This is a genomic window from Roseburia sp. AF20-18LB (genome assembly GCF_003461185.1).
In the GTDB taxonomy this organism is placed as follows: Bacteria; Bacillota; Clostridia; order Lachnospirales; family Lachnospiraceae; genus Roseburia_C; species Roseburia_C amylophila.
Genome location: NZ_QTWP01000005.1, coordinates 57,123 through 114,793, shown reverse-complemented (window position 1 = coordinate 114,793; position 57,671 = coordinate 57,123). Strand labels below are relative to the sequence as shown.

Genomic DNA, 57,671 nt, shown 5'->3' with positions numbered 1-57,671 from the left:
GGCCACAGTTGCGGCGTTCTGGCGGGAAAGGTTGCCCCTTGCGGGGCAGCATAAGCGACAGAAAAAGGCTGGCAGGCGGTGCGGGCAAGCACTGTCTGTCAGCCGTGTCATTTGCGGAACAAAGGTATATCAAAGCCCCCGTCAGCCGCTGCTTCCCATCGTATCAGAACCACCACGGCAGCTTTCCGCGCAGGCTGTCCATCGCCTCGCCCTCCACCTTCTTTGTCCAGCTCTCGCTGAGATGGAAATGGAGCGCCGCGCCGATCAGCGGGTGCTCGATTCCATCGGTAAAGCCATAGCGGTACAGCAGATAGGTCTGCTCTCTGGCTGTCAGCTTGTCCAGCGCCGCATACAATTCTATCAGCTGCTCTTTTTGGATATAGATTTGCTCCGGCGTTTGGGTGTGAGGGTCGGCTATGGCTTCGATCCGCAGCATCCGTTCATCCTCTGAGAGAACGTCATCCAGATATACTCTCTGGAAGCCGGGGCCGTCTTTCTTATCCACCATCCGTTGCTCAAATAAACCGAGGGCGGCGCGGATGCAGTCCGTCATGGCGTTGCGGAGCGCCGGTGCTGCATAGGTCAGAAATTTCATGCCCCGTCCGGCATCAAACAAAGGGATCGCGTTCAGCAGGCCGATACTTCCCTCCTGCATCAAATCATCCAAATCAATTCCAATATCATTTTCATCCAGCCCCATGTTTCGGTATTGCTCCAGCGCAATTTTTCGGATGAATCCCAGATTCTTTTCCAGCAGAATGTCACGGGCAGCCGTATCCCCTTTCTGTGCCAGTCTGCACAGCTGCTCATTGCTCCGGGTCGGCATTTTGCTTCTCCTGCGCGTGGTCTAAGGTGGATTGGAGAAATTCCGTCAGCGCCTGACCGAACTTGTCTAATGCTTCCTTTTGCACACCGTCCATCCCCGCTGCGCTCTGGGTGACGGCGGCGGAAATCATTTCGGGCGTGATGGTCGGAGTATGAACATCCGCCCCTTTGGTGAGTTCGGTAAACATCTGCTGAGTGATGCCCTTGGTCAAGGACTGCGCTGCTGTGAAATCGTTGCCGATCTCTTTCTTCACTTCCCGCAGCGCCGCCATAAATGTGTTCTGTATCATCGTCAGGTCTGCCTGATATACGGGAACTTTCTGCCGGTTGACAGTTCTGGCCGCCTGCACCGCAGCGTCTGTTTTATTGTTTCGGCGCAGCATGGCGCTGAGAGTAGTAAGCATCTGGTTCTGTCCGGCGAAACCGGCGGCCAGCGTATCGTCAAAATATTGCTCAATCATATAGGTGACTTCTGCAAAGCGAGGGCTTTCCAAAAGGCGGTTGACGATCTCTGCATTGGCTTTTCCGGTGTACAGATTCCGCGCCGCCTGCACCGACAGGCCCAGTTCTTCAATATCAAAATTTGTCCGGTCGGGCGTGTTGACTTCCCCCAGCAGGAAATCTGTGGAGACTTCAAACACTTTCGCAATGCGGAGCAAATGTTCTGTGCTGATCTTATCAGTCTTACCGCTGACAAACCGGCTGATGGCGCTCTCGGTGCTGCCGATGCGGGTCGCCAGCTGTGCCTGGGTAATTTTATGTTCCTTCATAAGCTCCTGCATCCGCTGCCGGATATTGCCGGGCAGATAGGCTCCCTCCATGTGACGCACCTCTCTTCTGAAAACTCTCTTTATCCATTATACCTGATAAAACCAGCGCGGGCAAATGCTTTCCGCTGGCTTCGCCGCTCTGAGGTCTTGCATTTTTGCAAGATTTCAGGGCGGCGTTTTTTCATTTCTTGCACTTTTAGCGGATTTTTCGGTTTATAGGCTTTTTCCCCGTATATTCAGGCAGACGGGCAGATACCGTCAATAAATAATGGAGGACAAAGCCTATGAATTTATTTGAAACTGTAAAATCCGCTGTCACCGTGAAGCAGGCCGCCGAATACTACGGCTGTAAGGTCAACCGGGGCGATATGATCTGCTGCCCCTTCCACGATGACCGGCATCCCAGCATGAAGCTGAACAGGGATTATTTCTATTGCTTTGGCTGCGGGGCTACCGGGGATGTGATCGATTTTGTGGCGCGGCTGTTCGGCCTGAGCAGCTACGAGGCCGCAAAAAAGCTGGCCTATGACTTTGGCATCGACCCGGACAAGCCCCCGGCAGCGATGGCTTTGAAAAAGCCCTATCCGCTGGCGCGGGCTTTCCGCAACGATGAGATACACTGCCAGCGGGTGCTCTGCGATTATCTGCATCTGCTGGAACGCTGGAAGGTCGAATATGCCCCGCAATCGCCGGAGGATGAACTGGATGACCGCTTTGTGGAAGCCTGTCATATGATCGAGTATGTAAATGATTTGTTGGACGTTCTCATGTTTGCGGAACTGAAGCAGCGTGTGAAAGCGGTGGATATGCTGCTGAAGGACGGCACTATCACCGCGCTGGAGCAGCGGCTCAGACGTCTGGAAAAGGAGGTGCAGCACCGTGGCGAAGAACGAGCAATCGCGTGAGGCCAACCAGCCCATCTGGTTTGACGGCAAGAGTATCAATGAAGCCCTGTTTTGTGATGATTTTCTCGGCAGACACAAAATCATCTACACAAACGGGGCTTTTTTCACGCCTGATGGCCGCGTGACCGATGAGCTGCCACTGCGTGGAGAAATTTTTGAGGAACTGAAATGCTGTGCAGTCAGCAATATCCCCCGCAAAATCAGCAATATCGTGGAGCTGATGAAGCTGGCGGCGCTGGTAGAGGATTTCCCGCCGGAGGCTGACCGCATTCATCTGGCAAACGGCACGTTGTTTCTGGATGGCTCCTTTACGGAGGGAAAACCGGACATCGTGCGTTGCCGCCTGCCGGTGGCCTATAATCCCGATGCGCCCACGCCGACCCGCTGGCTGGCTTTTCTGGATGGGCTTCTTTACCCGGAGGACATTCCCACTTTGCAGGAATATATCGGCTACTGCCTGATCCCCAGCAACAAGGGACAGCGCATGATGGTCATTAAGGGCAATGGCGGCGAGGGTAAGAGCCAGATCGGCGCGGTGCTGTCCGCCCTGTTCGGCAGCAACATGAAGGATGGCAGCATCGGTAAAATTTCCGAGAACCGGTTCGCCCGCGCTGATCTGGAACACATTCTGCTGTGTGTGGACGACGATATGCGGATGGAGGCGCTGCGTCAGACCAATTACGTCAAATCCATCGTCACCGCACAGGGTAAAATGGATTTGGAGCGTAAAGGCAAGCAGAGCTATCAGGGATGGATGTGCGCCCGGCTGCTGGCATTCAGCAATGGCGACTTGCAGGCTCTCTTTGACCGCAGTGATGGCTTTTATCGGCGGCAGTTGGTGCTGACCGCCAAAGAGAAACCTGCCGACCGTGTGGATGATCCCGACCTGGCAGAGAAGATGAAGGCCGAGGTGGAGGGCATTCTGCTGTGGGCTTTTGCGGGATTGCAGCGGTTGGTAGCGAACAACTTCAAGTTCACCGAGAGCCAGCGCACCAAAGAGAACCGGGAGGCCGTCAAGCGGGACAACAATAACGTGTTTGATTTTCTGGAATCCGAGGGCTATATCCGGCTGAAAGCGGATGCGTCCATCAGTTCAAAGGATTGCTACGACATTTACCGGATGTGGTGCGAGGAAAATAGCCTGACTGCACTCAAACGCCGCAGCTTCAGCGATGCGCTGGTGGCAGCCTGCGGTAAGTACAATCTGGAACACTGCAACACGATTACCAATTCGGCAGGACGCCGGGTATGGGGCTTTATGGGGATCGAGGCAGTGGCAAGGCCGCATATAAACGAGTTTACGGACGCTTCACAGTGTACGTACGTACCGGAAGACTGGCGGGATTGATTTCCGATCTGGTCGCCGGTACGTATGTACGCAGCGATTGACCCTGTTACCTCATATATTGTAGAGGCGCTTCATTTGGATAAAGTGGTCGTGCCCATTTTGGGTACACCTATTTTGATGTGTAAAAGTGGTTATGGATATTTTGTCCACCACCAGAACCGTGAAATTCTTCGCGCTTTTGTGCTGTGAAGTAGGTGTGGTCATTTTGACCACACCTGAAGCGGTCAGTAAAAGCGGTGATTTTGCAGGCATATTTTAGAGCAATCTCAAAACAGCGAAATGTTTCTCTTTTATCCGTATACAGTTCGCCGGATGGCGGCTCACGGAACGACGTACAGATTGCAGCATTTTGTGACAATACAGCCCGAACAGTGAAAAGTCCCGCATTTCTGTGAAGTCGAATATTCCGCCGTTGACCAACGATACGCAGGGAATCATTTCTATCGCAAAACAGCATTTGCACAAATTTCACCATTGACCAAAGCCGGTGCGCTCCCCAGCGTAGCCGGTTCTTTTTATGACGCAACCGAAAATCATGTTTTATCTATCAAGTGACAAAGGGCTTCACTTGCGAAAATGGAGGAATATATTTTATGAAGTCAAGTATCCGAAACGAAATCAAGGCGCAGATCATCCGCGCCGGTTACACCATGCAGGAAGTCGTTGACCAGCTGCACGATGAGTATGGGTGGAGTGACAGCGTATCCAATCTTTCCGGAAAATTGCAGCGGGAATCGCTGCGGTATCGGGAGGCCGTGGAGTTGGCTGACGTGCTGGGATATGACATTGTCTGGCAGAAACGGAGGGATTGAGTATGGAAAAAGCACAATACGCGATTATGCGATTTGCCAAATATAAGGGGCCTGAAATCGGCAATATCGAGGCCCATAACGAGCGCACAAAGGAAAAGTACGCCAGTAATCCCGATGTGGATACCAGCCGAAGCAAGTACAACTTTCATCTGGTCAAACCGCCCGGCAAGTACCGGGCCGAGTCAGAGAGGCAAATTGCCGCTGCCGGATGCCGTACCCGGAAAGACAGTATCCGTATGATCGAGACGCTGTTCACAGCCAGCCCGGAGTTCTTTAAGGGAAAGAAACAGGCGGAAATTCGGGTATTTTTCGAGGAAGCTCTGCACTTTTTGGAACAGCATCAGTCCAAAGAGACAATTATATCCGCCGTGGTGCATATGGACGAGAAAACGCCCCATATGCACCTTTGTTTTGTCCCTTTGACGGAGGATGGCAGGCTCAGCGCCAAAGACATCATGGGCAATAAAAAGAAGCTGACCTGGTGGCAGGATGAGTTTTGGAAACACATGGTCAAGAAGTTTCCAGATTTGGAGCGTGGCGAGAGCGCCAGCCTGACCGGGCGCGACCATATCCCGCCCCGCGTATTTAAGGAGATGACCAGACTGACCAAACAGAAAAGCAAACTGGAGGATCTGCTCACTGGAATCAATCCCTTTAACGCCAAAAGCCGGGCGGAGGAAATCTGCAAGATTCTGGATACCTATATTCCCAGCGTGGAGAAGATGGACACACTGCTGCGGAAATATGGCGTAGCCTTCACGAAAACAGCATCCGAAAACAAAAAGTTGAAAACGAAAAATGCCGAACTGGAAGAAACTCTTGCATCGGCGCAGAAGGTCAGCACCCTAAAGCAGATCGAAGACCTCAAGCTGCGGCGCGACTATGACAGTGCCGTGGCGATTTTGGAACAGATACCGGCAGAAGTTTTGAACATCTATGCGCAGAGCAGCCATAGAGGAAAGGAGCGGCCTATTGAGCAAAGTTTATGATGATCCGAAATATAATGCGGCATTTGACCGCTGTGTTGATGTGATGGCGCGGCTGTTGCAGAAGTACGGGCCACAGCTGTTGGGGCAGATGCAGGAGACTGAGAAGGATGGCCGTACACAGTCTGCGGCATCAGGAAAGCAACCCGTTCCTGTGTATCAGGAATTTGACAAAGCCGCTTGATATAAATTAAATTTACACGTTGCGTATTTGTTTGGCGTATGCTATAATAAATACGCAACGTGTATTTTTGCTTTATGGGGTAAATGAAATGGACTGCAAAACCAAAATAAAAGAATTGCGGGAAAGCACTGGCATGAATCGCAAGGAATTTTGTAAATATTTTCAGATTCCCTATCGGACTGTGACAGAATGGGAACTGGATAACCGCCATGCGCCGGAATATGTACTCCGTTTGTTGGAGTACTACATTCAGAATGAAGGTCTGGCGAAGAAGAAAGTAACGGATGAATGTTTAGAGCTGGAAGAAAGGGGCGGCCTGCATGAAGAAAACTAAAACAAAATGTTATCTCTACACACGGGTATCTACATCCATGCAGGTGGACGGATATAGTCTGGATGCTCAGCGAGACAAACTGCGGAAATACGCTGAATACGAAGATATGGTAGTGGCTGGTGAATATTCTGATGAAGGCTTTTCCGGCAAGAATATTCAGGGCAGGCACGAATTTCAGCGGATGCTGCAAGACATTCAGGACTGCAAAGACGGTGTGGAATATGTGCTGGTGTTCAAGCTGTCCCGGTTTGGCAGGAATGCCGCTGACGTTCTGAATTCCTTGCAGCTGATGCAGGATTTCGGTGTCAATCTGATTTGTGTGGAAGACGGCATTGACAGTTCCAAAGATTCCGGCAAGCTGATGATTTCTGTCCTTTCTGCGGTGGCAGAGATAGAGCGTGAAAATATTCGGACACAGACGATGGCCGGACGGGAGCAGAAAGCCCGTGAAGGAAAATGGAACGGTGGCTTTGCCCCTTATGGATACCGCCTTGAAAAAGGCGAACTGTTGATTGCTGAGGATGAAGTGGACGTGATCCGCACCATCTTTGACCGCTATATTCACACCAACGATGGTGTCAGTGGCGTGGCAAAATATCTGAACCGGCAGGGCTTTGTGAAGAAGTTAAGGCAGAACGGCACCATTCCCGGTTTTTCTGCCAGCTTTGTGAAGAGTATCATTGATAATCCGGTATATATGGGAAAAATCGCCTATGGCAGACGCCGGACAGAGAAGAAGATCGGCACACGGAATGAGATGCACGTAGTTGAGCAATCGGAGTTCCCTGTGTACGAGGGGAAGCATGAGGCTATCATTTCAGAAGAAGATTGGAACCTCGCGCAGGAAAAACGGAAAATCAATGCTTACCGGCGTGAGAAAGTCAATGACCCTACCCACGCACATATCTTGTCCGGTATTCTGAAATGCCCCTGCTGCGGCAAAAGCCTGTACGGGAATATTGCGAAAGCCCACAGCAAGGACAAAAAGACCCGCTATTACTATTACTGCAAGAATACGGTGACGCCAACAGGCCACGAGTGTACCTTCCGGCTGAATATTGAGCAGATGGAAATGAACCGCATGGTAGCGTCAATCATCTCTGCTATGGTCAGTGACCCACGGTTTGCGGATGCAATCAAGGCGAAAATCGGCTCCGCTGTCGATACGAACGATTTGGAGAAGCAGCTGGAAGCATTACAGGCGCAGCTTCGGCAGACATTAGGCACAAAGGCCCGACTGGAACGGCAGATGGACGGTTTAGATGTGAATGACCCGTATTATGACCGGAAAATTTCTGATTTGCAGCGCCGATATGACGAGCAATATGGCGCAATAGATGAGATTGAAGTCCAGATTGACGATGTGCAAAGCCAGATACGGAGTATCCGGCAGGAGAAGATTTCGGGTGATAATATCTACCGCCTGTTGCTGGCATTCGATCAGGTCTATGAAGCAGCCTCCGAAGTGGAGCGGAAGGAGTTCATGCGGGCGTTTATTGAGCGGATTGAGTTATTCCCGGAAAAGCAGCCGGATGGCAACTGGATTAGGAAGATTATCTTCAACTTCCCTGTCCCGGTGAATGGAACAGAAGTGAAAGAATTGCCCTTGGAAAATGAAACAATAGTCGAAAGCATCGTGCTCTTGTCCCACAAGTCACCAGATAGCCATATAGATGTGAAAGTTGAATTTGGAGAAGGTGAAGAAAAGGTACCTTTAGATAAAATTGCGGAGCGGGCAAAGCAATATCAGCCGGCTCCAAGGGTTACATATAAAATGATACAAGAATATATTGAAGAAAAATATGGCTTCAAAGTACATACGGCATATATCGCAGAGGTAAAAAGAAATTTAGGATTGCCGATGTATGATGCACCTAATATGGTAGAAGAGTTGAAACAGCCGAGAAGGCATCCGACGGCGGAGAAAGTAGAAGCGATAAAAGATGCATTAAAACATTTTGGGGTGATTTAATATGAGCGTTATTTATATGTTATTTACTGTGAGCTTTGATTATAATAACTATTGAAGAAATTATATCAGTTATTTGGAGGTCAAATGGAATGGGAAATGATATATTTAGCGCGGTAATTGAGCTCAACAAGATTAGACAGCAGGCATATGAAATATATTTACCCATAGTGGAGGAATTGTGCAACAGAGAGGTATCAGAAGAAGAATTGTCTCATTGTCTCGATTACTTATTAGATTTCGCAGATGATGCGAGTATGCTGGAATTGTATAAAAAGTTGTGCAGAAGATTTGTATACACATATCCTGGATGTATAAATTTTTATGTCAATGCCTATAAAGAGATGTGGGAAAAAACAGAATTCTGAAAGGGGTTTACATGAATCAACTTATAAAAATGGATGAAGAGTATAGGAAGTGGATTGAGGACATAGGAAAACGATATAAACAGAGACAGATTAAGGCATCTGTTTCTGTTAATCAGGAAATGATTGGTTTCTATTGGTCTATAGGAAGAGATATTGTAGAAAAGTCGGCTGAAAGTAAGTGGGGCAGTGGATTTTTTGTTAATTTAAGTAAAGATATGAGAACAATTTTGCCAGGGGTTCAAGGCTTATCAAGTTCGAATCTCAGATATATGAAGAAATTTTATGAATTGTACAGTGATCCAATTCTTCCACAATTTGTGGAAGAATTGAAGAGCAAAGAGGATTCAATAAATGTTCCACAACTTGTGGGAGATTTATCGGATAAAGAATTGTTTTCGATTCCGTGGGGACATCATAGAGCTATCATTGATAAATGTAAATTGGACAGGGAAAAATCAATATTTTTTGTGAAGAAAACGATTTTAAATAATTGGTCAAGGGCAGTACTTTTAAATTTTCTTGATACCGATTTATATGAGCGTCAGGGAAAAGCAATTTCAAACTTTGAATACGCATTGCCTGAACCACAAAGCGACCTTGCACAGGAAATAACAAAGGATCCATATAATTTCGACTTCGTAGCAATCAGAGAAGATTATAGTGAGAAAGAGTTAAAAGACGCATTGATGGACAACATCACAAAATTTCTTATGGAACTTGGAAAAGGGTTTGCTTTTGTTGGAAGAGAATATACAATACCGATTGAAGGAACAGAGGAAAAAATAGATCTTTTATTTTATCATCTGTATTTGCATTGTTACGTTGTTGTTGAAGTTAAAATAGTAGCTTTTACATCGAGAGACATTGGACAGATTGGTACATATGTGAATATTGTGGATGATTTGGTCAAGACAGATTTTGATGCAAAAACAATTGGTCTGATTATATGCAAAAGCAAAAATAATATCCTTGCAAAATATGCGGTAAATAGTTCAAAAGAACCGATAGGAATATCTGAGTATAAGTTGTCAAATTTATTGCCTGTGGAATATAGAGCTTCTATGCCAACGATAGAAGAAATTGAGAATGAACTCAGGTAAATATTTTAAAAGAAACTAACGGATAAGGAGCATTGAATATATGTTGAATTCAAACGAAAGAATGGGTTTCATAATTGAATATATGTCTTCATATGATGAAAAAATCAAAATGGCAAATAAAAACGGATTATTTGATGCTGCAAAAATGTTTGAGTTATTTGCGATTGAGGTATGTAATGTATGGTTCGGACAGAAGTTTAGTAATCTGAATGACGAGACGGCAACTTATCCATATGTAGATTTGATATCAGAAAACAGAGAACTTTTAGTGCAGGTAAGTACTGTACAAGATGTATCAACAAAAATAAAAACTACATTGGAAAAGATAAGGGATTCAAAAGATAAAAAATGCTCGGACTTAAAGAATGTTGTATTTTTTGTACTTAGTAATAATAGTATTGATAAGGTGAGAGAGTATAGTGGGGATAATCAAATTGGGAGTATTTCATTTACTATTAAAGATAATTTGATTACTACAAATGATATTATAACTAAAGCACAAAATGATCTTAATTTTCAGAAGAAATTATACAAGGTATTAAAGGATGAGTATGAGAACTTTAATATTAATATCAGAAAATTTAAAGGTGCATTGGAACTTAGTAATTCAGGGTTGAAAAATATTGAAGGATTGATTAACGGAGAGTATGAAATCGATAGAAATGAATTTCTTGAAAAAATAACAAAAGACAATGAGCGATATATTTCAATACAAGGTGGAGCTGGTAGCGGTAAATCTGTTTTATGCAAAAAATATGTTGAAAATGAAAAATTGGTTTTATATGCTCGTGCTGAAAGATTTTTGGAAGAAAGTCATATTGACGACATTTGGGGTTGCTGTATCCAAGACGTTTTAGAGTGTATTAATGGAAAGAAATTAATATTCTTTATTGATGCTCTCGAGTTTATTGCGGACTGTGCCGAAACAAAATTTGAATTATTACAGTATTTGTATGATATGGCGGCAGAATATCAAAATGTGTACATAGTAACATCTTGTAGAACGAGTGATAAAAATGCTTTTATTAAACTGGAAACAAATTTTTCAATAAAAATTTATGAAGTTGGCGATATAACAGAAGATGAACTTGCATTGCTTATGAAGCAATATCCGATTATTCATAAAATGTATAAAACAAATTCATATGTTGATTTATTAAAATCGCCCTTTTATATAAACTTGATAGTTAGTAATTCGATGGATATTGATAATATAGGTGATGAAAATTCTCTAAGAGAATATATTTGGAAAAACATAATATGTTTGGAGGAAAAATCTCGAATGTATGGCATACTCAGTAACAAAGTTATTGAAACTGTTGAGAAGATTGTGTTTGAAAGAGCTAGAAAATTTATGTTGGGTATTCATAAGGACGATATAGATAGAGACATAATGCATGCATTGCTTTCAGAAGGTGTAATTGCTCAACAAGGAGATTATATTAGACTGAAATATGATATTTTCGAAGATATTTGCTTTGAACATTATTTTGATAAAGCTTTTGATTTGTGCAAAGGGAAGTATAAGACCTTCTATGATGAAATAGAAAATCTTGGGCGATGTGTGTATAGACGGTATCAGATTTGGATTTCAAATAAAATGTTTATACAGGTAAATAGAGATAAGTTTTTATATAGCCTTACTTTTTCTGATGAGATTCCGCAAAGTTGGAAAAGGCAAACAGAAATTGGAATTGTTAAGTCAAGGTTTTGTGATAATTATTTCGAAGAACAAGGGTCGGAGATTCTGGAACAAGGCATGTTGTTCGACTTTGTGAAGAATATTAATTTGTTCGCATTTGAAGGTGAGTTATTACATATTAGACAAGAATCACCACAAATGAAATTGTCCCCAATTGGTAATGGAAGACCATGTATTATTCGACTTTTGAAAAACGAAGAAATATATAAGAAAAATATAATCGGAAGAGATGATATAGTTAAGTTATGCTTGGATTATGCGAAACAAGAAGATAAAGTGGCAGTTATTGCTTCAGATGCATGCGCTATGATGGAATATTATGTGGAATATTCGTTGCAGGAATCTGAGCAAGAAAACTATTATAAAATCATAGATGAAATATCGCCTTGCTTGGAAGCACTTTATCGAATGGCAGATAACTCAGAAGAGTGGTTAAAAAAGTTTTTTAATACATTGATTAATAATTATATTAATGGAAATAGAAAAAGTATGCGTAAGTCAGAAGATATTATGGAATGGACATTGAAGAATGCTTATCCTGCTTTGGTAACTGGATTAGCAAGCGAATTGTGTTCGATAGCTGATATACTATGGTTACGTGGAAAAGTAGATGCAGAGGAATTTGATTTCTATAGAGCCGATAGACTGTCTAAGGATTTTGAATATGGATTAAGTGAGAAAGCTGAACATTATAATTATTTATATAGAACAGTGTACGAGAATGCATTTTTATGGAATCTGTTTCGATTGAATTTTAAAGTGGGATTTCATTGGGCAATTCAATTTATAAATAGGGTAATATTAGAATATGCAACTAATAATCCTGAATATGTAATAAAAATCAAAGTAAAAATTAGTGAGAGTAATGCAATAAAGGAATATTGGGGAAATGGAAACATGTGGCTTGCAGGGATTAGAGATCACAATGTACCTACCTTAATAGGAGATGTTATTTTTTGCCTTAAAGAGGCTATAATAAGCAGTTTGGAGATTTGTAAAAAGGATCATGAATTCACTGTTGCATTTGCAAATTATGTCAAAGAAACTATTTATTCAAAATCAAATAATATAGTATTGCTTACAATCATTGAGAGTATAGGAATGCACTTTGAAAACGAATTACCGGGTTATGCTTTGGATTTGGCTACAAGCATAGAACTTGTTCATTGGGATACCACAAGATATATGTTGTACAAAAAAAATCCGACAAAAGAGTTGCTCGAAAGGCAAATTCTTAAGACCATGGGGATACCTGAGCTTAAAGATAGATATGAGTTGGATAAAAAATGTGATCTGAGTATACAAGAATATGTATCTCATACACAGATATATTTTGATTCAATGGTTCAGGATAAATGCTATGGAATTCTTGATTATTTATATTCAACTATAAAAAATGATGCAGAAAATGCACAGGACTATTTACAGATTCAAAAAATGGATATGCGTGGTGCAAAAGCAACCAAGATAACCGACAATATAATTATGTTAGAACCCCAAATATCAGGGGAAGCAGAAAAAATTGTTCTAAGACAAGAAGAATTCAATAAACCTAAGCAGAGATTAAATGCGGCGATTAAAAAGTGTAATGATAATATGGTGCCTGGGCAGATTGACTTGCCATCAACTCTTGATGCAATTAAAGTTATTTTAGAATTGATGAAGGATACTGATATGGCATTTCAATATGAAAATCTTTTGATACTTTTAATTGCTAGTGCAATAAATCATCAAGAATTAGAAAATGAGAAAAGGGAAAAGTTTTGCACAATATGGATTAACGGAATAGAGAAATTGTTTTCTAATGGAAGCTTTTTGGCAGATATTGCACTTATGCCAGTTTTATTGAATCAATTGAAAAATGACGTTGCTATTGGGATAAAAAATAAAATAAAGAAAATTGTGTTGGATTGTTTGATGTATAAGGGGCAACATGGTGTTATTGATGAAATGGCTAAATACGTGAAGAGATATTTAGCTAATCACGAGACTTTGGCACAAGCGGTATTTAATACAATTATTAAATTATCTGAAGATCAGATGGAACATCAAAAATATAATGCTAATTATTTGAAAGTGAGTAAGAAAGATAAGGAGTTTATATTTAATCCTAATATGCAACCTAAGTTGTCAGGAATAGATCGTTATATCAAAGATGATGATGGAAATTGTTATACTAGTCGCGAAGAGGAGATAATAGATAGGTATCTGCTGCAGGAAGAATCTTTAGAGATAGATGTTTTTGATATGAGTAACTATGATATATCTACAATATGCTATGTTGCAAATTGCGGCTTAAATTTTACGAATGAATCTTTTAGAATGGTTATTCATGAAATTTTGCTATGTGTGATTGATATTTGGAAATATACTAAAAGAAATTATAATGCTCACGAAATTTTTGATGTTTACCAAGAACATGAAATCATAGAGCTGTTTCAGCGGGAAATGATTCAAACCCAAGATGATGCAAAAATGGCAATCGATATATTATTTGAAGAGATTGATTTTACAAAATTTACAACAGATACAATTGAGTTCTATCAAGATATCTTTGGCAATTTTTTATGTGAATTTTTTGACTCTTATGTTGACTCAAAAAGAAGAAATATATGTAAAAAGAAAATTCTATATATTGAGAAAAAAGTAAATGACATTGATGAGGAGTATGTTCGAATACAGTTATATAAATCTCTTATGCTTTCTGTAACGAGATATTGCACGGGAGACTGGAGTAAAATCAAAACAAATTATTCATACGTAGATAAGCAATTTTTGAATAAGCAATTTACAAAGTATGGAAAATATCACATAAAGGAACTGTTGAGAACGATTTACCAAATGCATATGGATGAATTGCTGCCAGAAATATTAATTTCTATTAGAAATAGCTTTCAAAATGCAAAATCTGAGGTAAATAAATTTAAAAAATCAATAAGAGAACAAGAAGCAATAGTACAGTTGATTATCCTTAAATCCTTTATTACATATAGTGATAAAATTAAACAGGATCAAGAACTTATTGAAGCATATGAAGATATACTTGAAATATTGATCAATTTAAATTATGAGCAGGCGGCTGTTATTTTGGATGAGTTTAGGATTCATTAATGGATGCAGGTTATTATTCATCTGAAATAAATATAATAAGAGATGCATGTTCGCTAAATGATATTTGTGGATGGTATCGTCAAGGTTAGATTTTGTGGGAAAGTGGTAATACAGTTGAGACGGTAGTCTTACTTTCCAAGGGAATGGTCGACAGTAGAAAAGTGAAGGTGGACTTCTCTCTGGAGGATATGGATTTATCTGAATTCAAGGGAAAAGCAACTTATGAGCAGATAAAGGCATATGTATTGGAACAGACAGAACTTAAGGTTTCATCACTGTATATCGCACAGATTAAGAAGAAGTGTGGATTGGATGTCGGTGAGAATTTTAATTTGCCTAAATCTGAGAATGCAAGACAGCCACAGTGTACACAGGAGAAGGAAGATGCAATTATGCAGGCATTTAGACATTTTGGAATAATATAGATTGTGGATAAGCAGCATCGTGTGTTAAAAATATAGTAAAGTATGGAAAAAAGGACATTCCGGAACTGTAGTTATTACAGATCAGGGGATGTCCTTTTTGCAGATATGGAAGTGTTCAAGGGACAAGGTAATGATACTGAAGTATTAAGACTGATATGAATGATATCTATCTTATCTGATCTGCGGATGAATGTCGATGATTTCAATATAGTAATAGTCAAACAATGATTTAAGTGTTAGAATTTAATTATATATGTGTGGCATAATTTCAGATTATAGTAAGGAATTTTGAGATAGATAAAAATGATATCGGATAATTAGAAAAACTTGGAACATGAAGATGAAGCAATGAGTGAGTTCGGATTATAGGACACCTAATACGCGATAATTGTAAATATGATGGACTATAAATAATGGTAGTTGCTGGATGAAAATTATTGTTAATAGTGGTGGAGGACTATATGTTATTGAATTTTACAAGTGATGAGTCGTTGAAAAATATGGATACAGCTGTTAAAGAAAATATGAAAGATCTAAAGTTTTGGGGAGATTTGAATCTATCAAGGGTTTCTTTGGATATATTAAAGAATAGAATAATTATACTGTTGGAAAGAGGTATGGTATTTAAAAGTCTTTTTGAACAATATCCATATGCGATGGTTTCGTATGTAGTGTTTTTGACAAGGTATAAGTATAAGGGCGATTTTTGGGGGATGATTAGCGAGGAAATAGGAATTGATAAACCCAATGCACCAGATCAGACTCAGATTGGCAAGATGATATTGAAAATATTTGATTTATGCGAATTAGATTATAGTGTTACGAAAGAGTCTAACAGGAAATATGTTGATTCTATTTTATACGAAGTGGGAATTCCGCCTGAGAGTAATTTTGGTGATTTATTTTATATCTTTAAATATGGATTAATGAGTAATGTTGATCCGCAGTTCCTTATAGATGAAATTACATCTAAAGAGTATGGAGTACATAAGCCGTTATTACATTTTTTTGCTGATGCACCTGAAGAACGTGCCATTAATTTTGTGTTAGATGTTCAGGATACATATTTAGCAGCTACTCAAACGGGGGATTTTTCAAGTAAGTATTCAGAAACCCTTTCAGAGTGGTTAGAACAGGATAAGGTTAAATCTGCTTATCATGGAAAATCTGCTGAAGAACATGTAGAAGTAAAACCATATTTTTTCTTTGAAAATGGAAAAAGGGGGTTATGCATTGTTTTGCCACGCCAAAATATGACAGAGGAATGGGTGGACAGTGGAAAATGGACGATCGCTGGAGATAATGGATTCCGCATTGAAAAAGAATGTTGTGTTCAGGGAGTGGAAGGAAAACGTTTCATAGATCAGATGGTGATTTCAGTTAGACCATGCAAATCATATATTCTCAACTTTGAATATAATGATGGGTTTGAGAATCATTTGACACAATATGAGATAAAAGGAATAGAAATGGATGGTTGTTTCTATTTTGATTCAAATGGCAGAAGGATCAACCAAAGGTATTTACGGTCACCATATGGAATTGTTATATATTCCACGATTGATAACATTACATGTAATGGTATTGAGCGAGATGTTCAAGCATATCCATTGTCTAGTGATGACTACTGTATAGAACAAATAACTCCACTGACAACAGATGCTCAATTTATAATTTATACCAATAAAGAAGAGATAACCATGCAAATGAAACCACAGATTATGACTTCTTTAAGTGGAAGAAAATTGTTTGATACAGAATTTGTTGATTCAGAAATACCACTTTTTCTTGAGATTCCGAGAGTGCATATAAATTTTGAAGGTTTTAATTCTGTGGAAGGTATAGAACTAAGAGTAGGACGAACGTCAATCATAGCAAGTGATTTGGCTATGGATGAAGAAAATATCGTAGATATTAATGAGTGTTTTGATGAAAAATCATATGGTATTCATTCAGTTAGAATATATCAGTTTAACCGATTTATTAAGCAGGTGAGATTTTGCCTGTTACCGGAATTTAAATCGGATTACTTTGATAATTTGAAGTGGTTAGAAGATAAAGCTAATTTGAAGTCGGAATCAGCAAAGCTGACTGTCAGAAAAGTTGATGGTTGGCAGATAGACTTTGCAAATGCAAACGTTCAGGATTCACTAGAAAAATATGATGTACGTGCTCCTTATCGAGAAGGCACATTAAATGGAACCATCATTTCACAACAGGATAATCTGCGTTTGGCTGTTGAATTTGAATTGCCAATTTGTGCCTATAGGTATGAGTTGATTTCAAATAATAAAATCAGCGAAAAATGTGACATGGCAGATTTTTTGCAAGGAAATCCGTGGCTTTCTGTATCTTTTTATGGTGATTACAAAAAGAATACCTATGTAGTTGAATTGGTTTCAGCAAATGGGATAGAGCAGAGGGAAGAAATAAAGTTAACCAGTAATGGATCTGCTAATTTCGATTTGAATGTTTTTAGAGACACTCTGCAGGCAGTTCCGCTTCCTGCAAAAATCCGAGTTGTAAATGCAGATAGAGAAGCATCTTTTGATGTAATTTTGATTGATGAGGTTATTAAGTTTAGATATAGACCGAAGTATGTTAGAAGCAAAAAAGGCATTGCTGTGAAGGATGAAGATATAAACAAAAATGCTACATTAGAGAAGTATGGCGATAATTTTAAGCTATCCTTGATTTATGGAGAATCACAAGTAAATGATAAAGGAGCTAGAATATTTTCAATACCAGAGAATGTCACACTTACTTCAGGATATTATCGAATCATACGAGAAAATAATGTGGATGAGTTATTTACGGTTGATGATGATTTTGAAGTTACATTGCAGTCAGATCAATTCTTTGTGACATTGCGTAATCCCAAAGATCCCATCAATTCATTTGGTGAGTGGTTGGAGCAGTTCTTATACGATCTGATTAGATTCAGGGGGATAAAGAAGATTGATGAATTGCGGATGTCAGAAAGCTATAGGTGCAGGAATAGCATGGGGCAGTTTGCAAAATTTGGGCTATCTGATAATGATATAATAAATCTTGTTTTACTTGGCAATATTCTCGAGTGCAAAATTACAAAAGCACATAAGACCATTGTTACAGAAACTATGGCGATGGTATCTGAATTAATTCTTACGAATGAAGATAGGTTTAGAATTATTGAAAGATTGGTGGAAATGAAGGCTAGTGATATAGTATTTAATTTGTGCAAAGAAAATTACTGTCTGGTGCTTTTAGAAATTCCGGATACTGTAACGGGTAGTTATATAAAAGAATTAGCATCTGCATTAAAGCAAGTTTCAGTAATACTTGCATTGCAGGTACTGTTAAAGGGTAATGTTCCCATTAGAGAAACATTTGGCATTGCAGCATACAGGGATGTAATAGGTCAGGATGCTATTATAGAAATGATGACTACAAATGAGAGAGAGGGAAAAAAGACAGAAGATAGAAAACATTTTCTTTTGGAAGACGGTGTGAGTTGTGTTCATATAGCTCTAAATAGTAATATTTCAGGAATCAATAATTTTTATGAGATGGCAGATGAGAAGAAACTTCGAACAGGAAGAGTACATCTGGATAAAAATAAGATTCCAGAAATCGGTACATACTTTGCAGGAACAAGATACATCGATTTATTTGTTAACTGGTACATTAGAAATCACATGGGGGATACAAATAATGATTCAGATTTGAGAAAGAGAATGCAACTACAGTTTGAATCATTTGAAAGTAAGGTGTGGAATAAAATTTCATCAGTTAGAAATAGCAAAGCAGACAGTTTTTTTAAAGAGTTTAATAGTGTTCTTATGGAACGTGTTGCGAATAAAAGTGATATATCAAATATGACGTCAGTACATTTTACATTCCCTGCTTATTTCTATTTCGAAGGGATAGCTGCACTTATTGCACAATTAGATGAATTTAATGAATTCCCAGAGATGAAAAAGGAGGCTGTTAAGTTTATGGTAGGATCTTTTCAAGTGGCACCTTTTATGTCAGAACGCGATGTATTGATGGCTATGTCCTATATATACTTGAGAAGGAAGGAGAGACGATAATTATGTCAATGAATCCGAGGAGTACGACGGAAAAAATCAAAGCAGATTACAGAAGTTATGTGGCATCTATTTTGACGGTTAGAGATAGAGAAATAAGTCGACTTGCAAAAGAAGAAGTGGAGAAAACTAATTTTGTGAAAGGACCTTTTTTAGAAACAACGCTTCCATTTAAAGATGGAAAAACGCTCAAGCAACTTGCGGATGAAGGAATCATCAGTAATGAGTTTTCTAAAATGGGAAAAAATGTTCATTATAATGATTGGAAACTTCGAATTCATCAGGAAAATGCTTTGAAGCATATCATAAAAAATGACCGAAATATGGTTGTTTCGACGGGGACAGGTTCTGGTAAAACTGAGTGTTATTTATACCCGATTTTTAACGAAATCATGCGTGAAAAAGAATCTGGAACACTAGATGATGGTGTAAGAGCATTATTGATTTTTCCTATGAATGCGTTGGCTAATGATCAACAGAAGAAATTGAGAAAATTACTTGCAGATTATCCGGATATTACATTTGGAAGATATACTGGTGAGACTAAACACGCGAAAGCAAACGAGAAACCAGAGGATGCAGAAAAAAGGCTGCATCAGGAATATGATATTCAACATCAAGGTGATTATGATACTGATTCAAAAAAATCAATATTTAATGAGTTTATGTGCAGAGAATATATGGCGAAAAAGCCGCCGCATATTCTTTTAACAAACTATGCTATGCTCGAATATATGCTGCTAAGGCCAGATACGGCTCCTTTTTTTGATACGGCGAAGGCTAAAAATTGGAAATTTATTGTAATTGATGAGGCGCATACATACAAGGGGGCTGTCGGTACCGAAATTGCTTTTCTTCTTCGTAGGTTGAAAGAACGGATTCAGCATCATAGAAGTGAACCTTTTAGATGCATTGCAACAAGTGCAACTTTAGGAAGTGAAAGTGGAAAAGCATCATTAGCAAAATTTGCCGAGCAGTTATTTGGTGAACCATTTGATGAAACGGACATTATTACAACTGAAAGACAGAGACGAATTCCGGATGATAGTGTAAGGGATTTTTCATATCAAGATTACAAACGAATAAAAGAAGAGTCCTTGAAATTAAAGGAAAGTGAGAGAGGACAGTTTCTGTACGATAAACTAGTTAATGATGGTCGTTTGTTTAAGTTATATGATATTTTGGCGGAAAAACCAAAGAATATTAATGAAGTCGCAAACTTTGTTTTTTCTGATATTGCGGATAATACGTTGAGAGAACAATCTTTAATTGATTTGATTGAATTAGCAGCTGCTGCGAAGAAGAGTGAATATGAGTCTGCACTTCTGCCTGCCAGGTATCACCTGTTTGTCAAATCCTTGGAAGGCATGTTTGTTGAATATTATCCAATAAAGAGAGTTTTCTTTGATCGTAAAGAAAAATTCAAAGATGGATCTGGAGAGTATTCTGTATTTGAGATGGCTAATTGTCAAAAATGTGGACAGGAGTATATTCTTGGAAAAACAATAACAAAAGATAATAAAAAATATTTGGTACAGACAAGCGGTTTGGAAAAGCCAGAATTCTATTTTTTGTCTGATAACGACATAGATGAAGACTTTGATGAAGATGATGATCTTGATGAACAGTCTAATTTTTCTTCGCTTGGTAAATTCAAACTATGTTTAGCGTGTGGTCGAATTTCTGAGTTTTCAGAGAAAACAGATTATACCTGTTGCAAAGCAAATGATAATAAGAAGATTGTAACTGTTTATAATTTAAAATATGCGGGAAAGGGAAAAGAATCAAACTGTTGTCCAGCATGTGGTGCTACAAGAGAGGGACTGATAAAAAGATTTTTAACAGCAAATCAGCCAGCAACATTTGCAGTTGGAAAAAGTCTGTATGATGCAATTCCGCCTAGACCTATAAGACACCAAGAAAATCCTGACACATCAGATGACCTGTTTTCAGATGATTTGTTTGGAAGTTTGGATGATACAGCGACAGAGATTGATGATCATGTAATTGATGAAAGCGGACGAAAACTATTGGTGTTTTCAGATAATCGCCAAGAGGCTGCTTTTTATGCTGGGTATTTTGAAAAGCGTTATAAACAGGCGATGTGGAGAAAGGTTATTCTGAATTGTTTGATAGAAGCTGGCGAAGTTGGATTATCTGTTGATGATCTTATTTTGAAATCAAAACAGATGGCTGAAAAGGAAGGTCTTTATACTCTTGATTTAGTTGAACGTAATAATGAACTTGAAGTCAATATAATGAGCAATGAGCAAAAGACCGAAATGGCAGCGCATTATATCATGCAAGAATTTATGTCGCCAGACATTGGAACAGGGTTGGAGGGGCTTGGATACATCCAGATCATGCCAGAAAAGATACAATTCCAAGATGGCGTAAGTCGATATGGTGTTGAAGGCGGAGAAAATATTTGGAATGTGTACAGATTTGTGTTTGACACGTTGCGTCAGAAAGGCACAATAACATTTCCAGAAATGGTGAGTCCGGAAGACGACTTTTTTTCTCCAAGAAATCATGCAGGCTTCTTTAGAAATACAGGAAATGAAAGAATTCACAAAAAAGGTTATGTCTATGGTTTTATGCCAAGTGAAGGACACAAAAATAAACGTTCTACAATGTTGTTGAAAATATTAAATCATTTTCGACAAGATGAAACCAATGAAGCCAAAGCTATTGCAAATTTACAGCAGTGCTATGATGATTTAATTCTGCAAATGAAAAAGCGGGGTTATATCAGCATCGGACCGGAAAATGCTAGTGGTCAAATATATGCATTGAATTATAAAAAATGGATATTTAAGTATATAAAATCAGAAGAAAGGTTGTATAGATGTAAAAAATGCGGAAAGATATTTGCATATTCTTTGTATGATATCTGTCCAGAATTGAAATGTGATGGGGAGTTAGAGCAAATTGAAGCGGGAAAAATTCGTTCAGGAAGTTATTATGAAAGTCTGTATACTGGAAAGCAATTTATACCGATGGTAGCAAGGGAACACACTGCACAATTATCTTCGGAAACAGCTCGGCAGTATCAAGAAAAATTTGAACAGGGAGCAATTAATGTTCTTAGTTGTTCGACAACATTTGAAATGGGGGTTGATGTAGGTGAACTTGAGGCTACATTCCAGAGAAATGTGCCACCAGAAACATCTAATTATATTCAGCGAGCGGGTCGCGCAGGGCGACGAACATCATCAGCAGCATTTTCTGTAACTTTTGCGCGCAGGAATAGTCATGATATGACTTTTTATCAAGATCCACCAGAAATAATAGCAGGAAAGATAAATGCGCCAGTTCTGGAGGTAAACAACGAAAAAATTGCATTACGTCATTTGAATTCCATTGTGGTAGCAGGGTTCTTTAAAGAATATCCAGAATTCTTTACAGGAAAAGCAAAAAGAATTGTTGATTTTGATAAAAAGGATAATATGAGTGTAGAACTGAAAAAGTATTTAGAATCTAAACCGCAATCATTGTTGGATACCATATATAAGGTTTTTACTTCTCAGATTTTGAAACAGCTTAATGTAGACAATTGGGGATTTGTAGATGAATTAATTGGAGAAGATAGTAAACTGAATATAGCAATAAAAGAAAGAGAAAATGATATAGCGGGTTTGCTTGAAATGAAGAAAGGCATAAATGCTAATAGCACAGATTACGAACTTGGAAAAGCTAGAACAGTAACAAAACTAATATCGACGTTAAATGACGAAGGTTCTATCAATTTTCTGAGTGCAAAGGGGGTATTACCAAAGTATGGATTTCCTATTGATACTGTTTCACTGAATATTATTAACAATAAAAACAGAGAAGCCGAAAAGCTTGATCTATCCAGAGATTTAAGAATGGCAATCAGTGAATTTGCTCCACCGGCACAGATTGTGGCTAATGGAAAACAGTGGAAGAGTTATGCTGTTAATACTATACCTGATAAAAGTTGGCCAACATATGTGTATTATGAATGCCAGAATTGTAAGCGTATTTATCCTCCAAAGACAAAAATGACAGAAGTTACTATTGATATTAGTGACGATATTGAACTTTGTCCAACTTGTCAGGCTAAAATGAAAGCACGAAAGTTTATTATTCCGCTATTTGGATTTTCTACTTCTTATAAAGAATCTCCTAAGCAAGTGGGGGAAACGAGACCAAAAGCTTATTATGCTACACAGACACAGTTTTGGAGTGATACGGATCTTACGGAAAGTCAGCAGCGCGAGGTTAAAAGCAGGATATTGAATTTTTATGGAAAAGAAGTTTCTGCAAAGTATTCTCCAGGTGGAAAGTTATTTGTGCTAAATCAGGGAACCAATGGAGCAGGATTATATGTTTGCCCTGAGTGTGGATTCACGACTGAGGTCGATAAGATCCCAAAGAAAGGGCATAACAATAAATATGGCAGAAATTGTCCGAATAAAATGTTACAGAGAGTATCATTGGGACATCAGTTTTCAACAGATATTTTGAAAATCAATTTACCAGACCATTTGATCGAACAGCCGATGTCAGGTTCATTGGAAAACAAGGATCAATATTTATCTGTTTTATATGCATTACTTGAAGGTGCCAGTGCGGCTTTAGATATTAATAGAAGTGATATAAGCGGATGCGTTACTGGAAAATGTCAGATTGTATTATATGATGATACTCCAGGGGGATCTGGATTTGTAAAACATGTCTACGAAAACCTTGAAATGGTAATTGCCAAGGCAAAGGAAAAGGTTAACGGTAATTGCGGATGCACAGAGGAAACTTCATGCTATGGGTGCTTGAGAAACTATGGAAATCAGTTTTTTCATGATGTTCTTTCGAGAGGAGTGGCCTATCGTTATTTGGATTGGTTATTAAATGTGGTTGAGGAAAATAAAATAGAGAGTAATCAAGTCGAAATAGGTTCATAAAGCAAGATAAGCGACAAAAAAACGTGGTCAATATTATGTTATTTAAGGAACAGAATTCCTAAATATTATACGGGAAATAGTCAGTTACAACAAGGGGCTGTCGCACTAAGTGATTAGTGCGCAGCTTCTTTCTTTTCTTGTGCAAAAAAATAACTGCCAGACCTCGAAAGGATCCGGCAGTTGGTGTAAAATTAAGTTATGCTACTAACTAAATTATTACAAAAAGATTATACGAAAAATTCAGACGGATATCAACTTAAACTTCCGTTAAATCTTGAAACAATCATTCCAGATAATGATTCTGTTCGATTACTAAGTCAGTTTGTGGAGGCTATGGATTTGACTGACCTGTATTCTACTTATGAAAGAATAAATTCTGTATCGCCCAGAACACTTCTGAAGATTGTGCTCTATTCTTACATGAACGGGGATTATTCCTCTCGTTCCATGGAACTAAATTGTAAAAGAGATATCAATTTTATGTTTCTTCTAGAAGGTTCCCCAGCTCCTGATCATGCAACATTTGCAAGGTTTAGAAGTATCCATTTTGCTCTCTGTTCTAAACGTATCCTTGCAGAAATGTCTAATGCATTGTTTGATATGGGAGAAATTTCCGGAGAGACCATTTTTATTGATGGTACAAAAATTGAAGCCAGTGCCAATAAGTATACTTTCGTCTGGAAGAAGGCAGTAACAAAAAACCAGGCAAAACTTTTGCAGAAACTTGCTGGTTTTGTAGCTGAGTGTGAGTTGCTTTATGATATAAAAATCGTTTACGGAAATACGATAAAAATAAAGCATGTAAAGAAACTCCGCTTCAAAAGAGTATTGAAACTCTTGAAAGTTATTTGAACCGGCTCAAAAAATATAACCAGCAGATACATATCTGTGCGGAACGCAACAGTTATTCAAAAACAGATTATGATGCTACTTTTATGCGAATGAAGGAGGATGCCATGGGAAACGGACAGTTAAAGCCTGCTTATAATCTTCAACATGGCGTGGATTCTGAATACATCACATGGCTTACCATAGGTCCCCAGCCTACTGATACCACAACGCTGATACCATTTTTGAAAGATGCACAGGAGCATTTGAAATTCAAATATAAAAACATAACAGCAGATGCTGGATATGAAAGTGAAGAAAACTATCTGTTTCTAGAAGCAAATGGTCAGCTTTCTTATATAAAACCTGCGAACTATGAGATTTCCAAGACCCGTAAATATAAAAATGATATCGGTAAGATAGAAAATATGGAGTATGATGTAAAAAAAGATATCTATACCTGCAGAAATGGTAAAAAATTAGGTGTAGATCATATCCGCCACTCAAAAAGCAAAACAGGATATGTAAGCGAAAAAACGATTTATAAATGTGAGGACTGTAATGGATGCCCTTACAAAAGCGAATGCATCAAAGGGAATAATTGCCAAACACCGTTGGAAGAACGGACAAAGACACTTCAGGTTGCGAAAACATTTCTAAAACATAGAAAAGAAGATTTAGACCGGATACTCTCAGAAGAAGGGATTCTCTTCCGGACAAACCGAAGCATACAGGCGGAAGGCTCCTTTGGAGATTTAAAACAGGATATGCTGTTCCGCAGATATTTAAGCAAAGGAAATGCAAATGTTCTTGCGGAGAGTACTTTGCTTGCCATGGCGAGAAACATAAACAAACTATATAATAAGATTCAAAATGGAAGAACCGGAACACATTTATTTTCGATAAAAAGTGCCTAAATTTTGACTTGTCAAAACAATTTTCAAGCCATCAAAAATGGCTTATTAAAGTGCGTCTTTAATAATAGCCTATAACAATGAAAAGCGTTTTTTGATGGATTTTATCCTTAAAATAGCAAAAAGGAAGCTGCCGCTTCACGAAAATTCATTCGTTAAAGCGACAGCCCCTTTTCTTTGTGTAAAAAATCGCACCTGCTAAACTGCAAGTGCGACACTTTTGTTAATATTACGAGTCCTACGCAGCTCCAAGACGGAAAAACATATGACTTTAGTAATATTATACACCATATTTGTATGAAGTCAAACAAAAAATTATTCAGATAAATCATTAGAAAATTCTTCACTTAAAAGGTTTTCATCATTATCAGAAGTAGTAAATTTCTCGCTTACAGGATAGGAGAAGTTTTTGCCTATTTTCTGAAAGCCATATTCCAGATAATGTGATTTGGGGATGAAGTTGTTTTCCGTAAGATTATGTAGTTTGGTGAAAAGCTCTACAAGCCATTCCTGAAATTTTGTTCCTGGTTCTTTTTGGTCGAGCTCATTTTCGTAATAATGTCTCACGATACCAGCAAATATATCGGCGAACTGTACTGCAGGAGTTACAGCAGAGCTGACAAACAAGGGCATTTCTAATATGTGATGGAAAGAACGCCCAAACTTCGTTTTGAACAGAAAACCTGTAATTGCCTCAGCAATTTTTCGGTCAGCATCCTCATGTACCTCATCAAATATCATCATTGCTTTGCCATAGTGATGATGGTTACAGTAAAACTCAACCTTTTTTAAAAGAAGGTAATACTGCTTCGGAAGATGATGTTCTGGAACAATAATTGGTTCATCTGGCTTGTCCATAATTACAGCGAAAATAGCAGCGTCATAAGAGGTAATGATGTCTACCATGCCCTCAACATATGCTTTATTATTTGTACGATTCTTGGTAATTGTCGCTTCACGAATAAGTTTTGTAGACTTTATTTCGTCCTGTTTTCCATAAATAGAATCTTTTAACTTGTATATCTGATTTGTGATTGGTTTAATATCATTCTCATGGATACAGACACCAAGCAGGATAGGATTCTTGGCTTTTTTGTAGCCGATATGATAGGAGCGGTTGTCTTTGTACGGATGTGCGTATTTGATGATTTCCGCAATGGTGCTTTTGATCAGAGAGTGGAATCCGGACAGGTTGAACGTGTTGTTCAGCGAATGATAAAATTGCTTGAAAAATAAGGAAAGGTTTATTTATAGCATTTAACTGCAACAGGATTCAGTTATTCGAAAAATTCGAATAACTCATAATTACAAGAGTGGTCCGTTATCCGATAATTTTGGATAACTGCTGGTAGCGGTTATTCACAGGGTGAAATTGGAAAAACAGTATTTACCCAATTCGCAAATCAGTTTAAATGAACTATTCGGAATTTCCGGATAGTTCAAATCTAATGGAAGCTAGGGCATATGTGATACCGATAAAATGATGATCAGATACCAGGTCGAGACGGTGAAATCCGGCAACTCAACTCCCTGCGAGTGAATGGCCAACTTGTGCTCAGAGCGGATGAATTGTGTAGAAGTTGAGCGGCTTTCACTGTCTCAACTGTCGAGACAGTGGCAGGGAGCGGCAGTGTAAAATTGCCTTGCATTATATAGGTAGAAAAGACCTTATGCTGATTTGTTCCCATAGACTGGGGTGGTTAAGACCTTGATATGGATGTCAATTTTGCCACAGATTGCATCTGTTTGTAGCTGTGAATGTGCGGTTTCAGAAGGTATGGACATGTTTCCGTTTTGATCGGATATGTTTCCGCGAACGGGCACAAAACCTGACATCAATCAGAAGGTATCTAAAACTGATAGGAATGATATCTATCTTATCTATTGTTACTTGTTCTGATTTCTCCATTCCCGTGGGGAGACACCATAAATATTTTTAAATGCACGGGAAAAATGAAGCTGATTTTCGTATCCGACAGCAGAGCCGACATCTGCAATGGATAAGGAAGTCAGCTTTAATAATTCCGTAGCCTTTACCATGCGGTAGTTCATAAGAAATTCCTGCGGGGAGCGGCCGATCGAGTTGCGGAAGATTTTTCCGAAATAACTCCGGTTGATGCCACATACCGCAGCGATATCTTCAATCGAAATATTATTCTGAAAATTCTGTTCCATATAATTGATCGCTTCTTTTATATAATAATCACTCATGCGTCCGCTGGAGACCAGCTTTGTCGATTGTGCCGACTGTAGCAGATAATCCAAAAACAGATACAGATGCCCAATCAGATGGAAGGAGGATTCCTGCGGATGATTGACGATATAAAGCATTTCATCGGCAAGCTTTTCCCGTAATTCTTTGGAGTGTGAATGATAAATGGGCGCGTCTTTGCACAAATCTGTGACACTTAAAGCCTCTTTTACACGTAAGCCGTCAAATTCGATCCACATATATTCCCATGGAAGCTGTTCATCGGCAATGTAAGTATTGATCTGCCCCGGGAAAATCATAAATCCCTGTCCGCTTTTTACGGAATAGGTCTGTGTATCCCCGTTTGCATTGTCTGCCATGAGAGTTCCGGTTCCGGAAAGAATGTAGTGAAACAGGTAGTGGTTGCGTGTTGCAGGCCCGAATGAATGGCCGGGATCACATTGTTCATATCCAAACTGATACATGCACAGATCGATAAAATTTTCATTTGGAAAAATATTAAAAAATGTATTACTCATAAAACACTCCGTATATACCAAAATGCGATATTTGTATCTATTATAGCACAAAATATTGCATTTGGGTATAAAATTAAAAAAAAACTGGTATTTAAGGATGCATAAAGGTATGTTATAATCAGATTATCAAAAAGGTAAGCGGATATATTTAAGAAAAGGAGAGAAGAATATGGCAAAAAGAAGTATTTTCCGCAGTGTTGCGGTGGTGCTCGCACTTGGCATGTGTATGACGGATCTTGCCGGATGCGGAAGTGAAAAAAGGGCAGACGGGAAAACCGAAATCGAAGTGGTTTCCTACAAACCGGAAGCAGTTAAGGCATTTGAAAAGATTGAAAAGCAGTTCAATGAAACACATGATGACATCCATCTGACGATTTCATCTCCAAACGAAGCAATGACCATTTTAAAGACACGTTTTATCCGGGAGGATTATCCGGATATCATCGCAATCGGAGGAGACATCAACTATTCCAACTTTTTAGATGCAGATCTGTTTGATGATATTTCCGATCTGGATGAAGTCCAGACCGTAAAACAGGCATATCTGGATATGGATAAGGAACTGGAGTTTATTCCAAAGGATGGCACGTATGCACTTCCATATGCGGCAAACGCGGCAGGAATTTTATATAACAAAGATATGTTTGAGGAAAATGGCTGGAAAGTTCCGACCACCTGGCAGGAATTTACCACACTGTGTGATGAAATAAAACAGAGCGGAACACTTCCGCTGTATCTGGGCTTTAAAGATACCTGGACCTGTCTGGCTCCGTGGAATGCGCTGGCAGTCGGACTTACCGATTCGGATACCTGCAATCAGGTAAATATGGGAAATACCACATTTTCCGATACGTATGGACCGGTAGCAGAAAAGATGCGTGCGCTTTTGGATTACGCAGAAAAAAATCCGTATGCATATGGTTATAACGATGCATGTACAGCATTTGCCCGCGGGGAAGCTGCCATGTATCCGATTGGAAGCTATGCGATCCCGCAGATCAAATCGGTCAATCCGGATATGAATATCGGCTCTTTTACATTTCCTGCAAATGATGAGGAATCAGACAATGTATTAAATTCAGGAATTGATCTGCAGTTTTCCGTAATGAAATCATGCAAAAATAAAGAGGCTGCATATGAAGTTTTAAAATATCTGTATGACGATGAGACCATTCAGATTTATCTGGATGATCAGGGCGGAATTGCCTGCAAAGACGGGGATTTTGCAATTCCGGAAACACTCGAGGATATGCGTCCTTACATTGAAAACAACCGCATGGCAGATTATCAGGATCACCATTATCCGAGTGAGATGAGTGTGGATGCCATGATCCAGACGTTCCTGCTGGATACAAGCGACAATGCACAGGAAAAGTTTTTGAAAAAATTTGATTCCGACTGGAAGCGCTACAACCGGGATCTGATTCGGAAAGTACAGGATTATCAGAAAGAACAGGGGGATGCACAATGAAAAAGAAAATGTCAAACAGGGACAAAACATTCTTGGCGGTTATCATACCGGTTGTAATCTTATTTTTTGCATTCAATACACTTCCAATGATCAAAGGTGTGATTTACAGTTTTACCAATTATAAAGGATACGGAACTTACGATTATGTCGGGTTCCGGAACTATGCAGATCTGTTTACGGATTCCCGCGTGGGAAAAAGCTATTTGTTTACGTTTAAATATGCACTGGCAGGAACGATACTGGTAAATGTGCTAAGTCTGATCATGGCAGTTGGATTAAACAGTGCAATCCGTTTTAAAAGTGCACTGCGCGGTATTTATTTTGTACCGAATATTTTAGGAGGACTTGTCATCGGCTATATTTTCAGTTTTATTTTTACTTACATTCTTCCAACTGTGGGAAATGTGTTCCATATTGGATTTTTACAGAACAGTATTCTTGCAAGTGAAAAATACGCATGGATTGGTGTGCTGATTGTTGGTGTATGGCAGGCAGTTGCCATGAATACCATCATCTATATTTCCGGTCTGCAGACTGTACCGGAGGAAATCTACGAGGCGAGCATGCTTGACGGAGCCAGTAAATGGAAGCAGTTCTGGAAAGTAACATTTCCACTGGTGATGCCGTTTGTGACGATCAATCTGGTACTGAGCACAAAGAATTTCCTCATGGTATTCGACCAGATCATGTCATTGACCAAGGGAGGTCCGGCACAGAGCACCGAATCCATCTCTTACCTGATTTATAAAAATGGTATGGATGGCGGACAGTTTGGATTCCAGAGTGCAAATGCAGTCATTTTCTTTATTGTGATCGTGGCGATTTCACTTTTCCAGATGACAGTCATGAATAAGAAGGAGGAGCAGCTATGATGAAAGAAAAACAGAAAACAAACTGGGTACTTACAATTATTCTGATTTTGGGGACGGTTACGGTATTTTTCCCGCTGTATATGGCAGTGATCATTGCGTTTAAGAAACCGAGTGAGATGACAAACGATGTGGCGGGTGCACTTTCTTTCCCGAAACAGTGGAGTTTTGAAAATTTTCGTCAGGCAATGGAAGTGACCGATTTCTGGCACTCTCTTGGAAACAGTTTACTGATCACATTGGTAACAATCGTACTGGCAATCCTGATCCACTCAATTGCAGGCTACGTGATCGGACGCGGCATGGCAAGAAGAAAAAGTTTCCGATTTATCTATCTGTATATTGTCAGCGGAATGTTTGTTCCGTTTTCCATCTTAATGATGCCTCTGGTAAAGCAGACGGCGCATATGGGACTTGGAAACCGCGCGGGTGTCATTCTGTTGTATCTGGTATTTTATATGCCAATGAACGTCCTTCTTTACAGTGGGTACTTAAAAAATATTCCGATAGCGCTGGAAGAGGCGGCAGATATTGACGGAGCAAGCACATGGACTACTTACTGGAAAGTGGTCTTTCCAATGATGATGCCAATGCATGCAACAGTTGCAATCCTGACAGCTCTTGGAACGTGGAATGATGTTATGACACCGCTTGTGATCATGTCTGGAACCGGACAGAATACGCTGCCGCTTGCACAGCTTAATTTCCAGACACAGTTTGGAACCAATTACAATCTGGCATTTGCTTCCTATATTATGGCACTGATTCCAATCCTTATTTTCTATGTGATTTGTCAGAAACAGATTTTAAACGGTGTGGCAAACGGTGCAGTCAAAGGATAAAAATAAAACGAGGTGACTTCTATGGCAATTATATACAATCCAAATAAAAAAATATTTAACCTGCATACGGTGCATACAACTTATCAGATGCAGGTCGATTCACTGGGATATCTGCTGCATCTGTACTATGGAGATAAAACAAACAGCCCCATGGATTATGTTTTAACCTATGCAGACCGTGGATTTTCCGGAAATCCTTATGCAGCGGGCATGGACCGCACCTATTCGCTGGATGCGCTGCCACAGGAGTATCCTTCCATTGGAACTGGGGATTACCGCAATATTGCGCTGAATATCAAAAATGAAAAAGGGGTGGAAAGCGCAGATCTGCTTTTTAAAAGTTATGAGATTCGAAGCGGCAAATACCAGTTACAGGGACTTCCGGCTGTCTGGGCAGACAAAGAGGAAGCACAGACACTGGAAATTGTCCTTGCAGACGAAAACGCACAGGTTGAAGTTCATCTGCTGTATGGTGTTTTGGAAGAAAACGATGTTATTACAAGGAGCGTCCAGATTAAAAATACGGGAACTGGGCAGATTACGATCGAAAAGGCAGCGGCAGCCTGTCTGGATTTTGTACAGGGAGATTTTGATGTCCTGCGGTTTTATGGAAAGCATGCCATGGAGCGCAATCTGGAGCGTACGCCGCTGGGGCATGGAACCATTGCGTTTGGCAGCCGCAGGGGAACGTCCAGTCATCAGTATAATCCGGCAGTGATTTTGGCAGAAAAAGGAACAACAGAGACCGCAGGCAGCTGCTATGGAATGCTGTTTGTATACAGCGGAAATTTCTCCTGTGAGGCAGAAAAAGATCAGTTCAACCAGACGCGCCTGCTACTCGGATTAAATGAAGAACTGTTTTCCTATCCGCTTGCGGAAGGAGAAACCTTTACGGTACCGGAAGTCATTTTGTCTTATTCGGCAGACGGATTGTCTGCACTGTCGCAGCAATATCATAACTGCATCCGCAACCATGTGTGCCGCAGCAAATATGTACATATGCAGCGCCCGGTGCTGATTAACAGCTGGGAGGCAGCATATTTCGATTTTACGGGAGATACGATCGTGGATCTGGCAAAAGAAGCTGCTTCCCTTGGAATTGATATGGTAGTGATGGATGACGGCTGGTTTGGGAAAAGAAACGATGATAATTCTTCCCTTGGGGACTGGCAGGTCAATGAAAAGAAACTGGGGGGAAGCCTGGCAGAGCTTATTACCCGTGTGCATAATCAGGGGGTGAAATTTGGCATTTGGATTGAGCCGGAGATGGTCAATGAAGACAGCGACCTTTACCGGGCACATCCGGACTGGGCAATTCAGATTCCGGGGAAAAAGCCGGTGCGCTCGAGAAACCAGTTACTGCTTGATTTTTCCAGAAAAGAAGTGCGCGACTGTGTATTTGATCAGATTTGTGCCGTGCTGGATCAGGGAAAAATTGATTATGTCAAGTGGGATATGAACCGCAGTATGGCAGATGTCTATGCCGGAAATCTTTCCTATGATTACGTGCTTGGTGTCTATGATTTTATGGAGCGCCTGTGCAGCCGGTATCCGGATCTTCTGCTTGAGGGATGCAGCGGTGGCGGCGGCAGATTTGACGCAGGAATGCTTTATTATTCCCCACAGATCTGGTGTAGTGACAATACCGATGCAATCAACCGCACAAGGATCCAGTACGGAACGTCGTTTTTCTATCCGGTTTCCGTAATGGGGGCGCACGTTTCAGCGGTGCCGAACCACCAGACCGGACGGGTAACAAGTTTCCACACCCGAGGGGTGACGGCGATGGCTGGAACCTTTGGTTACGAATTAAACCCGGCGCTTTTATCCGATGAGGAAAAACAGCAGATCCGGGAGCAGATTAAAACATACAAGAAGTATGAAACGCTCATTAACGAGGGAACCTACTGGCGGCTGTCCGATCCGTTTATGGATGAAATTGCGGCATGGATGACGGTATCAGAGGAACAGGATCATGCATTAGTCAGCGCAGTGCGTCTTAGGGCAGAGGCAAATCAGGCAGCCGTTTATGTCCGCCTGCGTGGGTTAAAACCGGATGCCGTGTATCTGGAAGAACAGAGCGGCAGACAGTATTCCGGTGCAGCACTGATGCATGCGGGAATTCCGCTTCCGCCGTTTACCAGAGAATATGAGGCGTATCAGTTTGTTTTTACAGAGCTGAAAGAGGCTGGAGCATTATACGAAAAAGTACAGAAATGGTGTGAGAGGAATACCAAAAATCGCATGGTCATCAGCATTTACGGTGGCTCCGGTTCCGGAAAAACAACACTTGCCACGGCATTGCAGCAGTATTTTTTAAATGACGGCAGGGGCTGTTACCTGCTCTCGGGCGATGATTATCCACACCGGATTCCAAAACGCAACGATGAAGAACGGCTGCGTGTGTATAAAGAAGCCGGGGAAGACGGACTGCGTGGATATCTCGGGACAAAGAAAGAGATTGACTTCGACCGGATCAATGAAGTGCTTGCGGCATTTCATGAGGGAAAAGATTCAATCACATTGCGGCATATGGGACGGGAAGATGGCGAGATTTCATCGGAAGAAACCGATTTTTCCGGAATATCCGTATTACTTCTGGAGTGGACACACGGAGGCAGTGACGATTTACATGGTGTGGATCTGCCCGTCTTTCTGGAAAGTTCCCCGGAGGAGACCAGGGAGCGGCGCATCCGCAGAAACCGCGATGAGAATGCCGCAAGCCCGTTTATCTGCCGCGTGGTAGAACTGGAACAGGAAAAACTTGAAGTGCAGCGCAAAAATGCAGGATTAATCGTGGGAAAGGACGGAAGAGTTTATGAACCATAAACCGATGCTCAATGCATATCCCGACAGCCTTGGAGGAAATCTGGGAGATATCGTAACATTGCTGAAAACTGAGGCTTTGCAGGATGTATTTTCTTCTTTTTACATTCTGCCGAGCCTGTACCATTCCGATCTCGACCGGGGATTTTCCGTGATCGACTATGACCTGAATGAGCAGCTTGCCGACCGGGAAGACCTTGACCAGTTAAAGAATATGGGAATTGATCTGAAACTCGATTTTATTTTAAACCATGCTTCCGCACAGTCCCCGCAGTTTCGGGATCTTGTGGAAAAAGGGGAGGCTTCTGCGTACCGCGATTTCTTCATCGATTGGAACCATTTCTGGGAAGGGCATGGAACCATGACGGAGGAAGGCTATATCCAGCCGGATGAAAGCTGCCTGAAGCAGATGTTTTTCCGCAAACCCGGGCTGCCGATCCTAATGGTGGAATTTCCGGATGGAAAAAAAGTGCCGTACTGGAATACCTTTTATCAGGAAGTGCATGGCAGACAGTATCTCGGACAGATGGATGTAAACATCCAGTCACCAAAAGTGTGGAAGTTTTATCGTGAAACACTGGAAAAAATAGCCTCTTACGGCGCGGCGATTGTGCGGCTGGATGCCTTTGCCTATGCGCCGAAGACACCGGGAAAGAAAAACTTCCTCAATGATCCGGAGACGTGGGAACTTTTACAAAAGATCCATGCACTGGCAGAACCTTTGGGACTTACGCTTTTGCCGGAGATCCACGCGGCATATGACGAAAAAATATATGAGACACTTGCAGAAAAAGGCTATGCAACCTATGACTTTTTCCTGCCGGGACTGGTCATTGATGCGATTGAGAACCGGCGGGGAACGTACCTTGCGGCATGGGCGAAGGAGATTGTGGAAAAGAAGATCTCCACGGTCAACATGCTCGGCTGTCACGATGGCATCCCGCTTCTGGACTTAAAGGGGCTGCTTCCTGAAGAGGAGATCCAGTCGTTAATTGACCGGATTGTATCCCGCGGAGGCATGGTCAAAAATTTACATGGACAAAAGAATCTGTATTATCAGGTAAATGCCACGTACTACAGTGCATTGGGAGAGTCGGATGAAAAAATGCTTCTGGCGCGGGCAATCCAGATGTTTATGCCGGGCAAACCGCAGATCTGGTATCTGGATCTGTTTGCCGGAAAAAATGACCATGAAGCGGTGCAGCGCGCGGGAGAATCCGGACATAAGGAAATCAACCGGACAAATCTTTCCACTGATCAGATCACGGAAGGGTTGAAAAAAGATGTGGTTCAAAAACAGCTTGCGTTAATCCGCATGCGAAATACCCATAAGGCATTTTCGGAAGGCGCAGAGGTAGCAATCTCCGGAGGGGAGAGGTCTCTGGAAATCCGCTGGGAATATAATAGTGCATTTGCAACATTATATGTAAATTTTGAATCAGGAACATATACAATAGTAGAAAGCAGATAGTTAAGTTGGGCTGTCGATTGTACATGAAACCTAAACTTTATAATGGAAGCTTTCATGAGAGAGTAATTCTGATAATAACCGTGGATTATATTTTTCATCAGTCAGTATTTGAACTGCATCATCATTGAGATGCAGATCGGATACTGACTGATTTGTATGTTCACGTAGTTCGGTTCAGCAAAGAAGATAATCGGTGCTTACTTGATAAAAGTCTGCAAGCGTCAGTAGATTGCCAAGTGACATATCTACATTTTCATCTTTCTCATAGTTGCCGGGTGTGGAACTTGGGATGCCGGTAGCATCAGACAATTCCTGCAATGACATTCTTTTTTCTGCGACTCTCAAATCTTTCAGCGTTCCGGTATGGTAAGCCTTGTGTGCATAGTACAAAGGAAGTGTGGGAAGCAGGTAATCGGAAGAAAGCAATAAGGACTTGTCAAAAAAATTTTTAAAAAAATAAAACCTGCCATAATATTATTCCGTCATATAAGTGAAAACAATAATAAAAACCGGTGGAACATCGGAGAAAAGAGGAAAATATTATGGCAAAAGAAAAAAGAAATCTTTATGAAGAAGTAGAATTTGGTAACGATTATGGTTATGCAATGCAGGTAAAACGGGAAGCGGAGACACAGTTATATGAGATTCAGAAAATCTGGGGACTGGCAATTGCCGGAACGGTCTGTGGAGGTATCGGAATGATGCTGGCATTCCATCCGATTTTTATTATGATAGGATTTGTTATGGGCTGTGTTTGTTACAGCAAAGTGGGTGGTTTTGGAATAGCGGCAAAATGGGCATGGAACATTGCAAAATTTGGCTGGTTTGTAGTCCCGTATTTTCCGATTGATTTATTAGTCGGTGCCATCGCATTGTGTTTAGGTTTCCTTTCCTTATTTTTCCTGCCTTTTTTCGTGGTTAATCATATCAGAAAACAGGCACAGCAGAACCAGCAGCTGGCAGAGGCATTCCTGCATACATGCCAACAGAATGATGGTGCAGCTGCATAGTTGTTCGTCAAAATACATATAAAAATTACAGATTATCAAAATATTTTGATATTTCATCCAAAAAAATTCTATTCTTTCCAGATTGGTTTGTGATTATAATGAATTTAGTCGATGAGACAGGTTCGGAGAAACCAAAATCAACAAATTGCAAACCAGGAGGAAAAAAGAATGAGAAGGAAAAAATTATTAACTGTATTGGTAGCAGCAACACTTGCATTATCCATGGTTGGATGTGGCTCTTCCGGAGGAAACGGCTCTGGTGACTCAGGAAGCACCAGCAGCGTAGCAAACAAGGATAAACCACTTTGCTGGTTTAACCGTCAGCCATCCAACAGCTCCACAGGAGAACTTGACATGGATGCATTAAATTACAACAAAGATACCTATTATGTAGGCTTTGATGCAAATCAGGGTGCTGAACTGCAGGGACAGATGGTTCTTGATTATATCAAAGAAAATGCAGCGTCCATTGACCGTAACGGAGACGGAGTAATTGGTTATGTACTTGCAATCGGAGACATCGGACATAACGACTCTATTGCACGTACCCGTGGTGTCCGTTCTGCACTTGGAACCGGAGTAGATGCAAATGGAGCAATTGATTCAACACCGGCTGGTACAAACGTAGACGGTTCTGCAAAAGTTGTTCAGGATGCAACACTGGATGTAGATGGAAAGACTTATACAATTCGTGAACTTGCTTCACAGGAGATGAAGAACTCTGCTGGTGCAACATGGGATGCAGCTACAGCAGGAAATGCAATCGGAACATGGACCGCATCTTTTGGCGACCAGATTGACGTAGTTGTTTCTAATAATGATGGTATGGGAATGTCAATGTTTAATGCATGGGCAAAAGATAACAAAGTACCAACCTTCGGATACGATGCAAATAGTGATGCTGTTGCAGCTATCGCAGAAGGATATGGCGGAACAATTTCACAGCATGCAGATGTTCAGGCTTACCTGACATTAAGAGTGCTTCGTAATGCTTTAGATGGAGTAGACATTGATACTGGTATCGGTACTCCGGATGATGCAGGAAACTGCTTAACAGAAGGAGAAGATTACAGATATAGTGAAGAAGAAAGATCCTACTATGCATTAAATATAGCTGTTACAGCTGATAATTATCAGGATTTTACAGACTCAACCAAGGTTTATGACAAAGTATCCAATCAGCTGGATGAAGGCAAGAGCCCAAGCAAGAAGGTATGGCTTGATATTTACAATGCTTCCGATAACTTCCTTAGCTCAACCTATCAGCCACTTCTTCAGAACTATGACAAACTTTTGAACCTTGAAGTAGATTATATCGGTGGTGATGGACAGACAGAGTCTAACATTACAAACCGTCTTGGCAACCCGGGTGAGTATGATGCATTTGCAATCAACATGGTTAAAACAGACAATGCATCATCTTATACATCACTTCTTTCAAAATAAGGTTATTGCCCGGAAGAAAACAGCATAGATACAGAAGGGCATCAGATAAAAATGGTGTCCTTCTTTTCAAAGAAAAGGAAGTAGAATTATGGCAGAGGATAAGAATAAATATGTCTTATCGATTAACGGCATGAGCAAATCGTTCGGAAGAAATAAGGTTCTGAATCATATCAATCTGAATGTCAGACCTGGAACAATCATGGGACTTATGGGTGAAAATGGTGCCGGTAAATCGACAATGATGAAATGTCTCTTCGGAACTTATCAAAAGGACGAAGGAACAATAATATTAGATGGAAAAGAAGTTAATTTTTCTGGCCCAAAGGATGCACTTGAAAATGGTGTCGCAATGGTTCATCAGGAATTAAACCAGTGTCTGGAGCGCAGTGTCATTGACAATATGTTCTTAGGACGCTATCCGAAGAATTCATTGGGAATGATTGACGAAGGAAGAATGAGAAAAGAAACTTCCGATTTATTCCGTAAACTTGGTATTACTGTTAATCTGACACAGCCAATGAAAAAAATGTCTGTATCACAGCGCCAGATGTGTGAAATTGCAAAAGCAATTTCTTATCATTCCAAAGTAATCGTATTAGACGAGCCGACTTCATCACTGACAGCACCGGAGGTTGCAAAACTTTTCAAGATGATGCGGCAGTTAAAAGAACAGGGAATTTCATTGATTTATATTTCACATAAAATGGATGAAATTTTTGAAATTTGTGATGAAATATCAGTTCTTCGGGATGGTAGCCTTGTTATGACAAAGGCAAGTAAAGATACCAATATGAATGAACTGATTTCTGCAATGGTTGGCCGTTCTTTGGATAACCGTTTTCCACCGGTAGATAACCAGCCTGGTGAAACGGTTCTTTCTATACAGAATCTTTCAACTAAGTATGCACCAAAATTACAGAATATTTCTTTTGATATTAAAGAAGGAGAAATTTTTGGGCTGTATGGTCTGGTTGGAGCCGGTCGTACGGAACTATTGGAAACTATTTTTGGTATGCGTACCAGAGCGGCAGGAAATGTAATTTATAATGGAAAAGTAATGAATTTTACATCCCCGAAAGATGCAATGGATCATGGATTTGCTTTAATTACAGAAGAACGAAAAGCAAATGGACTTTTCCTGAAAGCAGATATTACATTTAATACTACAATCGCCAATATGAATCATTATAAAAATGGATTCGCACTTTCCAATGATGATATGGTTCGTGCGACGGCAGAAGAAATTAAAGTCATGCATACAAAATGTATGGGACCAGATGATATGATTTCCAGTTTGTCCGGAGGAAATCAGCAGAAGGCAATATTTGGTAAATGGCTGGAGCGCTCACCAAATATATTTATGATGGACGATCCTACAAGAGGAATTGATGTAGGTGCCAAATACGAAATATATGAATTAATTATCAATATGGCAAAACAGGGAAAAACAATCATTGTTGTATCCTCTGAGATGCCGGAAATCCTTGGAATCACAAACCGGATTGGTGTTATGTCAAATGGACATCTTGCCGGAATTGTTAATACTAAGGAAACAAATCAGGAAGAGTTATTAAGACTCAGTGCGAAATATTTATAATCAGGAAGGAGCATTGGATATGGCAGACAGTAGTATTATTCTTTCATCCGCTGCAGAGGCAGAGCTTTTGAAGCCGATTGATGAATATGTAGGAAAAATACAGGCACAGATTGATGAACTTCGTAAGGATGGTTCAGATAAGGTGCGCAGCTTAAAAAATCACATTGCAATCGTAAAGGAAAATAAGAATTTAACAAAAGAAGAAAAGAGCAGAATGATTGCAAAGGACAAGGAAGCCTTAGAACAGGCAAAAGCGGTAGAGTCTTCGAATAAAGACAAAGTATCAAAACTTATCGCAGATGCAGAAGGTTATCTTGCAAAACATTATAAAAATGATTACTATCAGAAAGTTGCTGATAGCTGCAAAGCTGAGAAAGAAGCTGAAAATGCAGAATACAAAAAGATATGTGCTTCCATCAAAGCAGAGCATGAGCAGAATATGAGCAGACTCAGCGATGCAGATGAGAAAAAAGACGAGAAGTATGTTTATAAGAATAAATTATTTGATGCCCAGATGGCACATGAGTCCAGACTTCAGGAGATTAAGGACAGAAAGCATGATGCATATGCACATAAGTATCATCTGATTGACTTACTCCGTATGTCAAGATATACATTTGCACAGAAGAGAGCACAGAAATTTGAAAATTACAAATATACCTTTAATACCACACAGTTCCTTTATAAAAATGGATTGTATATTGTCATTATTTTAATCTTCATTGCTTTATGTATTATTACACCGGTTGTAAAGAATACACAGTTGCTGACAACGACAAACATCTTAAATATTCTGCAGCAGGCTTCACCAAGAATGTTCTTGGCATTAGGTGTTGCAGGACTGATTCTTTTAACAGGTACTGACCTTTCTGTTGGACGTATGGTTGGTATGGGTATGGTAACAGCAACCATCATCATGCATAACGGAATTAATACAGGTGGTGTATTTGGCCATATCTTTGACTTTACCGGTATCCCGGTTGCTGCAAGAGCAATTCTTGCATTGGCAGTCTGTATTGTACTTACAACAGCATTTTCTATGCTGGCAGGCTTCTTTATGGCGAAGTTCAAGATGCATCCGTTTATTTCAACCATGGCAAACATGCTGATTATTTTCGGACTTGTAACATATGCAACAAAAGGTGTTTCCTTCGGAGCTATTGATTCTGCAATCCCGGCTATGTTTATTCCGCAGATTGGAAAATTCCCGACAATTATCCTTTGGGCTGTTGTTGCAGTTATCGTAGTATGGTTCATCTGGAATAAAACAACATTTGGTAAGAATCTGTATGCGGTTGGTGGAAATCCTGAAGCAGCAGCAGTTTCCGGTATATCAGTATTTAAAGTAACATTAGGAGCATTTATTCTGGCAGGTATCCTGTATGGATTTGGTTCCTGGCTGGAATGTAACAGAATGGTTGGTTCCGGTAGTGCAGCATATGGACAAGGATGGGATATGGATGCTATTGCAGCCTGCGTAGTTGGTGGTGTATCCTTTACCGGTGGTATTGGTAAGATTTCCGGAGTTGTAACTGGTGTACTTATCTTTACATCCCTTACATATTCCCTTACCATTCTGGGTATTGATACAAATCTTCAGTTTATTTTCGAAGGAATCATCATTTTGGCAGCAGTAACACTTGACTGTCTGAAATATGTACAGAAAAAATAAGTAATTCGTAATCAGAATCATTCACATATAATCACCATAGGCCGCCCGCTCATCGCTAGAGATGAATGGACGGCCTAAACAATATCAGGTATTCAGAAAAAGACATTTGTCTGATATAATAAGAGCAGGAGAAGAAAGAGCTGAACATGCTGAAAGAGGAACGTCATATGGAAAAGTATAAAGTGATTTTAGTTGATGATGAAATAGAAGCAATCCAGGCAATGGAACATAAGATGGACTGGGATGGACTGGGCTTTGAGGTGTCGGGCAGTGCAACCAATGGAGTGAAAGCCCTGGAACTGGTAGAAAATATACAGCCGGATGTTGTGATAACCGATATAAAAATGCCTTATATGAATGGCCTGGAACTGGCACAGAAGTTAAATAATGATTATCCCAATATACATATTATTATTTTTACAGGATTTGATGAATTTGAATATGCCAAAGAGGCAGTACATCTGGAAATTGAAGAATATATGTTAAAGCCGGTAAATGCAGTTGAATTATCTGACTGCATGGAAAGACTGAAAGAGACTTTAAACCGGGAAAGAGAAGAAAAATTAAATGTTAAAAAACTGCAAAATTATTTCCAGGATGCACTTCCGGTGCTAAGGACGAATTTTTTTGTTTCGTTAATTGAAGGCAGGGTAAATGAGACAGAATATGAGAAATTTTTATCTGCCTATCAGATTCCACTGGAGGGACCCTATTATTGCAGCGTGGTATTTCATACTTCAGAGCACCATGTGCCGGAAGGAATGAATCCATTGTTGTTATCCATGTCTGTCGAGCATGAAATAAAGGAAAGGATTGCATCAGAACTCAACTGTCAGGAATTTATGTATCTTGGGAATACAGTTTTGATAGTATCGCTTGATTCAGAAGATAAGGCAACAGAACTGACAGATTTTTGCGATAGATTCTGCAGATGGGCGAACCGTGTGATTGGTGCAGTTGTAACGGCCGGTGTTGGAAGATATTGCGATAGTCTTTTGAATATCAGTAATTCTTATGAAGGTGCAAGAAAAGCAGTATCCTACCGGGTTCTTTATGGAACTGCAAGGGCTATAAATATTGCGGAAGTAGTTCCACGGGAGCAGACGGTAGCCGTACAGTCAGAAGATACGAAAATGCATGAGTTGTTTAAAACGATTTATCTTGGAAATGTAAAAGACATTGAGTCAGCAGTAGAGAGGGAAGTGGAAAAACTTCATAAAAGTGCTGCCACAGTAAATCAGTATCATTTATCAGTTATGGAGATGGTAGGTGCTTTTTACCGGTTCTGCGCCAATAATTTTATGGACTTTAATGATTTCTTTGAAGAAAAAGAAAATCTCTATGAAAAGGTGCCAGAACTGGATAAAGCAACTCTGATGAAGTGGATGAAAAAAGCAGCAGTGGCAATTAGTGAAAAACTGAAAAGTGCAAGAAATAATACTTCAAGGCGGCTGATTACAGATGCAAAGAATGTTGTGGCAGAGCGTTATATGGAACCTGATTTTTCCCTGGATACGGTATGCTCAGTGCTTGGTGTATCCAATTCGTATTTTTCAACGATATTTAAAAAAGAAACTGGGAAATCCTTTATTACATATCTGACGGATTACCGGATGGATGTCGCAGTCAGGCTTATTGTAGAAACCAATGATAAAAGTTATGAAATTGGAGAAAAAGTAGGGTATCTGGACGCAAATTACTTCAGTTATGTGTTTAAAAAGAAATTTGGAGTATCTCCGTCAAAATACAGAAAATCACCAGAATAGGAACATGGAGAGGTATGGATCAGAAAAAAAACAGAAAGAAAAAGCACGAAAAAAGGAATACAATTCAAAATATGATGCAGAATATTTCAGCCTGGATGGATATACAGTCACTGCTTATGACAGTTCTTTCTGCCATGACCATTGTTACAACAATAGTTATGGGATTACTGATTTATAGCCGTTTTAAAATGTCAGTAAAAGAAACCGCAATTTCCAATGCAGAAAGCCGGATAGAGAGTACAGTGGATCAGGTAAATAATGAATTGCGGAATATGAGACAGATTTGTAATGCTGTTAATTATAATATCGTACAGGAATATGATATTTCTGACCAGGAATTCAGCAGGCAGTTCAGTCTGTTGTATGAAGTAAATAATGATAAGCTGCAGAGTATGGCCCTTTATGACAGTGATGGGAAAATTATTGCAGCAGAACCAGTAGCTACCAGAGAAAAGAATCAGAAAGTAACAGAGCAGGACTGGTATAAAAGCGCTATAGATGAGATAGAAAATATACATATATCAACACCCCATATACAGGATTTGTTTGAGAATGAGACATATCAATATAACTGGGTGGTGTCTTTAAGCAGTCTTGTGGATATGAATCATGGTGACACTCCGGACAGTGGAGTATTGCTGGTTGATATGAAGTATTCCATGATAGAAGAGGTTTTAGATAACCTGAATGAAGCAGCGGGAGAGACGTATTATTATTTATGTACAGATGATGGGGAAATTCTTTATCACCCAAGAAAAGCAGAAATAGACAGGGGATTTTTTACAGAAGATAGCAGTACGGCTGCCGGTTATGCAGATGGTACATATGAGATTTCTGTGAATGGGGAAAAAAGTAATATAGTTGTGAACAGTCTATCTTATACCGGATGGAAACTGGTAGGAGTTGTACCGGAGGGGGTACAGACGGCAAGCATTAATAAGTTCCGGTATTATATAATTGCCACGGCAATTATTCTTCTGATGATGCTTTTTGTTGTGAATAAAATTATGGCAAGAAAGATTTCGAAACCGATTTTGAAATTGGATGAATCCGTAAAGTCTTATGAAACAGGAGAAAAGACTGAAATATATATAGGGGGTGCTTCAGAGATAAGGCATCTGGCATATTCTGTCCAAAATTCATATAAGCAGATAGAACAATTGATGGAAGAAATTATCCGGCAGCAGAATAAGCGGAGAAAAAGTGAAATGGATGCACTGCAAAGCCAGATTAATCCACATTTTCTTTATAATACACTGGAATCCATCACCTGGATGGTAGAGGCAAATAAGAATGAAGAAGCTGTTTTTATGATTTCGGAACTGGCAAAACTGCTTCGCATCAGTCTTTCAAAAGGAAAAACAGTGATAAGGATTTCGGAAGAATTACAACATAGCAAAAGTTATATGAACATACAGCAGATTCGTTATAAAGACCGGTTTCAAGTGGAATTTCTGATTGATAAAAACGTAGAGGAATGCTGTACTGTAAAACTGGTAGTACAGCCATTGCTTGAAAATGCGATTTATTATGGAGTAGGAAATATGGATGAAGATGAGGGCGGCAAAATTATTGTATGCGGTGAGCAGAAAGGGAATGATATTTTCCTGTCGGTAGAGGACAATGGAATGGGCATGAGCCAGGAAGTGGTTGATAATCTTCTGACAAATAGTGAAAAAGTTCCGAAGCATGGTTCGGGAGTTGGGCTTATCAATGTGCATACCAGGATACAACTGATGTTTGGCAAAGAATATGGATTAAAAATTTACAGTGAGCCGGATGAAGGAACAAAGGCTGTAATACATATTCCGGCAATTCCTTATTCAGAGGAAAAACGTGGAGAACTTGAAAATCAGAACAGAAAAAGAGAGAGGGTAGAAGATGAAAAAAAATAAGCTTACCTTTATTCTCACAGAACTGATGCTTATTGTACTGGCTGCATTTTTTATAATCAGGATTTTTTCAGATAATGAGTCGATGAAAAGAGTTGCGGTTATTGTGGAAGATTCCGGAGATAAGAGATGGGATGCATTGCTGAATGGGTTAAAACAGTCTGCGGAAAATAATAATCTGCATCTGATTATTTGTAATACAGATTTAATTGAAAGCATGGAGGATGAAGAAGAACTGATTAATGAACAACTGCAGAATAATGTAGATGCATTTGTAATCTGTCCGGCTCCGGGAAAAGAAACAAAGACTATGCTAAACCGGCTGCAGGGGGAGAGACCGTTTATACTGATTAATGAGGATACCTACGCAGAAGAGCCATCTGGTTATGCAACGGTAAAGCCGGATAATTATAAGATTGGTCAGATGCTTGCGGAGCGGTTAATACAGGATGATGAAGAACAACTGGAGAATAAAAAAATCGGTGTCATTCTTGGAAAGGCAGAGACAGAGGAAAATGTGAACAGAATTGCAGGGTTAAAAGATGGACTGGAGGGAAGTGGTTGTGAAATTTCCTGGGAGTACAATTATGCCAGGGGAAACCAGAACACCAGTGAGATTATTGCATCTAAGAAACAGGTGGATTATCTGGTAATTCTGGACAATTGGGCATTAGAAGAAGTGGGGGAGGCTGCAGAAGAAAATAAGTATCACGGTGCAAAGATTTATGGAGTTGGAAGCAGTGAAAAAGCAATTGTGTTATTAGATAATCAGAATATAGAATGTCTTGTCGTACCGGATGATTATGAGACGGGGTATAAGAGTATGAATGAGATTGCAAAAAAGCTAAGGCATTCCTTTTACAAAATGAACAGTTGTAAAACAGAAGTCAGAATAATCAATAAAGAAGATTTGTATTCAAAAGATCTGGAAAGGTTTTTGTATTCATATGAGTAGAACAAGAAGAAGGACAATGGCGGTTACGGTAACACTGATAATACTGATACTGGTGCTGCCCGGATGCAATCAGAAGACAAAGCGGATAGAAAATACGCTGAGGGTGAGTGTAGTTACCTATACGCATGATGACCCGTTTATCAACGCCACGGTGGATGAACTGAAGGAAGAGTTAAAGAAGCGGGAAACAGAAGAACGGAAGATTATAACATCTGTCAGAAGTGCAGATAATGATCAGAAAGCCCAGAATGAAATTGTCGAAGAAATGATAGATGCCGGGTGTGATATTTTATGTGTAAATCTGGTTGACCGAACGGATCCGACAACCGTTATCAGACTGGCAAGACAGCATGATATCCCTGTCATTTTCTTTAACAGAGAACCGGTTCCGGAGGATTTGTCGCAGTGGAATCAACTATACTATGTGGGATGTGAGGCAAAACAGTCCGGCGAGATGCAGGGAGAAATTGCAGCAGATTACATAAAGAATCATCCTGAGGTTGACAGGAATCAGGATGGGAGAATTCAGTATATTTTACTGGAGGGAGAGGCTGGACATCAGGATGCCATCAGCCGTACAGACAGTTCGGTAAAGACACTGATAGAACAGGGAATCAATCTGGAAAAACTGAGCTACCTGTTTGCAGACTGGAACAGGGGACAGGCGGAAAATAGAATGAATCAGATTATCAGTCAGTATGGGACCGAAGTGGAGATGGTTATTTCCAACAATGATGAAATGGCATTAGGGGCAATTGAAGCTTATAAAGATGCCGGTTATAACCGGCAGGAGTGGCCGATTATATTTGGTATTGACGGATTGGAAGATGCATTAGAGGCAATACAGAATGGAACCATGCAGGGAACCGTATATAATGACAAGGAAGACCAGGCTGGAGAAATGGCAAGGCTTGCAGTGGACATTTATGATGGAAAGAATCAGGAAGTACAAAGCCTGCAGGAAGAAAAATACTATGTATCCCAGTATCGTAAAGTTGACATCAGTAATGTTGAAGATTTTATAAAATAGTGACGAAGAGGAAATATTATGCAGGAAGATTCAAAGTGGCTGAATGATTTTTATCAGGAAGTTAATGCTGGAAAAAGAATGGAACTATGGCAGAAGCACGGGTGTACGGAACAAGCAGAAGGAGATACTTTCCGGGAGCAGCTTTTATATGCTCGATATGGAAAGAAGAAAAAGAAAGAGGATACCTTTATTGGTTATCTGATGCAGATGAAATATCTTTCGGAAAGTACCGGAGTAGATTTTTCGGGACAGCGGAAGAAACAGGCAGTTGAAATCATAAATGGGTTATATCTTCTGGATGCAGAGAACCGAAGCCGGGTGGAACAGGAGATACTTCAGGCAGAATTAAAGAATACGTTTCTTACATTTATGGATGTGAGTAAAAAGGGAAGAGGTTTCACCTCTTTAGTATTTGGAATGGGACAGCTGTCAGAGGAAGGAATTGCTAAAAAAATAGCAGAGCAGATAAGTGCAATTGCATTTACAATGCCACATAAATTTCATATGGACAGGGAATTTGCAGTTTTGCAGAAAGCTGCGTTGGAAGCATTCCGGCAGCAATACCCTGAGCGGGAGCATTTTCTGATGAAATAGCTGCAGACTTCTGTCGGACAATAGAGACAAGGACTATTTCTTGCTCAAAAAATGTCGAAAATTGCGGGAAATCGTAAGAATATATCATATAAAAACATGAAAATTTGACAATTTTATTGAGAAATAATATTATTAATGAATAGATAAATATGGGATATTATTTGTTGAAATTGAAAAAAGGTAGCGTATGGGTATAAGTAAAGGGTGGTGCTTGAAATGAGTCTGGTTTTTACCAATGACAACTGTATTGGGTGTAACAAATGTATTCGAGTGTGTCCTTGTCCGGGGGCATGTGTGGCAGTAACAGAAGAGGATGGAACAGAGCGGATTCAGGTGGATCCGGCAAGGTGTATTGGCTGTGGTGCATGTATGGATGCCTGCAAGCATGGTGCAAGAGAGTTTGAAGATGATACGGAGCAATTCTTTGCAGACCTTGCAAAAGGTGAGAAAATATCCATACTATTAGCTCCGGCGTTCAAGGCAAATTATCCAGGAGATTATGAGAGGGTACTGGGAGGATTAAAGAATCTTGGAGTGAACCGTATAATCAGTGTATCTTTCGGCGCAGACATTACAACCTGGGGATATCTTAATTATGTAAAGAAATACAACTTTACCGGTGGAATTTCCCAGCCATGTCCGGCAATTGTGGGATATATTGAACACTACTTACCGGAGCTTCTTCCAAAGTTATTCCCGGTACACAGTCCGATGATGTGCAGCGCAATTTATGCAAAACAGGAGATGGAAATTACGGATAAACTGGCATTTATCAGTCCATGTGTTGCAAAATGGTCAGAGATTCATGACCCGGATACAGAAGGCTATGTATCGTATAATGTGACATTTGATCATTTGATGAAATATGTAAGAGAACATAATATATCAGGTACATTTGCCAGTGATGAAATTGAATATGGACTTGGTTCCATCTATCCGATGCCGGGTGGCTTGAAGGAAAATGTATACTGGTTCTTAGGGGACGATGTATATATACGTCAGATAGAAGGAGAGAAACACACATATCGTTATTTAGAGGAGCATAAGGAAGAAATTGCAAAGGGCATGAATAAAGAATTATTCATTGACGCATTAAACTGTGGAATGGGTTGTATTTACGGAACCGGTGTTGAAGAGGAAATTGCAGGAACAGATAAAGCTTTATATAATATCCATCAGATACAGGAGAACTGTAAGAAGAATACGAAGAACAGTGCATGGTCACGGAAACTGACTCCGGCACAGCGGCTTGCAAAATTAAATAAGCAGTTCTCAAAATTAAAACTGGAGAATTATCTTAGAAAATATACAGACTGCTCCGAAGAGTGTAATTATAAACTTCCGTCTACAGAGGAACTGAATCAGATTTATGATGAGATGGGCAAGAAGACTAAGGAAGCAAGATGCATTGACTGCGAATGCTGTGGCTATGAAAGCTGTGAAAAGATGGCATTGGCTATTTATAATGGCTTCAATAAGAAGGAAAATTGTATTCATTTTGTAAAGGATACCGTAGAGGAAGAGAAGAAGAGAGCATTAGAACTTGCTGATGAAATCAAGGCAGAAAAAGATGCAGTGGAGAAACAGCAGGAGAATATTAAAACAACGGTGGAGACAGTCAATGACTTGTTTGTATCACTCTATGATTCTGTGGATGATATGGTGAATGGAAACGAAAGTAATGCGACGGAATGCAGTGCAGTATCAGAGGAAATTGGTAATGTGTCTGAATTCTGTGAGAAGCTGACTGGCAGAATGCAGGAGATTGATATGCTGTTGGAATCTATGGCAGAGAATAATCAGGAAGTAGTCTCCATTGCTGCACAGACTAACCTTCTGGCATTGAATGCCAATATCGAAGCAGCCCGTGCAGGAGAGGCGGGAAGAGGTTTTGCAGTAGTTGCAGATGAGATAAATAAACTGGCCATGAATTCCAAGGATACGGCATCCCGGAGTACAGAGAGCCAGGCAAAGGTAAAAGAATCCATTGCGGAGATTATCAAAGATGCGGATGAGCTGGCAAATGTTGTAAATGATACCGGCAACCGGATTCAGAATCTTGCCGCAGCAACGGAGGAGATTGCAGCATCGTCCAATGTGATTTTAAGTGCCGCAAATAGTGTAAAGAGCACACTGGAACAATTATAAAAACATCGGGCAGGATAGGAGAAAAACATCATGAAAACCAGACAAATTACAGTTACTGCAATTATGCTTGCAATCTGTATTGCAAGTCAGTTCTTTAAAAATTTAAGTGTATACATAACAGGACCAGTTATCAATGCAGCATTAATCTTAACTGTATTGTATGCGGGACTGGCATGCGGAATTATTTTAAGTATTATTACACCGGTTACTGCATTCTTTATTACCGGAAGCCCGGTAATGGCAGCCATTCCGGCAATGTTTCCATGCATTATGGCAGGAAATGCCATTCTGGTGCTTTGTGTAGCGTTGCTTAAGGGTAAGCTTGGTAGTAAAGCAGGATTCCCGGTTTCTATTGTAATCGGTTCTATCTTAAAAGGATTATTTATGGGAGTTGTAATTTCCCTGATTATTTTACCAAATATGCTTCCGGAGAAAATGGCACCAATGTTAAAGGTATTGCAGCTTCAGTTCTCATTTACCCAGGTAGTTACCGCACTGATTGGTGGAGTGTATGCATTTATTATTGCGGCAGCATTAAGAAAGACTTCATTAGGCAAGCAGGATTAGTAGAATAAGAACAGAATAAAAATAGAATCCCCTGAAGCAGGCGGTTGATGATAACCATAACCTGTTTCAGGGGATTTTTGGTTATGCGATAATTGGAAAAACTTGCAAAGCGTGTTTCTCGTAGTTGCCGGGTACCCGTAAAAAGCTGCCGGCAGCTATTGGTGCGGGTTTTGTAGATTGAAATTCTGCCCCAAAAAGCTGGGTGAGATAAATTTCTCATATTTTGAAACGGATGTAGACTGCACAGAATCTATCGTTTTCCTTATAGTGTTTTTATAATACGAAGAAAGGAAGGATAGATTTATGAAAATGAAACGTGCTTTAAAATGCATTGGTGCAGTGGCACTGGCAGCATCCCTGATGATGGTTCCATCCATGATTCCGGTGCAGGCATCAAATGGACCATGCATGGAAGGAGAGTTTGCATTTGCCAATATTCAATTGAATGATACGGTTGTATTTTCCACCAATGAGAAAAATACAGTGGACGGAGCGTCTTATGACCAGGCAAGCAATACGCTGACCTTAACCAATTATGACCATCCGGATGTTGCACTTTATACCAACATGATGGGAGACGATTTTAAATTGAATCTGGTAGGCAGTAATAAGCTGCAGAATCTTGGAATCTGGCATGGCGGCTGGGGCGGCTCCCTGACAATCTGCGGTTCCGGAAGCCTTACCGTCAATGAAAACAGAAAGAACCCGGATGGTATTGAATTATTTGCAGAAGGCGGCAAGTCGCTGCTGACGGTTTCCGGGGACAGTACAGTAACGGTATATCGTGGAACTGACGGATGTCCGTTTGGTTCATCCTGGAATTATATGTCATCACCGATTGTGGCAAAGGGACAGGTTAATGACATGAAGATGCAGGCAGAGCATCCTTTTGAAATGATTCAGGTATATGGTGGTTATTTTGGAACTGATATCAGTCCGGTCCAGAGTGATGTGTATACAAAAACCGGAGAAGAAGGCCGGTTTGTTATAACAGAAGTAACCGATATGTCCGGAAATAAGACCTACCGGATTGAAAAATTGCAGGAATGCACTACGCTGGGTGCAGAGGTAGCAATAACTGTAGAAGATAAGCTTACGGATATTTCGGCATATACAGCAAATGGAGAGATAGCAGCTTATTATTCCACTACGATGGCAAGTGGAGGAAGTGATGCCTGTCTGGTAAAGAAACAGGATACGGGAGACACCTTTATTTATAGAGGAACCTATTATGAGGCTGGTAATTCTTACCGGATTCTTTGTCCGATTCTTATGAGTTATACGGATTATAATACACAGGAAACCAGATATCTTATGGACGCAGCACATCCGGTTATGAAAGAGCTTGTAGAAAACATGGCGCTTGCGGAAGATACCTTACCGGCTGGTTATGAATTTGAAGGAAAAGAAGTAGAGAATGTTTACAATGTATATTCCGGGGCGGATGTGATTTCCTTTACACCGAAGCAGGTTGTAGTGAATGGCGTAGTGGATGTAACAGATGGAGATACCGCTATTTCCGACAATGGATTCCGGCAGATATTGGCAGAGAATCAGACAAAGGACATTGTTATCAAATCCAATGATGAGCTTTCCTTTACCTTTGGAAAAGGAACCATGTCAGCCGTTGATAATGTTTCCAGCTATGATTTTGGAGTAAAGATTGTAAAAGATTACAGTGAGCTGGGCACACTTCCAAGTGCAGTAAATAAGAATATTTTCATTGAACAGATTAAGTATAATTATTCCGGTCAGCTTCCGGCAGAAGCACAGATTCGTATTTTTGTGGGAACCCGGTATGCCGGAAAGACATTATATTACAGCCGGTTATTTGACAATGGAACGATTTTAAATATTGATGTGGGAGTAGTAGATTCAGAAGGATATCTGACCGTAAAACAGAATCATTGCTCTACTTATCTTATTACCACAGAAAAGCTGGCAGATACGGCTGCCACAGGAAATGGTGGTACAACATCCGGAAATGGCGGTACAACTTCCGAAAGTGACAGTACAGCTTCCGGTGGTGCGGCTGGAACAGCAGCAAATGCATCAACAACAGCAAATAGCCAGCCAACCGTAAAGACATCCGGTAAACCAAAGACAGGTGATAATTCTGCAATTGCAGTTTGTATGACATTGATTGCAGCAGGTTGTGGAGGAATGTTTGTTTTCAGAAGAAAGAAAGCAACTGAAAATGAATAATCAGAAATAAAAAAGAATAATCAGAATGGAATAAACAGAACAGAATAATTAGAACAACCAGAACAGAAAGGACAGGCACGGATAAAGAGCCTGTCCTTTCTGCTGCCAAAAGAATTGTACAATCATCTTATTTGCCGTATAATAAAAAATAATATAGTAGAAAGAAGCGATAATATGCGCATACAACTTGCAGCTACCATTCGTAAATATGATAAGAAAAATTTTCCAAAGGATATTCTGGCCGGTATTATTATTATGGCAGTTTCCATTCCGATAGCTATGGGCTATGCACAGATTGCAGGACTTCCGGCAGTCTATGGTCTGTATGGTTCCATTTTCCCAATTCTGATATTTGCACTGTGTTCGACTTCACCACAGTTTATTTTTGGCGTAGATGCGGCACCGGCAGCCTTAATCGGTTCGGCACTGGTGGGACTTGGTATTGAGAGTGGAAGCAGTGAAGCAATTGCAGCAGTGCCGGTACTTACTTTCTTTGTGGCAGTCTGGTTATTGGCGTTTTATTTTATGAAAGCAGGAAAACTGGTGAACTATATTTCGGCACCGGTTATGGGTGGATTTATTACCGGAATCTGCACCACGATTATTCTGATGCAGGTACCAAAGTTAATGGGCGGTACCGCCGGCGTTGGAGAACTCATTGAGCTGGTGGAGCATATCGGGCAGACGAAGGTGAATCTGCCATCACTGATTTTAGGCGGCATTTCCCTTCTGATACTTCTTGTATCAAAGAAAGTAATGCCGAAATTTCCAATGGCAGTGCTTTTAATGGCAGCAGGAGCAGCAATGACAAAATTTTTTCCGGTGAGGGAATGGGGAATCCAGACGCTGTCTGCAGTAGAACCGGGACTTCCACAGTTTGTGATTCCGGATATCCGCATGCTTCCGATGAAAGAGGTAGTAACTATCAGCCTTTCGGTGGCAGTGGTCATTATGGCAGAAACGCTTCTGGCAGAAAATAATTTCGCACAGAAGAATGGATATCGAATGAATGATAATCAGGAAATTTTTGCATTCTCCATGGGAAATTTCCTGGCAGCATTTACAGGCTGCTGTCCTATTAATGGCTCTGTTTCAAGAACTGCAATGGGAGAACAGTATCAGAGTAAGACACAGCTGACCGGAATCATAGCCGGTTTATCCATGCTGGTATTGCTGCTTTGCGGAACCGGATTTATCGGCTATCTTCCGATTCCGATGCTGACGGCAATTGTAATTTCTGCATTACTTGGGGCAACGGAATTTGAGCTTGCTGCAAGATTGTTGAAGGTCAGCCGTACAGAATTCTTCATTTTCTTAGGCGCATTCTTTGGTGTGCTGATGCTTGGAACCATCAATGGCGTTTTGATTGGCATTATACTTTCCTTTACTGAGATGATTATCCGTACTGCCAAGCCATCAAGATGTTTTCTTGGAATCCAGCCGGGACATCGCCATTTCCGGGATTTAAAAGAAAGTCATCAGATACATGCGATAGAAGGCGTTCTGATATACCGGTTCAGCAGTAATCTCTTTTTTGCTAATGTGCAGATGTTAAAGCGGGACATTGAAGACAATATAAAAGAGGATACGAAGGCAGTCATTTTAGATGCCAGTGCTATCGGCTCCATGGACATTACAGCGGCGGATCAGTTGGAAATGCTGTATCAGGGTCTTAAGAAACGTGGTATCTGTTTTTATATTACAGAACATATTGCAGATTTGAATGAACAGATGCGAAAGCTTGGTCTGGGACACATCATAGAAGAGGGCAGCGCAAGAAGAACAATACATATTGCTTTAAAGGATATGGGTTATGAACGTCCTTATCCGCTGGAGGGCGGTGTAGACAATAAACAGCGCAGTGCCTCAAGAAAGAGGGCGGATAACCGGGTGCAGGAATTTGTCTGGGCATTTGGTTCGGAAACTGAAGATGCTATAGAGCGGCAGATTGTGGCACAGATAGAACAGCTGAAAAAGACAGGAGATGTGGAAAAGCTGTTACATGGAAGCTGGTCCCATATGGAAGAACTGGACGAAGATGAGTGGCTGGAGCATTTAGAGGAGCATTTGAAAGAGATTGTTAATATTTCCGGTAAAGATGAAAGAACGCTGGCTATGCGGTTAGAGGAACATCGACGGGAAGTACATGAGCGTATTGCAAAGGAACATCCGGAACTGGCAGAGCGCTTTAAAGAACGCCGGCATGCGTTAGACGAACATCTGAAGGAACGGAGACCGGAGGTTTATGCACTGGTAGAGGACTTAAGGGAAAAACGGACTTCAGGAAAGATTTAATTAGGCAGAGACATCTTGCTTTTTCGACAAAATTTGCAGGAACCAGTCTGATAATCTGAAACAGATTGGAAGGTATTATGCGGGATGAAAAAGGAAAAGCAGGAAAAAAGGTTTTTTACGGTATTGATTGTATGTATTGTGGTTATGGCTTTGATATTTGGCTGGATGTCAAAAGACCTTGGGGGTTCAAATCAATACATTGATAAGAACAGTAAACAGAGTTTATCTGAACTGATGGAACAGATGGAGCGTGCTTACCGGAACCGTCTGGAGATTACTTATGAACAGATAGATTCTATTGAAAAATATATGTTCGGGGATGGGGAAAGGGAAGCAGAACTGAAAGATTACCAGAACTATTTTGACTCTATGGAAAGTAATATGGTGCGGGATATTGTCTTTGTCAATGATGAAGGTGAATATCTGTGCATGCGTGGACTGAATGGCAGAATACAGATGCAGGATGGATTGTCAGAATTATTTGGTGAGAATAAAGGAATTGCCCAGTACTGTACCTGGAAGGATGGAGAGGAAATCTTTATAATTGCAAAATCAGTAGATTCTTTTTTGGTCAATGGGGAAGAATATGAAGCAATTGCATTTCTATTCCGGCCACAGATTATTAACGATCTTTTTGTAACGTCTGCTTATAACGGACAGGCTAATATCTATGTCATGGATGAAAACGGAGAAGTGGCATATGCAAGCATTAATAATGAGCCGGGCGAAGTAACCATAAATTATAATCTGTTTGATAGTTACCATGAACAAAAGATTATGAATAAGAAAGATTATGAAAAAGTGAAGTCGGACTATGCAGAACGCAGCTCCGGGTGTATAACCCTGGAACGTGAAAATGAGTCCGACTATTTTTCGTATCGTGCATTAAAAGGAACACAGTATATGATAGCCTGTGAAGTGGACAGTACGATTGTGCAGAATGTACTGGCAGATTATCAGATTATGATGCTGCATATCTGGCTGACAGTGACCTGCATTATCATTGCAATGTTAGCAGCACTGGGTATCAGTATTCTATGGATTTATAATGAAAAGAATAAGGTAGCTTACGCGAGACGAAATGCAATGCAGCAGGCAGAAGCAGCAGAGAAGCTGGAAGAAGTCAATAATGCATTGGAAGAGACGGTGCTGTTTGCAAATACGGCAAAAGCAGAGGCAGAGCGTGCCAATGAAGCGAAAAGTGTATTTTTATCCAATATGAGCCATGATATGCGGACTCCTTTAAATGCGGTTATGGGACTGGCTACACTGATTTCAAGAGATGCTGAAAATTCGGATTGTGTCCGGGAATATGCAAGAAAACTGACTTATTCAGGGGAACATCTGCTTGGACTCATTAATGATGTCCTTGATATGTCGAAGATTGAGGCCGGTAAAACGGTCCTTAATATTATGAACACGAATATTGCTGAACTGGTGGAAGAACTGGATATGATTATCCGTTCACAGACCAGAGAGAAGGGGCAGGAATTCATGATTCATGTACATCGGATAGAAACAGAAGAAGTGGAAGCAGATAAATTACGTCTGAAGCAGATACTGCTGAACATTTTATCCAATGCAGTAAAATATACCCCAAAGGGCGGTAAGATAGTATTTGATATTACAGAAGTACCAAAGAAAAAGGGAAACTTTGCACAGTATCAGTTCCGGATCAGTGATAATGGACAGGGGATGGGTGAAGAGTATCTTAAGAATCTTTTTGACCCATTCAGCCGGGAAGTGCAAAGCACTGTTAATCCGGTTTCCGGAACGGGTCTTGGAATGCCAATTGCCAAGAGCCTGGTGGAGTTAATGGGTGGAAGCATTCATGTGAAGAGTAAGCTTGGAAAAGGAACTGCTTTTGAGGTGATTTTGAATTTCCGGAAAATAAAGTACCAGGAGAAGGTTAACTGGTGGAAACTGCAGAAGATAAGCCAGGTACTGGTGGTTGATGATGAGAGTGAATCAGGAAGATATATTATGGATACGCTGCATCCGTTTGGGATTGATGTGCAGACAGCAGATTCCGGCAAAATGGCGGTTCATATGGCAGAACAGGCTGTGGAAGCCGGAAAAACAAAGACCTGGGATGTTGTAATTATAGACTGGAAGATGCCGGGAATGGATGGTGTTACTACAGCAGAAAAATTGCATCAGATTCTGGGAGAGAAAACAGTATTACTGCTTTTTGCCTATGATTGTAAGGAGATAGAAGAAGCAGCGGGTTATGCTGGAATTCAAAGTATTTTAAGCAAGCCGTTTTTTGTGACAAATTTTAAACGGTGCATCGAACAGGCAAGAAAAGAGCAGCAATTGCAGGGGAAAGGACAAGCAACAGAAAAAGAGAAAATGACATTAAAAGGAATGCGTTTTCTGATAGCAGATGATAATGATTTAAATGCAGAAATATTGGAAGAACTGTTAAAAATGGAAGGTGCAGACTGTGACCGGGCAGTAAATGGCAAGGAAGCAGTAGAAATGTTTGCAAGAGCGGAGGAAGGACGATATAATATTATTTTAATGGACATTAAGATGCCTGTTATGAATGGCTATGATGCAACGAAAGAAATCCGGAGACTTAAGAAGAAGGAAGCAGCGAAAATACCGATTTTTGCCATGACTGCCAATGCCTTTGCGGAAGATATCCGGACCTGTATGGAAGCAGGGATGGATGCACACATTGCCAAACCGGTGGATCTGGATTTA

At 40.3% G+C, this 57,671-nt stretch carries 39 protein-coding genes and 1 pseudogene (1 of these 40 only partly in view); 34 read left to right on the top strand and 6 right to left on the bottom strand.

All coding sequences use genetic code 11. From position 1 onward, the window contains the following. Window positions 1-163: 163 nt before the first annotated feature. Window positions 164-826 carry a sigma-70 family RNA polymerase sigma factor gene (locus DWX65_RS10480; protein WP_117466788.1) on the bottom strand — a complete coding sequence of 221 codons (663 nt, stop codon included), beginning with the start codon at window positions 824-826 and terminating at the stop codon, window positions 164-166. Further along, the gene (locus DWX65_RS10475; RefSeq protein ID WP_015534243.1) at window positions 807-1,646 is read right to left on the bottom strand and encodes a helix-turn-helix domain-containing protein; all 840 of its coding nucleotides are present in this window, start codon (window positions 1,644-1,646) and stop codon (window positions 807-809) included. Before DWX65_RS10475 ends, DWX65_RS10480 begins: the two co-directional genes overlap by 20 nt. Before the next feature lie 233 nt (window positions 1,647-1,879). On the opposite strand from DWX65_RS10475, the gene DWX65_RS10470 reads away from it, so the two are divergent. After that, window positions 1,880-2,500, top strand: a complete 621-nt coding sequence (locus DWX65_RS10470; RefSeq protein WP_015537325.1) for a CHC2 zinc finger domain-containing protein — start codon at window positions 1,880-1,882, stop codon at window positions 2,498-2,500. Then, entirely contained in the window at window positions 2,475-3,848 is a 1,374-nt protein-coding gene (locus DWX65_RS10465) for a DNA primase family protein (protein ID WP_054324427.1), read from the top strand. The genes DWX65_RS10470 and DWX65_RS10465 overlap by 26 nt, the downstream gene beginning before the upstream one ends. A 109-nt stretch (window positions 3,849-3,957) precedes the next feature. Here DWX65_RS10465 and DWX65_RS10460 read toward each other — a convergent pair whose 3' ends face one another. Next, window positions 3,958-4,323 carry a hypothetical protein gene (locus DWX65_RS10460; RefSeq protein WP_055040424.1) on the bottom strand — a complete coding sequence of 122 codons (366 nt, stop codon included), beginning with the start codon at window positions 4,321-4,323 and terminating at the stop codon, window positions 3,958-3,960. A 118-nt stretch (window positions 4,324-4,441) separates the two neighbouring features. Here DWX65_RS10460 and DWX65_RS10455 point away from each other — a divergent pair, with 118 nt between their 5' ends. The 12 genes and pseudogenes from DWX65_RS10455 (at window position 4,442) to DWX65_RS15670 (ending at window position 25,579) form a co-directional block, all read left to right on the top strand. Beyond that, the gene (locus tag DWX65_RS10455) at window positions 4,442-4,660 is read left to right on the top strand and encodes a hypothetical protein (RefSeq protein WP_015534241.1); all 219 of its coding nucleotides are present in this window, start codon (window positions 4,442-4,444) and stop codon (window positions 4,658-4,660) included. A 2-nt stretch (window positions 4,661-4,662) separates the two neighbouring features. Then, window positions 4,663-5,649 carry a MobV family relaxase gene (gene mobV / locus DWX65_RS10450; protein ID WP_118173413.1) on the top strand — a complete coding sequence of 329 codons (987 nt, stop codon included), beginning with the start codon at window positions 4,663-4,665 and terminating at the stop codon, window positions 5,647-5,649. Beyond that, a complete protein-coding gene (locus tag DWX65_RS10445) occupies window positions 5,633-5,830 on the top strand; it encodes a hypothetical protein (protein ID WP_117466784.1) in 198 nt (65 codons plus the stop codon). Before mobV ends, DWX65_RS10445 begins: the two co-directional genes overlap by 17 nt. An 88-nt stretch (window positions 5,831-5,918) precedes the next feature. Continuing rightward, window positions 5,919-6,164: a helix-turn-helix domain-containing protein gene (locus tag DWX65_RS10440; protein ID WP_117568913.1), complete on the top strand. Its 246-nt coding sequence runs from the start codon at window positions 5,919-5,921 to the stop codon at window positions 6,162-6,164. Beyond that, window positions 6,151-8,136 (top strand): recombinase family protein, encoded by a 1,986-nt coding sequence (locus DWX65_RS10435; RefSeq protein WP_118173412.1) that lies wholly within the window; start codon window positions 6,151-6,153, stop codon window positions 8,134-8,136. The genes DWX65_RS10440 and DWX65_RS10435 overlap by 14 nt, the downstream gene beginning before the upstream one ends. Window positions 8,137-8,225: 89 nt before the next feature. Beyond that, on the top strand, window positions 8,226-8,501 hold the full coding sequence (locus DWX65_RS10430; RefSeq protein WP_015528556.1) for a hypothetical protein: 276 nt from the start codon (window positions 8,226-8,228) through the stop codon (window positions 8,499-8,501). An 11-nt stretch (window positions 8,502-8,512) separates the two neighbouring features. Next, the gene (locus tag DWX65_RS10425) at window positions 8,513-9,601 is read left to right on the top strand and encodes a PDDEXK nuclease domain-containing protein (RefSeq protein ID WP_118173432.1); all 1,089 of its coding nucleotides are present in this window, start codon (window positions 8,513-8,515) and stop codon (window positions 9,599-9,601) included. A gap of 40 nt (window positions 9,602-9,641) precedes the next feature. Further along, window positions 9,642-14,414, top strand: coding sequence for an SMEK domain-containing protein (locus tag DWX65_RS10420; RefSeq protein WP_118173411.1), 4,773 nt, complete (start codon window positions 9,642-9,644; stop codon window positions 14,412-14,414). A 143-nt stretch (window positions 14,415-14,557) separates the two neighbouring features. After that, the gene (locus DWX65_RS10415; RefSeq protein WP_118173431.1) at window positions 14,558-14,839 is read left to right on the top strand and encodes a 23S rRNA methyltransferase; all 282 of its coding nucleotides are present in this window, start codon (window positions 14,558-14,560) and stop codon (window positions 14,837-14,839) included. A 461-nt stretch (window positions 14,840-15,300) separates the two neighbouring features. Continuing rightward, entirely contained in the window at window positions 15,301-18,912 is a 3,612-nt protein-coding gene (locus DWX65_RS10410; protein ID WP_118173410.1) for a hypothetical protein, read from the top strand. A gap of 2 nt (window positions 18,913-18,914) precedes the next feature. Continuing rightward, window positions 18,915-23,834, top strand: a complete 4,920-nt coding sequence (locus tag DWX65_RS10405; protein ID WP_118173409.1) for a DEAD/DEAH box helicase — start codon at window positions 18,915-18,917, stop codon at window positions 23,832-23,834. A 198-nt stretch (window positions 23,835-24,032) separates the two neighbouring features. Further along, window positions 24,033-25,579 (top strand): annotated as a pseudogene (locus DWX65_RS15670) (IS1182 family transposase). 312 nt (window positions 25,580-25,891) lie between these two features. Here the strand turns inward: DWX65_RS15670 and DWX65_RS15395 are convergent. After that, on the bottom strand, window positions 25,892-26,635 hold the full coding sequence (locus tag DWX65_RS15395; RefSeq protein WP_442969761.1) for a DUF3800 domain-containing protein: 744 nt from the start codon (window positions 26,633-26,635) through the stop codon (window positions 25,892-25,894). On the opposite strand from DWX65_RS15395, the gene DWX65_RS15390 reads away from it, so the two are divergent. After that, window positions 26,630-26,812 (top strand): hypothetical protein, encoded by a 183-nt coding sequence (locus DWX65_RS15390; RefSeq protein WP_242997856.1) that lies wholly within the window; start codon window positions 26,630-26,632, stop codon window positions 26,810-26,812. The two genes, DWX65_RS15395 and DWX65_RS15390, sit on opposite strands and share 6 nt — an antisense overlap. 651 nt (window positions 26,813-27,463) lie before the next feature. On the opposite strand, the gene DWX65_RS10390 is transcribed toward DWX65_RS15390, so the two are convergent. Next, on the bottom strand, window positions 27,464-28,306 hold the full coding sequence (locus DWX65_RS10390) for an AraC family transcriptional regulator (RefSeq protein ID WP_118173408.1): 843 nt from the start codon (window positions 28,304-28,306) through the stop codon (window positions 27,464-27,466). Between the two features lie 169 nt (window positions 28,307-28,475). Between DWX65_RS10390 and DWX65_RS10385 the strand changes: the two genes are divergently transcribed. Genes DWX65_RS10385 through gtfA form a run of 5 tightly spaced genes read left to right on the top strand, consistent with a single transcriptional unit; the run spans window position 28,476 to window position 35,785 of the window. Further along, on the top strand, window positions 28,476-29,777 hold the full coding sequence (locus tag DWX65_RS10385; protein WP_117698244.1) for an ABC transporter substrate-binding protein: 1,302 nt from the start codon (window positions 28,476-28,478) through the stop codon (window positions 29,775-29,777). Further along, window positions 29,774-30,649 carry a carbohydrate ABC transporter permease gene (locus tag DWX65_RS10380; RefSeq protein ID WP_117698243.1) on the top strand — a complete coding sequence of 292 codons (876 nt, stop codon included), beginning with the start codon at window positions 29,774-29,776 and terminating at the stop codon, window positions 30,647-30,649. The genes DWX65_RS10385 and DWX65_RS10380 overlap by 4 nt, the downstream gene beginning before the upstream one ends. Next, window positions 30,649-31,488: a carbohydrate ABC transporter permease gene (locus DWX65_RS10375; RefSeq protein ID WP_442969760.1), complete on the top strand. Its 840-nt coding sequence runs from the start codon at window positions 30,649-30,651 to the stop codon at window positions 31,486-31,488. The genes DWX65_RS10380 and DWX65_RS10375 overlap by 1 nt, the downstream gene beginning before the upstream one ends. 21 nt (window positions 31,489-31,509) lie before the next feature. After that, entirely contained in the window at window positions 31,510-34,317 is a 2,808-nt protein-coding gene (locus tag DWX65_RS10370; protein ID WP_118173406.1) for an alpha-galactosidase, read from the top strand. Beyond that, the gene (gtfA, locus tag DWX65_RS10365) at window positions 34,307-35,785 is read left to right on the top strand and encodes a sucrose phosphorylase (RefSeq protein WP_118173405.1); all 1,479 of its coding nucleotides are present in this window, start codon (window positions 34,307-34,309) and stop codon (window positions 35,783-35,785) included. The genes DWX65_RS10370 and gtfA overlap by 11 nt, the downstream gene beginning before the upstream one ends. A 174-nt stretch (window positions 35,786-35,959) precedes the next feature. On the opposite strand, the gene DWX65_RS10360 is transcribed toward gtfA, so the two are convergent. Further along, the gene (locus tag DWX65_RS10360) at window positions 35,960-36,130 is read right to left on the bottom strand and encodes a helix-turn-helix domain-containing protein (protein ID WP_278336317.1); all 171 of its coding nucleotides are present in this window, start codon (window positions 36,128-36,130) and stop codon (window positions 35,960-35,962) included. Window positions 36,131-36,327: 197 nt separating this feature from the next. Here DWX65_RS10360 and DWX65_RS10355 point away from each other — a divergent pair, with 197 nt between their 5' ends. The 14 genes from DWX65_RS10355 to DWX65_RS10290 form a co-directional block, all read left to right on the top strand. Then, window positions 36,328-36,795, top strand: a complete 468-nt coding sequence (locus DWX65_RS10355) for a hypothetical protein (protein WP_117698239.1) — start codon at window positions 36,328-36,330, stop codon at window positions 36,793-36,795. Between the two features lie 168 nt (window positions 36,796-36,963). Next, complete coding sequence (locus DWX65_RS10350; RefSeq protein WP_118173403.1) at window positions 36,964-38,241, top strand: substrate-binding domain-containing protein; 1,278 nt, start codon at window positions 36,964-36,966, stop codon at window positions 38,239-38,241. A gap of 88 nt (window positions 38,242-38,329) precedes the next feature. Next, window positions 38,330-39,838: a sugar ABC transporter ATP-binding protein gene (locus DWX65_RS10345; RefSeq protein WP_117947203.1), complete on the top strand. Its 1,509-nt coding sequence runs from the start codon at window positions 38,330-38,332 to the stop codon at window positions 39,836-39,838. A gap of 19 nt (window positions 39,839-39,857) precedes the next feature. Beyond that, the gene (locus DWX65_RS10340) at window positions 39,858-41,510 is read left to right on the top strand and encodes a galactose/methyl galactoside ABC transporter permease MglC (protein WP_118173430.1); all 1,653 of its coding nucleotides are present in this window, start codon (window positions 39,858-39,860) and stop codon (window positions 41,508-41,510) included. Between the two features lie 167 nt (window positions 41,511-41,677). Beyond that, on the top strand, window positions 41,678-43,276 hold the full coding sequence (locus tag DWX65_RS10335; protein WP_117841665.1) for a response regulator: 1,599 nt from the start codon (window positions 41,678-41,680) through the stop codon (window positions 43,274-43,276). Between the two features lie 71 nt (window positions 43,277-43,347). Then, complete coding sequence (locus tag DWX65_RS10330; protein WP_242997855.1) at window positions 43,348-45,171, top strand: cache domain-containing sensor histidine kinase; 1,824 nt, start codon at window positions 43,348-43,350, stop codon at window positions 45,169-45,171. Continuing rightward, on the top strand, window positions 45,158-46,123 hold the full coding sequence (locus DWX65_RS10325; protein ID WP_117947202.1) for a sugar ABC transporter substrate-binding protein: 966 nt from the start codon (window positions 45,158-45,160) through the stop codon (window positions 46,121-46,123). The genes DWX65_RS10330 and DWX65_RS10325 overlap by 14 nt, the downstream gene beginning before the upstream one ends. Window positions 46,124-46,139: 16 nt before the next feature. Next, window positions 46,140-47,153, top strand: coding sequence for a galactose ABC transporter substrate-binding protein (locus DWX65_RS10320; protein WP_330414806.1), 1,014 nt, complete (start codon window positions 46,140-46,142; stop codon window positions 47,151-47,153). 18 nt (window positions 47,154-47,171) lie between these two features. Beyond that, window positions 47,172-47,747: a DUF6553 family protein gene (locus DWX65_RS10315; protein WP_117841547.1), complete on the top strand. Its 576-nt coding sequence runs from the start codon at window positions 47,172-47,174 to the stop codon at window positions 47,745-47,747. A 216-nt stretch (window positions 47,748-47,963) separates the two neighbouring features. Continuing rightward, the gene (locus DWX65_RS15520; protein ID WP_118173401.1) at window positions 47,964-49,895 is read left to right on the top strand and encodes a [Fe-Fe] hydrogenase large subunit C-terminal domain-containing protein; all 1,932 of its coding nucleotides are present in this window, start codon (window positions 47,964-47,966) and stop codon (window positions 49,893-49,895) included. Between the two features lie 30 nt (window positions 49,896-49,925). Further along, complete coding sequence (locus DWX65_RS10305) at window positions 49,926-50,462, top strand: ECF transporter S component (RefSeq protein ID WP_118173400.1); 537 nt, start codon at window positions 49,926-49,928, stop codon at window positions 50,460-50,462. A gap of 303 nt (window positions 50,463-50,765) precedes the next feature. Then, window positions 50,766-52,667: an NPXTG-anchored protein gene (locus tag DWX65_RS10300; protein WP_118173399.1), complete on the top strand. Its 1,902-nt coding sequence runs from the start codon at window positions 50,766-50,768 to the stop codon at window positions 52,665-52,667. Window positions 52,668-52,841: 174 nt separating this feature from the next. After that, the gene (locus DWX65_RS10295; protein WP_117698230.1) at window positions 52,842-54,962 is read left to right on the top strand and encodes a SulP family inorganic anion transporter; all 2,121 of its coding nucleotides are present in this window, start codon (window positions 52,842-52,844) and stop codon (window positions 54,960-54,962) included. Between the two features lie 84 nt (window positions 54,963-55,046). After that, on the top strand, window positions 55,047-57,671 hold the 5' portion of the coding sequence (locus DWX65_RS10290) for a hybrid sensor histidine kinase/response regulator (RefSeq protein ID WP_118173398.1). The gene runs 42 nt beyond the window's last position; 2,625 of the gene's 2,667 nt are visible here — the first part of the coding sequence; its start codon is at window positions 55,047-55,049; the stop codon falls past the right edge of the window.

What these genes read in the sequence shown, in the direction of transcription:
- DWX65_RS10355 (WP_117698239.1), top strand. Translation starts at nt 36,328, where the DNA reads ATGGCAAAAGAAAAAAGAAATCTTTATGAAGAAGTAGAATTTGGTAAC.
- DWX65_RS10315 (WP_117841547.1), top strand. Translation starts at nt 47,172, where the DNA reads ATGCAGGAAGATTCAAAGTGGCTGAATGATTTTTATCAGGAAGTTAAT.
- DWX65_RS10345 (WP_117947203.1), top strand. Translation starts at nt 38,330, where the DNA reads ATGGCAGAGGATAAGAATAAATATGTCTTATCGATTAACGGCATGAGC.
- DWX65_RS15390 (WP_242997856.1), top strand. Translation starts at nt 26,630, where the DNA reads ATGGATACAGACACCAAGCAGGATAGGATTCTTGGCTTTTTTGTAGCC.
- DWX65_RS10385 (WP_117698244.1), top strand. Translation starts at nt 28,476, where the DNA reads ATGGCAAAAAGAAGTATTTTCCGCAGTGTTGCGGTGGTGCTCGCACTT.
- DWX65_RS10380 (WP_117698243.1), top strand. Translation starts at nt 29,774, where the DNA reads ATGAAAAAGAAAATGTCAAACAGGGACAAAACATTCTTGGCGGTTATC.
- DWX65_RS10460 (WP_055040424.1), bottom strand. Translation starts at nt 4,323, where the DNA reads ATGGTGAAATTTGTGCAAATGCTGTTTTGCGATAGAAATGATTCCCTG.
- DWX65_RS10415 (WP_118173431.1), top strand. Translation starts at nt 14,558, where the DNA reads ATGGTCGACAGTAGAAAAGTGAAGGTGGACTTCTCTCTGGAGGATATG.
- DWX65_RS10320 (WP_330414806.1), top strand. Translation starts at nt 46,140, where the DNA reads ATGGCGGTTACGGTAACACTGATAATACTGATACTGGTGCTGCCCGGA.
- DWX65_RS10295 (WP_117698230.1), top strand. Translation starts at nt 52,842, where the DNA reads ATGCGCATACAACTTGCAGCTACCATTCGTAAATATGATAAGAAAAAT.
- DWX65_RS10305 (WP_118173400.1), top strand. Translation starts at nt 49,926, where the DNA reads ATGAAAACCAGACAAATTACAGTTACTGCAATTATGCTTGCAATCTGT.
- DWX65_RS10390 (WP_118173408.1), bottom strand. Translation starts at nt 28,306, where the DNA reads ATGAGTAATACATTTTTTAATATTTTTCCAAATGAAAATTTTATCGAT.
- DWX65_RS10455 (WP_015534241.1), top strand. Translation starts at nt 4,442, where the DNA reads ATGAAGTCAAGTATCCGAAACGAAATCAAGGCGCAGATCATCCGCGCC.
- DWX65_RS10375 (WP_442969760.1), top strand. Translation starts at nt 30,649, where the DNA reads ATGAAAGAAAAACAGAAAACAAACTGGGTACTTACAATTATTCTGATT.
- DWX65_RS10330 (WP_242997855.1), top strand. Translation starts at nt 43,348, where the DNA reads ATGATGCAGAATATTTCAGCCTGGATGGATATACAGTCACTGCTTATG.
- DWX65_RS10425 (WP_118173432.1), top strand. Translation starts at nt 8,513, where the DNA reads ATGAATCAACTTATAAAAATGGATGAAGAGTATAGGAAGTGGATTGAG.
- DWX65_RS10405 (WP_118173409.1), top strand. Translation starts at nt 18,915, where the DNA reads ATGTCAATGAATCCGAGGAGTACGACGGAAAAAATCAAAGCAGATTAC.
- DWX65_RS10340 (WP_118173430.1), top strand. Translation starts at nt 39,858, where the DNA reads ATGGCAGACAGTAGTATTATTCTTTCATCCGCTGCAGAGGCAGAGCTT.
- mobV (WP_118173413.1), top strand. Translation starts at nt 4,663, where the DNA reads ATGGAAAAAGCACAATACGCGATTATGCGATTTGCCAAATATAAGGGG.
- DWX65_RS10435 (WP_118173412.1), top strand. Translation starts at nt 6,151, where the DNA reads ATGAAGAAAACTAAAACAAAATGTTATCTCTACACACGGGTATCTACA.
- DWX65_RS10420 (WP_118173411.1), top strand. Translation starts at nt 9,642, where the DNA reads ATGTTGAATTCAAACGAAAGAATGGGTTTCATAATTGAATATATGTCT.
- DWX65_RS10370 (WP_118173406.1), top strand. Translation starts at nt 31,510, where the DNA reads ATGGCAATTATATACAATCCAAATAAAAAAATATTTAACCTGCATACG.
- DWX65_RS15520 (WP_118173401.1), top strand. Translation starts at nt 47,964, where the DNA reads ATGAGTCTGGTTTTTACCAATGACAACTGTATTGGGTGTAACAAATGT.
- DWX65_RS10470 (WP_015537325.1), top strand. Translation starts at nt 1,880, where the DNA reads ATGAATTTATTTGAAACTGTAAAATCCGCTGTCACCGTGAAGCAGGCC.
- DWX65_RS10350 (WP_118173403.1), top strand. Translation starts at nt 36,964, where the DNA reads ATGAGAAGGAAAAAATTATTAACTGTATTGGTAGCAGCAACACTTGCA.
- DWX65_RS10325 (WP_117947202.1), top strand. Translation starts at nt 45,158, where the DNA reads ATGAAAAAAAATAAGCTTACCTTTATTCTCACAGAACTGATGCTTATT.
- DWX65_RS10440 (WP_117568913.1), top strand. Translation starts at nt 5,919, where the DNA reads ATGGACTGCAAAACCAAAATAAAAGAATTGCGGGAAAGCACTGGCATG.
- DWX65_RS10300 (WP_118173399.1), top strand. Translation starts at nt 50,766, where the DNA reads ATGAAAATGAAACGTGCTTTAAAATGCATTGGTGCAGTGGCACTGGCA.
- DWX65_RS10475 (WP_015534243.1), bottom strand. Translation starts at nt 1,646, where the DNA reads ATGGAGGGAGCCTATCTGCCCGGCAATATCCGGCAGCGGATGCAGGAG.
- DWX65_RS10335 (WP_117841665.1), top strand. Translation starts at nt 41,678, where the DNA reads ATGGAAAAGTATAAAGTGATTTTAGTTGATGATGAAATAGAAGCAATC.
- gtfA (WP_118173405.1), top strand. Translation starts at nt 34,307, where the DNA reads ATGAACCATAAACCGATGCTCAATGCATATCCCGACAGCCTTGGAGGA.
- DWX65_RS10410 (WP_118173410.1), top strand. Translation starts at nt 15,301, where the DNA reads ATGTTATTGAATTTTACAAGTGATGAGTCGTTGAAAAATATGGATACA.
- DWX65_RS10480 (WP_117466788.1), bottom strand. Translation starts at nt 826, where the DNA reads ATGCCGACCCGGAGCAATGAGCAGCTGTGCAGACTGGCACAGAAAGGG.
- DWX65_RS10430 (WP_015528556.1), top strand. Translation starts at nt 8,226, where the DNA reads ATGGGAAATGATATATTTAGCGCGGTAATTGAGCTCAACAAGATTAGA.